At 42.2% G+C, this 57,671-nt stretch carries 27 protein-coding genes (1 of these 27 running past the window's edge); 14 read left to right on the top strand and 13 right to left on the bottom strand.

Annotation, left to right across the window (positions count from 1 at the left end; genetic code table 11):
- The 3 genes from VIM89_RS16810 to VIM89_RS16800 all read left to right on the top strand — a co-directional run.
- Positions 1 to 256, top strand: the final stretch of a protein-coding gene (locus tag VIM89_RS16810) for a phosphatase PAP2 family protein (RefSeq protein ID WP_488157337.1). Its footprint begins 347 nt before the window's first position; 256 of the gene's 603 nt are visible here — the last part of the coding sequence; its start codon lies off the left edge, out of view; its stop codon occupies positions 254 to 256.
- A 1-nt stretch (position 257) separates the two neighbouring features.
- Entirely contained in the window at positions 258 to 2,822 is a 2,565-nt protein-coding gene (locus VIM89_RS16805; RefSeq protein WP_488157336.1) for a BamA/TamA family outer membrane protein, read from the top strand.
- Positions 2,823 to 2,947: 125 nt separating this feature from the next.
- A complete protein-coding gene (locus VIM89_RS16800; protein ID WP_488157335.1) occupies positions 2,948 to 5,317 on the top strand; it encodes a GAF domain-containing protein in 2,370 nt (789 codons plus the stop codon).
- Positions 5,318 to 5,332: 15 nt separating this feature from the next.
- Here the strand turns inward: VIM89_RS16800 and VIM89_RS16795 are convergent, their stop codons facing one another.
- The 4 genes from VIM89_RS16795 to VIM89_RS16780 form a co-directional block, all read right to left on the bottom strand.
- Positions 5,333 to 5,878, bottom strand: a complete 546-nt coding sequence (locus VIM89_RS16795) for a CAP domain-containing protein (RefSeq protein WP_488157334.1) — start codon at positions 5,876 to 5,878, stop codon at positions 5,333 to 5,335.
- A 157-nt stretch (positions 5,879 to 6,035) separates the two neighbouring features.
- Positions 6,036 to 6,947, bottom strand: a complete 912-nt coding sequence (locus VIM89_RS16790) for a PorP/SprF family type IX secretion system membrane protein (RefSeq protein WP_488157333.1) — start codon at positions 6,945 to 6,947, stop codon at positions 6,036 to 6,038.
- A gap of 20 nt (positions 6,948 to 6,967) precedes the next feature.
- Entirely contained in the window at positions 6,968 to 21,337 is a 14,370-nt protein-coding gene (locus tag VIM89_RS16785; RefSeq protein ID WP_488157332.1) for an MBG domain-containing protein, read from the bottom strand.
- A gap of 787 nt (positions 21,338 to 22,124) precedes the next feature.
- On the bottom strand, positions 22,125 to 26,393 hold the full coding sequence (locus tag VIM89_RS16780; RefSeq protein ID WP_488157331.1) for an MBG domain-containing protein: 4,269 nt from the start codon (positions 26,391 to 26,393) through the stop codon (positions 22,125 to 22,127).
- A gap of 1,303 nt (positions 26,394 to 27,696) precedes the next feature.
- On the opposite strand from VIM89_RS16780, the gene VIM89_RS16775 reads away from it, so the two are divergent.
- The 9 genes from VIM89_RS16775 to VIM89_RS16735 all read left to right on the top strand — a co-directional run bounded on the left by VIM89_RS16775 (position 27,697) and on the right by VIM89_RS16735 (position 43,624).
- Positions 27,697 to 30,810, top strand: coding sequence for a SusC/RagA family TonB-linked outer membrane protein (locus tag VIM89_RS16775; protein WP_488157330.1), 3,114 nt, complete (start codon positions 27,697 to 27,699; stop codon positions 30,808 to 30,810).
- A gap of 46 nt (positions 30,811 to 30,856) precedes the next feature.
- A complete protein-coding gene (locus tag VIM89_RS16770; RefSeq protein WP_488157329.1) occupies positions 30,857 to 32,374 on the top strand; it encodes a RagB/SusD family nutrient uptake outer membrane protein in 1,518 nt (505 codons plus the stop codon).
- Between the two features lie 85 nt (positions 32,375 to 32,459).
- Positions 32,460 to 33,872: an aryl-sulfate sulfotransferase gene (locus VIM89_RS16765; protein ID WP_488157328.1), complete on the top strand. Its 1,413-nt coding sequence runs from the start codon at positions 32,460 to 32,462 to the stop codon at positions 33,870 to 33,872.
- A 24-nt stretch (positions 33,873 to 33,896) separates the two neighbouring features.
- Entirely contained in the window at positions 33,897 to 34,895 is a 999-nt protein-coding gene (locus tag VIM89_RS16760; RefSeq protein ID WP_488157327.1) for a c-type cytochrome, read from the top strand.
- 212 nt (positions 34,896 to 35,107) lie between these two features.
- Positions 35,108 to 36,133, top strand: coding sequence for a LacI family DNA-binding transcriptional regulator (locus tag VIM89_RS16755; protein WP_488157326.1), 1,026 nt, complete (start codon positions 35,108 to 35,110; stop codon positions 36,131 to 36,133).
- A gap of 97 nt (positions 36,134 to 36,230) precedes the next feature.
- Positions 36,231 to 37,283 (top strand): phosphotransferase enzyme family protein, encoded by a 1,053-nt coding sequence (locus VIM89_RS16750; RefSeq protein ID WP_488157325.1) that lies wholly within the window; start codon positions 36,231 to 36,233, stop codon positions 37,281 to 37,283.
- Entirely contained in the window at positions 37,283 to 40,276 is a 2,994-nt protein-coding gene (locus tag VIM89_RS16745; protein ID WP_488157324.1) for a glycoside hydrolase domain-containing protein, read from the top strand. Before VIM89_RS16750 ends, VIM89_RS16745 begins: the two co-directional genes overlap by 1 nt.
- A 24-nt stretch (positions 40,277 to 40,300) precedes the next feature.
- A complete protein-coding gene (locus VIM89_RS16740; protein ID WP_488157323.1) occupies positions 40,301 to 43,213 on the top strand; it encodes a DUF5107 domain-containing protein in 2,913 nt (970 codons plus the stop codon).
- A 141-nt stretch (positions 43,214 to 43,354) separates the two neighbouring features.
- Entirely contained in the window at positions 43,355 to 43,624 is a 270-nt protein-coding gene (locus tag VIM89_RS16735; RefSeq protein WP_488157322.1) for a hypothetical protein, read from the top strand.
- Positions 43,625 to 43,650: 26 nt separating this feature from the next.
- On the opposite strand, the gene VIM89_RS16730 is transcribed toward VIM89_RS16735, so the two are convergent.
- The 5 genes from VIM89_RS16730 to VIM89_RS16710 form a co-directional block, all read right to left on the bottom strand.
- On the bottom strand, positions 43,651 to 44,694 hold the full coding sequence (locus VIM89_RS16730) for an adenylate/guanylate cyclase domain-containing protein (RefSeq protein WP_488157321.1): 1,044 nt from the start codon (positions 44,692 to 44,694) through the stop codon (positions 43,651 to 43,653).
- Positions 44,694 to 45,071 (bottom strand): response regulator, encoded by a 378-nt coding sequence (locus tag VIM89_RS16725; protein WP_488157320.1) that lies wholly within the window; start codon positions 45,069 to 45,071, stop codon positions 44,694 to 44,696. Before VIM89_RS16725 ends, VIM89_RS16730 begins: the two co-directional genes overlap by 1 nt.
- A 26-nt stretch (positions 45,072 to 45,097) precedes the next feature.
- Positions 45,098 to 46,402 carry a sensor histidine kinase gene (locus VIM89_RS16720; protein WP_488157319.1) on the bottom strand — a complete coding sequence of 435 codons (1,305 nt, stop codon included), beginning with the start codon at positions 46,400 to 46,402 and terminating at the stop codon, positions 45,098 to 45,100.
- Between the two features lie 29 nt (positions 46,403 to 46,431).
- Complete coding sequence (locus VIM89_RS16715; RefSeq protein WP_488157318.1) at positions 46,432 to 48,423, bottom strand: tetratricopeptide repeat-containing sensor histidine kinase; 1,992 nt, start codon at positions 48,421 to 48,423, stop codon at positions 46,432 to 46,434.
- Between the two features lie 110 nt (positions 48,424 to 48,533).
- Entirely contained in the window at positions 48,534 to 49,421 is an 888-nt protein-coding gene (locus VIM89_RS16710) for a YitT family protein (RefSeq protein WP_488157317.1), read from the bottom strand.
- Between the two features lie 263 nt (positions 49,422 to 49,684).
- Here VIM89_RS16710 and VIM89_RS16705 point away from each other — a divergent pair, with 263 nt between their 5' ends.
- The gene (locus VIM89_RS16705; protein WP_488157316.1) at positions 49,685 to 51,724 is read left to right on the top strand and encodes a tetratricopeptide repeat protein; all 2,040 of its coding nucleotides are present in this window, start codon (positions 49,685 to 49,687) and stop codon (positions 51,722 to 51,724) included.
- A gap of 3 nt (positions 51,725 to 51,727) precedes the next feature.
- On the opposite strand, the gene VIM89_RS16700 is transcribed toward VIM89_RS16705, so the two are convergent.
- Entirely contained in the window at positions 51,728 to 52,153 is a 426-nt protein-coding gene (locus tag VIM89_RS16700) for a hypothetical protein (RefSeq protein ID WP_488157315.1), read from the bottom strand.
- A 43-nt stretch (positions 52,154 to 52,196) separates the two neighbouring features.
- Complete coding sequence (locus tag VIM89_RS16695; protein WP_488157314.1) at positions 52,197 to 52,982, bottom strand: glycosyltransferase family 2 protein; 786 nt, start codon at positions 52,980 to 52,982, stop codon at positions 52,197 to 52,199.
- Positions 52,983 to 53,194: 212 nt separating this feature from the next.
- Between VIM89_RS16695 and VIM89_RS16690 the strand changes: the two genes are divergently transcribed.
- Positions 53,195 to 55,471 carry a glycosyltransferase family 4 protein gene (locus VIM89_RS16690; protein WP_488157313.1) on the top strand — a complete coding sequence of 759 codons (2,277 nt, stop codon included), beginning with the start codon at positions 53,195 to 53,197 and terminating at the stop codon, positions 55,469 to 55,471.
- A gap of 27 nt (positions 55,472 to 55,498) precedes the next feature.
- Here VIM89_RS16690 and VIM89_RS16685 read toward each other — a convergent pair whose 3' ends face one another.
- On the bottom strand, positions 55,499 to 56,971 hold the full coding sequence (locus VIM89_RS16685) for a glycoside hydrolase family 130 protein (protein WP_488157312.1): 1,473 nt from the start codon (positions 56,969 to 56,971) through the stop codon (positions 55,499 to 55,501).
- Positions 56,972 to 57,011: 40 nt separating this feature from the next.
- Positions 57,012 to 57,209, bottom strand: a complete 198-nt coding sequence (locus tag VIM89_RS16680) for a hypothetical protein (RefSeq protein ID WP_488157311.1) — start codon at positions 57,207 to 57,209, stop codon at positions 57,012 to 57,014.
- Between the last annotated feature and the right edge of the window lie 462 nt (positions 57,210 to 57,671).

The raw sequence follows: 57,671 nt of genomic DNA, 5'->3' as shown, positions 1-57,671 counted from the left end.
TACAAAGGACCCGTCATTTCCTTCAGGTCATACATTAGTAGCTTTTGCTACGGCTACATCACTGGCTCTGGAATATAAAAAATGGTATGTAACCGGTCCGGCATTTTTATGGGCGGGCTCGGTTGGATTTTCACGGATGTATCTAGGTAAACATTATCCATCGGATGTTTTGGCGGGTACGGTGCTTGGAATATTAAGCGGCGTCATCAGTCACAAATTCAGCATTAATGTATTGAAAAGCTATAATATGAAATAATATGAAGAAGATTCTCCTTATCCTTTCGCTTGCTCTGTCCGGCATTGTTGTCCGGGCACAGGACGACATTAAGACGATCACGCAAGATAGTATTGTAGTAAAAGTTCACGAAAAATATGACCAGGTATCCGGTGTGCACCGTTTTTTCTTTGGCGAAGGCTACCGCAAAGAATGGGGCATGGCTGTGAAGCTGCCTGTATTCAGGATATCAGAGATGAAGGGCGGGCTGACGCCTGAACGAAAAGGTGGCGGCTTTCAGACTACCTCGGTAAGACTAGTCGACCCGACAGGAAAGGAATGGGTCCTGCGTAGCGTTGAGAAAGACCCGGTAAAAATATTGCCGCTGGAGCTTCAGCAAACCTTTGCCCGCGAATTGTTTATTGACGCCATGAGTGCTCAGCATCCTTTTTCAGCTCTTGTTGTGCCGCCATTGGCTGAAGCAGCCGGCATACCTCATGCTACACCTGTAATCGGCGTAGTTTCGCCGGATAAAGCGTTAGGTAAATTCCTGCCTTTGATCGAAAATAAAGTTTGCTTATTTGAGGAGCGTGAGCCAACCGGGAAATCGGACAATACCCTGGAGGCTATACGCAATATGTATGACGACAATGATTACTCGTTTGATGCTAAAGCCTTTCTGAAAGCCAGATGCCTTGATGTTTTGATCGGCGACTGGGACAGGCACGACGATAACTGGCGCTTTACTAAGGAAAAGGACGATAAGAAGAGAATTTATACGCCTGTACCACGCGACAGAGACCAGGCGATGTATTATAATACCGGAGTAGTGCCATGGTTGGCTTCAAGAGATTGGGTAGGGCCTTATCTGCAAACTTTCGGGGGCAAAATTAGGGATATACGATATTCCCTCATTGCATCTTCATGGTTCGACAGATTCCCTTACCAACGCATGACTTATGAAGAGTGGATGAAGGTGGTCAACGATTTCTGCGCTGAAGAAACTGATGCCGTACTGGAAGCCGGCTTAAAAAGATTGCCTAAGGAAGTCTATAAGCTAAGGCACGACTGGCTATTAAGTGAACTGAAAGAAAGACGCAGCAACTTGCCGGCAGCTTTTTCATGGTATTACTACTTCTTCAGCCGGATAATTGATATGCACGTTAGTAATAAAAATGAATTACTGACAATAAAAGATGCGCCGAATAATGGCCTTAATGTGGTCATCAATAAGGTCAACAAAGACGGCGATGTAAAAGATGTTTTATTTGAAGGGAATTTCGATCCGAAAATTACCCAAGAAATCAGGTTTTATATGGGCGCGGGTAAAGACAAGGTTGTTTTAAACAACAGTCAATCGCCCATCAAATTAAGATTTATAGATAGTCTTGATCATAAAGACTACAATATTGAAAAGTCGGCAAATACAGTTAAGATATACGATAGAGACAAGCAAAATATAACCCTTACCGGCGGTGAGGCATCTAAAGCCAGCCTGCATATTAAAAACGATAGCGCTACCACCGCTTTTTTACCTGTTAATCTTGTACATGTATGGGCACCTTTGGCTAATGTGCAGATCAATAAAGATGATGGCTTCTTATTGGGATTAGGTTTCAGGTATACCGGTAAAGATGGCTTCCGCACAAAACCTTACAGCCAGATACAGGAACTGATGGTGACGCATTCGTTTTCCACACAGGCCTTTGATGTAAAATATCACGGGGAATGGGTGCATGCTATCAATAACACAGACATATTGATCGATGCGAATGTAAAAGCTCCAAATAATACCATTAACTTTTTTGGTTTGGGTAACGAAACACTGTTCGACAAAACAGGTGATTATGTAAGGTATTACCGAACCCGGTTCAACACTTACCTGCTTGACCCGGCATTGAGATGGAGAAACGAAAAAGGGTTTAGCTTTAGTATTGGCCCGTCATTCCAGTATTATCATTTTAATCCCGAAGATAATACAGGCAGACTTATAGAAAACACGTCACTTATCCATTCATACGACAGTTTGACCATCGCAAAAGATAAGATTCACCTGGGTGGTACAGCGCTTTTGATCAATGACAGACGTAACAATAAATTATTGCCAACTGAAGGAACATACCTGAATATCAAACTGCAAAGTATGGCAGGTTTGAATAGTTATTCCAGAGGTTTTACTCAAATAACCGGCGAGGCAGCATTTTATGTCCATTTTGCAGACACTGTGATCACCTTGGCTGACAGGATAGGAGGTGGGGCGACCTTCGGTGATGCAGCGTTTTACCAGTCGCTTTTTTTGGGCGGACAGGGTAATCTGTTGGGATACAGAGCCTATCGCTTTGCAGGTAAGGACGTAGCCTATAATAATTTTGAAGCCCGCATTAAATTATTCTCCTTAGCGAGCTATGTACTGCCGGGAGAACTTGGTTTAACAGGCTTTTTTGATACCGGCAGGGTGTGGATTGACAATGACAACTCGGATGAATGGCATGTTGGCGAAGGCGGTGGTATTTACTTTATGCCCGCAGGGCTGACGCTGTTCCAGGTTGTTGCAGCGCACTCGACAGAGGGCTGGTATCCGTATTTTTCGTTGTTATTGCGCTTTTAGCAGATACTTTGACGGCTATGTTTAATAAAAGACATTTTATATTCATCTGCTTGTCAGAAACTTACAGGTAAACTACCGACTGGTTGTTTTTTGTATAACTTTGGTGATACAGAACCTGTAAAAATATGCTGCTGCCACAATTTTTTGATAATCCGTTCCAGATAAAGCTCTCCTTTCACAAGGTGATAGAGCAACTGGAAGGGATTACACCCAATAATGCGGGCGCCGGGAAATTGCTGGACGAAGTAAATGCACATCCTGAATTGAGGGATGGAATCACTGACATATCGCAATTAAAAGAGAATGAGGAACTGATCTCCCGTTTACTGATCGACCTGTTTCCGCCTTTATTGACTTACAATGAGATAAAAGGGGTAAGCATTCCATACCAGGGATTGATATTTAACCAGACAGAAAGGTTCCGCAATATTCTGAAAGCGGCGGGGATGTCTTTCGAGATCAACATCCGCGACTTTAACGATCACCAGTTTTACGTTGGCAGTTGCTGCATGATTCTCAATATGTTTTACGGTACTGACCTGGATTTTTCTAAACCGCTTTTTTACGATATACCTGCGGCAGATGGCATTATAAAACATTACCGCATTTTATATAATGCCGAATTTCTTGAAGTTATTCCCACTGAGAAATCTGTTAAGCTGACAGAAGAAGATATCAAGTTACTGATCGATAATTACGATGACCTGGAACTATGGAAAGAGAAATTCCCGGCAGGCAGCTGGATATTGAAAGGCTTTGCACTTGTCAGCCTGTTTGATGCTACAACTGAAAATGCTGTGGCTATATTGAAAACAAGCCTGCTGTCGGAGGCGGCCGAACCGGACATGCAGAATATAATCGACTCTGCCTTCAGGTCGATCTATAAAATACCTGATCTCCGGATTGGGTTTACAGCGTTTAGTAAAACCGAGGGCAAGTTCACCAGCAGGGTGTTTGGAAAAAAAATACGCAGCTTTTTATTGCCGGATAAGGATGAGGGCGAATGCCATACTGTACTTTCAAAAGCTTCTTATCAAAACCTGATCAATGAACACGAATACTATGCTGTATCTGATGTGGCAGAATATTCGGCAAATGATCCGTTGAACCTGGGGGCAGCCCGGCTAAAGGATCAGGGTATCGGAAGTTTTATCCTTGCACCACTCATCAAAGATGGCGCATTGCTGGGGATAATGGAGCTGGTCTCATCAAAAGTCAATGTTCTGAACAGCGTAAACGCGCACCGTCTGGAAATCGTGATGCCGTTTTTTGTTGATACCATCGACCATAAAATCAAAGAATATCAAAACAGGGTAGATTCGGTTATACAAAAGAACTATACCAATATGCACCCAAGCGTGAACTGGAAGTTCAGGCGCGAAGCGATGAATTATATCTATAATCTTAACCTGGGGCTGGCTTATGATCTGAAAGAAATTACTTTTAAGAACGTTTACCCACTTTATGGTGAAGTCGACATCAAAAATTCATCAGTCACCAGGAATCTGAGTGTTAAGAATGACCTCAAAAACCAGCTTAACGAACTTATCATATTACTGGAGCAGTTGGAATTGGGAGGTGCGCTTAAGCATTCTGAATCATATCTGTCCGATCTAAAGGGCTTTATTAATGAACTTTCATCAGGGGTCAAAGCCGATACAGAGCAAAATATTTTGCATTATATCGATATTAATATTTACCCGCTGTTTTCAAAGGTAAAGGGGTCATTCAGGAATGATATTGAAGCTTATTTTGAACGATCCAATCCACTGACAGGCGATTTCTACACCAACCGCCGCAACTATGAAAAAACGCTGGCGCTGGTAAATGAAAAGCTCATTACCATTCTGGATGAACGGCAGGCGGAGGTCCAAAAGCACTTGCCTCATTATTTTGAGCGATTTAAAACCGATGGGGTCGAGCATAATTTATATATCGGTAGTTCGATAACACCTGATAATAAATTTGATGTTGCTGACCTGGAACGTTTGCGCCTATGGCAATTACTGGTTACCGCCGAAATGGAAATTGAACAGCACCGGTTAAAACATATATTGCCATATCATTTGGGAGTAACATCGCTGATATTGGTTTTCAGCGCGCCTATTGCTATCCGCTTCCGGATGGATGAAAAACACTTTGATGTGGACGGTGCCTATAATATCCGTTATGAAGTGATCAAAAAACGCATCGATAAAGCTTACATAAAAGGCACCCGTGAACGTATTACTTCAGAAGGTACTATCACCATCGTATACTCAAAAGCTGAGGAAGAAGCAGAGTATAACCGTTATATCCGCATTCTGCAGACAGCAGGGATATTAACTTACAAGGTAGAACATCTTGACGTGGAAGACCTGCAGGCTGTATCCGGACTTAAAGCACTGCGTATTGGCGTAGCCTACGAAACGAGCAGATTTTTATCACAAGACTTCTCCTACGAGGGGCTTTACCAGGAATTACTCGCCTCTAAAAAAAATCGGATTGCTGTTTAGGCATTTTTAAATCGATTACTTCGCGCCAAAGTCCTGCGTCCAGTAAGTGCCAGCTTTAGCTGCGCCCATTTCTTTAAAAGAAGCGCTCATCATATTTTTGCAGTGGCCTTCACTTTGCAACCAACCATTAAATACAGCCTGCTCTGTTGTATAGCCATACGCAATATTTTCTCCGAGTGCCCGCCAGTTGGTGTAACCGGCCGCGGTAATGCGGTCGCTAAAAGAAGTACCATCGGACGAATTATGAGAGAAATTACCGGTCGTATTCATATCCTGGCTGTGTTGCAAAGCAGCAGCAGCCAATACATCATTCCAGGTTAAAGGAGCAACCGCAGGCATTACTGTTGTTCCGCAGGTGCAACCGGTGGCACGTACATTATTTACCATTTGCAACATGGCTGCGTTATCCAAGCCCGTAGCGACAGTGCTACCAGTAGTCCCCGTGGTGCCGGTAGTTTCTGTAGTATCAGTTTTGCTTATTGGTTTTACTTCTGATGAGTTCTTTTGACAGGAGGAAAAGCCTATCGCTGCGCATATTACAAGGTATACTAATCTCTTCATCCTAATGCCTTTAATTACCAATGACTGGCCAAGTAGTTAATAATCTATAACGTAATAGGCGTGCTTAATGTTATAGTTAATAAAAACGATGCCTGGGGCAAATAAAAAAGCCTTTCGTAATGAAAGGCTTTTTACCAAATTAATTAAAGTGTATGATTTATAAAAGCTTAGGTGTCATGTTAGAGCCAAAGCGATAGGTCAGTGTAACTTCATGAATGGAGTTATTAAATCCTCCCAGATTACTTGATGAAGTGCCAAACTGATAACTGTAACCCAGTTTAAATGAATTCATATTAACAGATAAAACTCCGGCGGCTTCATTATCCGAGCGGTAATTTACCCCTATGCCAAGCACATCTTTCAAGAAAATAGTACCCGATAAGTTTGCTGTCATCGGTACGCCCTTAGCATAAGCTACCAGGGTTGCCGGTTTAAATTTGATGCCGTCTGCTATCTCAGTAATATAACCGGCCGAAAAATAGTAGTGATTTCTGAAATTGGTGTTGTCCTGTACGTTAGCTGAGCCTAAGCCTGTAATAGTAAGTTCAGGCATGGATAAGCCCACAAAATAGTTATCACTATAATACATCACCCCAAAACCAAGATTAGGACGGGTTTGACGAACATCATCTTTAAATTGAGGGTCAGTCGGGTCAAGCGTTGAAAAACTAGCCCTGTAGCTTTTTATGCCACCGCTTATTGAAACCGCCAGGAAATCAGCATCATTCATCTGGATGGATTTGGCAAAGTAGGCACTAAACTGCGTATTTGTTTCGATCGCAAACTGATCATTCATTACCAGTAAGCCTGACGCACCGTTAATTGACTCAATAGGCAGGTTGCCGTTGAATATAAAGGTACTCGGCGCGCCCTGAATGCCTACAAATTGTTTACGAACCAGGGCGCTTACAGATCCGTTTTTATCAAGCATCGAATAAGCCTGGTTAAAAGGGGTCAGATTGTCCATGTACTGGGTATAGCCGAACTCCTGTTGCTGCTGGGCTTTGAGGCCCAGCGCAAATCCCAGGACGAATAGAAGGCAAATACCCCACTTTCTGATTGCTTTCATATTACAATTTTTTAAGTTCATTAATACTTGATGATAAAATAACCTGTCTTACGTTTCGTTTCACCCAGCACTTTGTACTCGATCATGTAGAAGTAAGTACCAGGCAACTGCATCTCTTTAGTGATGTTTGAATGACCGTCAAATACTTTGTTTGTGTTGTCATATCCGGTCATTTCATAAATGGTAGTACCGTTTCTGTTCATCAGCATTACCTTGTTATCAGGGTAACTTTCGATGTTATCGATGTGCAGAACATCATTTATGCCGTCACCGTTTGGCGATACAGCCTGTCTTACAACTGGTTCGTCTACAGGCACATAAGTTACGTGTTCTGGATTATTTACCGAAATAATACTTGCATTTGATGGATTAGTTATCGTTAATGTTCCCTGCACGTATGTAAAGCTGTAATTCGCTGCTGCAGCGCCGCTTGCAGTGATCGGATAATTGCCTGCAGGCGAGCTGATGGTTGCAGTAGTGGTTACAGTTGGCTGAGTGGTCAGTACACTATTAGTTTGACCATTCACAAATCCACTGAAGGTTACAGTCAGCGCTGGATTGGCAGTCCCTTGTGTCTTAGACTTATTGGCTGCTGTAATAGTCAGCACTGCTTTGTTCACAGTTAGTGTCCCGGCAACATACGTAATAGTATAATTTGCCGCCTTAAACGTACCGCCTGTAGCCGCAGATGGAACTATCGAGCCGGCATAAGAACCTGCTGCGGCAGTTGCTGCAGCTCCGGTGCCGTAAGTGATGGTTACGCTACCTATTGTTTCATTATTTACCAGGCCACTTGATGTAAAGAAGGTTGCACCAACCCATGTTGAGATAGTCGTACCATATGTTTTACCATTATTTGAAGCCGTAATACTCAGCGGAGCAGGAGTTACTGTCAACGTCTGCTGCAGGCTTGTTGTGCCGTTGCTTGCAGTGATGGTTGAAGTTCCAACGCCAACGATATGGATATTGCCGGATACGATGGTTGCCACAGCTGTATTACTGCTGGTGTAGGTAATAGTACCTGTACCGGTTGCACCAGGGCTGAAGTTAGCCGCACCATATACCTTAGATGGTATTGCATTAAATGTCAGCGTGCCTGCTCCTCCGGTTACGGTCAGCGTACCCTGCACATAAGTGAAGCTGTAGTTGGCAGCTACCGCACCGCTTGCTGTGATAGGATAAGTACCGGCAGGTGAGTTGGTCACTGCGGTAGTGGTCACTGTTGGCTGAGTAGTCAGCACAGTGTTAGTTTGACCATTTACAAACCCGCTGTAGGTTACAGTTAATGCCGGATTTGCAGAACCCTGAGTTTTAGTCTTGTTGGCCGCAGTGATCGTCACCGGAGCTCTGCCAACTACGATATTAGCTGTATTATAAGTAATGGTATAGTTACTTGCTGTGAACGTACCGCCTGTAGCCGCAGATGGTGTTGCGGTTCCGGTGTAAGTACCCACAGCAGCAGTAGCTGCCGAACCTGTACCATAAGCCATTGTTACACTGCCGATGGTTTGACCGTTAGCCAGACCTGTTGAAGTAAAGGCAGTTGATCCTGCAGCGCCGGTAAGCGTTGCACCATAAGTTTTATTCACAACATTGGCTGTAATGCTTAGCGCGGCTCTGCCTACAACTATATTATTGGTATGGTAAGTAATAGCATAGTTGTTTGCATTAAATGTACCGCCTGTAGCAGCAGATGGTGTTACGGTTCCGGTATAGGTTCCTACTGCTGCAGTAGCGGCAGAGCCCGTACCGTATGTCATAGTAACACTACCGATGGTTTGTCCGTTAACAAGACCAGTTGAAGTAAAGGCCGTTGAAGATCCGTTGTTTAAGGCTACGCCATAAGCTTTGTTCACAACATTAGCTGTGATGTTCAGCTGAGCAGCATTTACCGTCAACGTTTGCTGCAGGCTGCTTGTGCCATTGCTTGCCGTAATAATCGATGAGCCTGCACCCACTATGTGAATGTTGCCAGACACAATAGTTGCTACGGCAGTGTTACCGCTGGTGTAAGTGATCGAACCCGTGGTAGTAGTAGCACCAGGGCTGAAGTCAGCAGCACCATAAACCTTAGTTGGAATAGTATTGAAGGTTAATGTATTGTTGGCTGTTACTATAATATTACCGGTTTGGTAGGTAATAGCGTAGTTGCTTGCAGTAAATGTACCGCCTGTAGCAAGGGATGGTGTTACAGAGCCGGTATAAGTACCAGGAGCTGCATTTGATGCGGCACCGGTGCCGTAAGCAATAGTTACGCTACCGATAGTTTCACTGTTAGCCAGACCTGTTGGAGTAAAGGCAGTTGAACCTGCACCACCGGTTAAGGTTGTACCTTGTGCCTTGGTTACATCGTTAGCCTTGATGCTCAGTGCAGCTGTACCAACCACTATGTTACCGGTTTGGTAAGTAATTGCATAGTTGGTTGCAGTGAACGTGCCGCCTGTAGCTAAAGATGGCGTTACGGATCCACTGTAGGTTCCCACAGCTGCATTAGCTGCCGAACCTGTACCGTAAGCGACGGTTACACTACCGATGGTTTCACCATTAGCCAGGCCTGTAGAAGTGAAAGCAGTTGAACTTGCCGGACTGGTCAATGTTGCACCATAAGTTTTATTTGCATCGTTAGCTTTGATTGTCAGAGCAGTTGCACCTACAACTATATTACCAGTTTGATAAGTAATTGCATAGTTGTTTGCATTAAATGTGCCGCCTGTAGGAGCAGATGGTGTTACCGATCCGCTGTAAGTTCCTACGGATGCATTGGCTGCAGAGCCAGAACCATAAGTCATAGTTACGCTACCGATGGTTTCACCATTAACCAAACCTGATGAAGTAAAGGCTGCTGAACTTGCAGGACTGGTCAGGGTTGTACCATAAGTCTTATTCACAGTGCTGGCTGTGATGCTTAATGCAGCAGCAGCTACATTTAATTGTTGTGGTATGCTGGTTACTCCATCGTTCGCTGTGATGGTTGTACTACCAACACCTACGATATGAATATTACCGGTAGAGCTAACAGTTGCAACGGCTGTATTGCTACTATTATAGCTTATTGAATTTGAGCTGCTTGCATTAGCGCTGAAGTCACCGGCACCATAAGTTTTAGGCGCTATCGGACCGAATGCTAACGGAGTACCCGTAACAGTTAATGTACCCTGAACATAGCTGATGGTATAGTTATCAGCATCGGCACCACCTACGGTTATAGGATAAGAACCTACTGGCGATGATGTAGTTGCTGTGGTAGTTACTGTAGGTGGCGTATACAAGGCGGTTTGAGTATCGCCGTTTACGTATCCGCTATAGCTTAATGTTAATGGCGGATTAACGCTTCCCTGGGTCTTGGTTTGATTATTAGCTGTAATAGTCAACGCTGCAGGAGTTACAGTTAAAGTGCCGGAATTGTACACGAAATTGTAGTTAGCATCTACTGCAACACTTACTGTGATTGGATAAGAACCCACTCCTGATGATGTAGTTGCAGAAGTGCTGGCAGTAGGTATTGATGACAATGAACCCTGGCCATCACCATTTACAAAGCCACTATAGCTGATCGTCAATGGCGGATTAGCGTCACCATATGTTTTGGTTTTACTATCGGCACTGATAGTTAACGTTACAGGTGTTATAGACAAGTTACCTGCAACATATGAAATGTTGTAATTTGTATCTGCTGCACCACTCACCGAGATGGTATAGTTTCCTACAGGTGAGTTGATATTTGCAGTGGTGCTTGGTGTAGGCTGAGTGGTTAACGATGCCTTATCTTCACCATTTACAAATCCGCTGTAGCTAAGAGTCAGAGATGGATTAACAGAACCATAGGATTTAGTTTTATCATCTGCTGTGATTAGCAATGAGGCCTTACCTACAGTCAATGTGCCATTTACGTATGAAATGGTATAGTTAGCATCTGCTGCACCACTTACAATAATTGGATAAGTACCAATTGGCGAACCTGTATTGGCAACAGTAGTTGCAACAGCCTGAGTAGTCAGGTTTGACGGTGAGTCGCCAGCCACAAATCCGCTGTAGCTTAAACTTAATCCAGGATTAATAGCACCATATTTTTTAGACTGATTATTTGCAGTAATGGTCAATGCAACAGGTTGTACGATAATGTTATTGCTAACATAGTTGATAGTATAGTTATTAGCATTGAATGTACCGCCGGTTGCGCCTGATACTGCTACTGAACCATTATAGGTGCCCACAGCTGCATTTGCTGCTGATCCTGAACCATAATTAATAGTTACGCTACCAATAGTTTCACCATTAACAAGGCCCAGCGGGAAGAAGGTTCCGGCAGAACCGGCACCACCAGTTAATGCAACACCATAGGATTTGGTTACACCATTGGCTATGATAGTCAGAGGTGCAGGATTCACTATCAATGTTTGGGTTAAGCTGGCTGAACCCGCTGTAGCAGTGATAACCGAAGTACCGGCACCCACAATATGGATCTTGCCATTTGAGATAATTGCTACTCCGGGATTATTGCTGGTATAAGTAATCGATGATCCACTTGATGCTCCCGGATCAAAGTCACCTGCACCATAAGTTTGTGCAGGAATCGCTGCAAAGGTCAATGGTGTATTGATTACTGTCAAGGTACCATTAGCATAAGCAATAGAGTAGTTAGGATCCACTGCACCACTTATAGTAATAGGATAAGTACCGGCAGGCGAGCTGGAGGTTGCTGTAGTTGACATGGTAGGCAGGGTAGTTAAACTTGCCTGGGTGTCACCATTTACAAAACCGCTGTAGGTTGCTGTAAATGGTGGGATGGCAGTACCGGCTGACATGGTCTGATCATCAGCAGAGATAAATAATGCTACCTGTGTAATGATCAATGTACCAGGTAAATAATTAATGTTATAGTTTGGACTATATGCATTACTTACATTGATAGGATAGTTACCAACAGGTGAACTGCTTGTAGCTGTTGTGGTAATTACAGGTTGCCCTAATAAACCTTGTGGTGTATCTCCATTCACAAAACCACTGTAAGCAACAGTTAATGTTGGAAGAGCGGCACCGTAAACTTTAGCCAATGTATTAGCCACAATAGTAAGTGTTGCCGGATTCACTGTCAGCGTACCATTTACATAATTAAATGTATAGTTATTGCTGGTCGCGCCTGCTGGTGTGATAGGATAAGTACCTACCGGAGACGCTGCAGTAGCTGTAGTTGAAGCTGTTGCCTGCGTAGTCAGGTTTGATTTGGTATCACCGTTCACAAAGCCGCTATAACTTACGGTCAGGCCCGGATTGTTTGCACCATAGATCTTAGACTGATCATTAGCAGTAACAGTCAGAACTGCAGGGCTAACGGTTAAGGTGCCCGAAACATAATTAAATGTATAGTTAGGATCTACCGCACCGCTCACTGTGATCGGATAGCTGCCGGCAGGTGACGTAGTTGTAGCCGTAGTAGCTGCCTTAGCCTTAGTAGTTAAACTTGCCTTGGTATCACCGTTGACGAAACCGCTGTAGCTGATAGTCAGCGTTGGATTAGCTGTACCATAAGTTTTGGTTTGATCGTCAGCCGTAACGGTCAATGTAGCTGGTGTTACCGTTAAGTTTCCGGTATTATAAGTGATGTTATAATTCGGATCAGAAGCACCTGAGGCAGAAATTAAGTAAGTGCCAATAGGTGAGCTTGCTGTAGCCGTAGTCGACAATACTGGTTGTACATTCAGGCTATCTGGCGTATCATTGCCAACCAAACCACTGTAGTTTGCTGTCAGTGTCGGAATGGCTGCACCATAAACTTTGCTGATACTATTCGGTGTAATAACCAGGTTAGCCTGATTAACGGTTAATGTACCCGGAACATACGAAATGCTATAGTTCGAGTCAACAGCAGCGTTTACAGTAATAGGATAAGCTCCAACAGGTGAATTAGCTGTAGCCGTGGTTGCACCCACAGGCGGGTGAGTCAAGTTTCCTGCGTTATCACCATTCATGAAGCCACTGTAGCTAAAGGTAAATGGCGGAATGCCTGCACCGTACGCTTTAGTTAGATTGTTTGCGGTAATAGTTAAGCTAGCAGGAGTGATGGTTAATGTACCCGGTACATAGCTGAAGGTATAATTAGAATCTACTGCACCACTTGGTGTAAGTGTATAAGTACCTATTGGAGATAAGGCGGTAGCTGACGTACTAACCGAAGCCTGGGGTGTCAGGCTGGCCGGCGTATCACCATTCACAAATCCGCTGTATAATACTGTAAGGGCTGGATTAGCAGCGCCATACACTTTAGTCTTATCAACAGCGGTAACAGTTATTGCAGCCTTATTTACAGTTAATGTACCGGCAACGTATTTAAAAGTATAATTCGAGTCTGCCGCGCCGCTAGCTGTAATAGGATAGCTGCCTACCGGTGATGATTGTGTTGCCGTTGTATTAGCAGTAGGCTGACTGGTTAAATTTGATGAATTATCACTATTCTTAAATCCACTATAACTTACTGTGAAGGCAGGGAGTATATCGCCATAGTTTTTGGACTTATTATCTGCAGTAACGGTTAATTCAGCAGGGGTTACAGTAAGTGGTTGGCTCACTGTGGTGCTTCCGTTATTAGCAATGATCATCGTTGTACCGACAGACTTAATATGGATCTGGCCTGATACGATAGTTGCTACCGATGTATTGCTACTGCTGAAAGTGATTGCTGCAGCGCTTGACGCAACCGGAGCGAAATCAGGAGTGCCATATACCTGGTTTGGAATATTGTTAAATGTGATCGGAACGGCTTTAATAGTTAGCGTACCATCTACAAAGGTAATTGTATAATTGCTGTCTACCGCACCTGTAACCTGGATTGGATAGCTACCTACAGGTGATCCATTAACTGCCGTAGTCGAAATGGTTGGTTTTGTAGTAAGGCTCGAAACGCTGTCATTATTTACAAATCCGGAATCTTTCGCGGTCAGTGGTGATGGAATAGGGTCACCAAAGAATATGCTCTGGTTATCGGCAGTTATCGTCAGCGTTGCCGGTGTTACCGAATAATTTCCGTTGTGATAAAAGATGATATAATTAGACAGATCAGTTGCTCCCAAAGCAACCGGATTTGATGGGATAATAGGATAATTACCGGCAGGTGCAGTTGCAGGTATAGCAGCAGTGGTTAAGGTAACTGTACCAATGTTATCACCATTTTTGAGGCCCACAGCACTGAATTCAGTACCCGCTAAAGGCTGACTAGTACCATAAATTTTTGTTTTATTGTATGCAGTAATGCTCAAGGTATCTTTACCTACTGCATCGGTACCATTATGGTAAACGATGAAGTAGTTGTTCAGGTCGGTACCGGAGGCAGCCACAGCAGCCGAAGGCACAATAGCATAAGCACCGACAGGAGCCGAAGCCGGGGTGCCGTCACTGTTTAAAGTAACCGAAGCAACGGAATCGCTATTCTGCAGACCGGTTATATTGAACTCAGTACCTGCAAAGGCCTGGGTAGTACCATAGACCTTGGTCGCATCCCTGGCAGTAATGTTCAGGGTGTCTTTACCCACCTGGTCATTACCGTTGTTATAAACGATGAAGTAGTTGTTCAGATCGGTACCGGAGGCAGCCACGGCAGCCGAAGGCACAATGGCGTAAGCACCGACAGGAGCCGAAGCCGGGGTACCGTCACTGGTCAGGGTTACCGAAGCAATACCCTCACCATTCTGCAGACCGGTTATATTGAACTCGGTACCTGCAAAGGTCTGGGTAGTACCATAGACCTTGGTCGCATCCTTGGCAGTAATGTTCAGGGTGTCTTTACCCACTGTTCCATTAAAAGGAACGTAGTTAACAGAATAGTTCGATTCTAAGAATCCACCGTTACCTGTCGCTAATGAAGGGGTAACAACATAAGGCGAACCTGCCGCAACAGTGCTTGATAAGCCGTTAGCATCAGGTGTCATCGTAACGCTTGTGATCGTTTCACCATTTACCGTAGCGCTATATGTAAAGTCGTTTGCATCGGTACCTGCACTTAGCGCCTGACCGTATATTTTAGACGGACCTGTTGCTGTAACAGTTAATGTGTCTGGTTTAATAACAACATTTCCGACATTATAAGTAATTGTATAGTTGCTCGCTGTAAATGTACCACCGGTTGCTGAAGATGGAGTTGCAGCATTTACATATGGCGATCCTGATACGGGATCATTGGCAGCTGCACCCTGGGTATAAGCCATTGATACATTGCCGATCGTTTCGCCATTTGCAAGACCTGATGAAGTAAATCCAGTTGATGGGTCACCGTTTGTTAATGCGGTGCCATAATTCTTAACCACATTAGCTGTAATAGTCAGTGGTATGGTCGAAATTGTCAATGATCCATTGACGTAGGTAATATTATAGTTTGATATACCACTTCCTGCAGCTGCACTTGGTACAATAGAATAGGGGCTTCCGGCTACTCCTGCATTTGCTGCAGAGCCTGCACTTGTGAAAGTTACGCCCGTAATATTATCCGAAGCATAAAGAGCTCCCGGGTTAGCAGTATTATTTACGTTCACAAATGTAAACTCTGTACCTGCAAAAGTAAATGTCTGTCCATATTGCTTGCTTTGATTATTCGCGGTGATGGTTAAAGGCGCCTGCGTAATGTTAGCAGTTAAGCCAGTTGGTTGCTGTATAGCATAATTACCTGCTGATGCCCCACTCAATGTACTGGTGGATGTTATTGCTTTGGTATTACCAACAGAGGCAGTTGCAAAAACACCTGTAAGATTAACTGTTACATCGTCTCCTGCAATTTTACCGTTAAGTGTACCTGTAATGGTAGCTGCTGTTGTTCCATCATATACCTTGTTAACACCTGCTGCCGGATTGATAAACACGGTTGCCGGGTTAATAGTACCGTGCATTTTAATAATCAGCTTATAGTTGCCGGACTGAGCACCTGCAAGTACCGGTGACGTTAAAGTAACGATTTTCCCGGTTCCGGCATTGGCATTTGAGAACACGCCTGAAGGGTTGGTACGATTATTTACTACAACCTGGTCTCCATTGATCACAGCAGCAAATGTTTGCGTAGTATCAAGTAAGAGATTCCCCAGCGTACCAGTACTCGTTGCAGCAGTTAATTGATTGTATGTTTTAGTGGTTATCGTAACCGAACTGGTGTCAACCGTTACCGGCATTGGGGTGATAGTTAATGTTTGTGCAACCGGAGTAGCAGCAGCATAGCTACTGTTACCCGCTTGAGTGGCGGTTATGGTAGTTGTACCAACTGCCACTGGATGGATATTACCGTTAACTACAGTAGCAACAGCAGTATTACTGCTGGAGTAGCTTACGGTAAGGCCTGAACTTGCGGTGCCGCCTGCGCTATAAGTAGGCTGATAAACAATATTATTTGTAGTAGGGAAGGAGATCGTCTGGCTTCCTAATACTGTGCCTGATACAGCAACATTAATACCCGATACACCTGTACTGGTTATTGCTATATTACCTGAATACGGTGCAGCCGGATCAGCAGCAGCCAGCCTTATGTAAACGGTTGAAGAAATTGATCCGCCCGGTGCCGGAATATCCAGCGTGCCCAGGTAGTTTATATTGTCTGTGCTGAGTTCAAAACCTATTGGAGCAGCTACAAATACATCGCCAGTTAATCCTATGCCGGAAATAGTGATGGTTTGTGCAGCAGAAGGACTTCCTTGTGTGCTGTTGAATGCAGTCGGGGTGCCGATTTCCTGCAAACCTGCAGATACGTTACCGCTCACTGCTACATTTACGCTGCTTGTACCGGTAGTGCTTAAAACTATATTGCCCGATGGTGTACTGCTGGCCGGTGATGCTGATACCCTGGCATATACTGTCGTTGACGAAAGTAGCCCGGAAGAACCAACGGTTACAGTATTGCTGAATGTAGTATTGTCTGTACTTACTTCAAATCCTGCTGGTGCTGTTACTAATATACCCGATACCAGATAGGCATCAGAAACATTAATTGGCTGAGATGAGGAAGGCGTACCATAATTCGAGTTGAAAGTAGTTAATGCGTCTGTTTCTACGATTGGCCCGATTACACTACCTGATGCGCTAACATTTGCGCCTGATACACCTGTACTGCTTAATGCAATAGTGCCAGAATAAGCACCTGCAGCATCGGCAGCAGCTAACCTGACATATACCGGAACTGCTAAAAGAGATCCGCTTACTGGTGTAAGACTTGCTGCTGCGCCAAAATTTGAGTTATCTGAACTTACTTCAAAGCCCGATGGAGCAGATATATTTACAACATCAGTTAAGCCACCGCCTGATACAGTAAATGACCCGGATGCTGAAGGCGTACCCTGGGCTGTGCTAAGTGCACTTATAACACCGCTGGTTGAAAAACCTGCTGATACAGTACCGGATGCAGCAACATTTACATTGGTCAATCCTGTGCTGCTCAGCGCTATATTTCCTGAATACGGACCAATCGGATTAGACGCAGATAACCTAACATATACAGGTGTTTGTACAAGCGAACCTCCTGATTGTGGTAAGGTAATCGTACTTTGGAAATTTGAATTATCTGAGCTTACCTCAAAACCGGCAGGAGGAGTGATTACTACACCCGCGGTTAGTCCGGTAGCTGATACTACGAAAGACTGTGAACCTGATGGCGCCCCTACGATAGAGCTAAATGCAGTTAATGTGCCGGTCTCTGTAATAAGAGGTGCTGTTACAGTACCATTAACGCCAACATTCACAGTGGTCTGGCCACTTTCAGCTACAGTAACATAGTTGCCTGCGGTTGAGCCGCCAAAAGTACCGGCATTTGTACCCGCAAGTTCTATCCAAAAGGTGAGTGCTGTACCGCTGAAGGTTTGATTGGCACTTGCACCATATGTCCCTCCTGAAGTGTTGCTCACCTGGAAGCCTGTAGGAGCAGTTACGGTTATTGTACCGTTAGATGAAGTTGTAACCGAAATTGACTGTGGAGCTGATGGCGTACCCTGAATAGTAGAAAACGCATTTAACAATGCAGGGATAACTGTTACTCTTGAAACTGTACCTACTAACGAAACATTAACGGTAGTTACTCCCGTGCTCGCAAAAGTGGCAGTACCTGAATAGTTGCTGCGGGTAAAGGTTGATGATAACCTGAAATATACCGTGGTATTAACTACACCTCCGCTTTGTGTTAGTGTAACGCTATTAGAAAAATTGGTATTGTCGGTACTTACAGCGAAACTGGTAGGTGCTGTTACAGTAATATTTCCAGTTAAACCCGTAGCTGAAACGGTCACCGCCTGGCTTGCAGAATTTGTGTTGCTTGCTGTGCTGAATGCTAAAAACGTTGGGCTCACAGTAATTCCACCTGTTACACTACCTGTTACGGCCACGTTTACAGTACTTTGCCCTATGCTGCTTAAAGCGATATTGCCTGAATAAGTTCCTATCGCATCAGAAGATTTTAACCTCATCCAAATAGTTGTATAAGGTACGGTTGATTCACCCGATCCTAAGGTTACAGAGCTGGTATATCCGCTGTTTGGACCTGAAGTGCTTACTTCATATCCGGCCGGCGGGGTTACCAGGATGCTTGCTGTTAAGCCCTGGCCTCCAACTGTGAATGATTGTGGGGTTGAGGCCGATCCTACGAATGCAGTGAATGTGTTTAATGTGCCGTTTTCATCAATACCACCTGTAATGTTTGCCGCAAGGCCGGTTGGTTGTTTCAAAGTATAGTTACCTGCTGATGCACCGTTTAGAGTACTTGTAGAAGTTACAGGTATATTATTTCCAACAGATGAAGTTGCAAATGTACCTGTACCGACAAGGTTAACTACGTCAGTGCCGATAACACCAAATAAGGTTCCTGAAATTGTTGCGGCAGTTGTACCATCAAAAGGCTTATTATTTGCAACAGGATTAGAAATGGTCAGGGTATCTTGTGTTATATTAGCTGTTAACGCAGTAGGTTGCACCAATGTATAGTTGCTGGCCGGCTGCGTAATGCTATACCCGTTTACATTGACCGTTTTGCCATTGCCAACGGTTGCGCTCGTAAATACCGAAGTTACCGATCCTGTTACCAACGTAACTTGTCCAACTTCAGCAGGAATAACTCCATTTAATACAGGAGTACCCGATATAGTGGCGCTCATCGTACCGTCGTATACTTTGTTATTAGCGGTAAGACCTGTTATATTCAATGATATAATTGTAATATTTCTTGCGGTAAGCGTTGGTTGTGTCAGGATGTAGTTACCTGCGCCTGTGTTAGAGATTGTACTTGTTGAAGTGATCGCAATGCCGGTTCCAACATTTGCAGTAGCAAAGGTACCGCTTGGATTAAAGGTAACCTGGTCGCCATTAATAACACCTGAAAGTGTACCACCTGTGACAGTAGCTGTTGTGGTTCCATCATATACCTTGTTACTTGTAGTTACGCCTGTTACTATTAACGCTTTTTGAGCAACAGTTCCGTTGTACACTACGGGAGTTATGCTGTAGTTACTCGCCAAAAAACCATTGCCTCCTGTTGGAGCAGAAGGTGTAACAGTATAAGCCGATCCGGCGGCCACAGTGGTGGATGCCCCGTTTGCATCGGGTGTTAAGGTTACGCTTGTTACGGTTTGGCCATTCACCATACCCGTGGCTGTAAAGTTTGTAGTACTTGTGCCTGTAGGTATAGCAGTACCATATATCTTAGTCGGTCCTGTAGCAGTCAGAGTCAATGGGGCGCCGGTAATAGTTGTAGCTAATGGCGTAGGCTGAGTTAGGGTGTAATTGCTTGCCTGTGCCCCGGTAAGTGAGTATCCGCTTACATTTACAAATGTGGAACCAACGTTGATGCTACTAAATGCATATGTCAGTGTCCCTGTGCTTAATGAGACATCATCTCCGCTAACAACTCCACTGCTTAAGGCAGCTGTTCCTGTAACGTTTAGTGCTGAAGCAGTATTGGTGCCGTCATAAATTTTACCGACACCGGTTAAACCAACTACAGTTAAATTAACTGCCGCAACTGTTAATGTACCATTATTATAAGTTATAGAATAGTTGCCTGGAGTGAATGTCCCACCAGCAGCAGCTGAAGGCGTAATAATACCTGTTGTGCCTGCTACATCAGTCGAATTATAACCTGCAGAATAGTTAAAGGTTACAGAGCCGATCGATTCAGTACCAACCAAGCCTGAAGAGCTGAAGCCTGTAGAACTCGTTGTCGGATTGGTTAATGCAGTGCCATATGGTTTATTTTGATTAGTGGCAGTTATTGTTAATGGTTTCTGCGCAACTGTTCCATTATAAGCTACAGGCGATATGCTATAGTTGCTTGCAGTAAATCCCCCTGTGCCGGTTGGGGCAGAAGGGGTTTCTGTATAGGTTGATCCTGCTGCAGCAGTTGCCGATATACCTGTTCCGGTTGGTGTTAATGTAATGCTGGTTACCGTTTCACCATTAACCGTACCTGTAGCCGTAAAATTAGTCGTGCTCGTTCCTGTTGTTAAAGCAGTTCCGTACGGTTTTGCTACCGGCCCTGTAGCCGTTAGTGTTAATGGCGCCTGGGTAATATTTGCCGTAGTTGTGGGGTTAGTTAAGTTGTAGTTACCTGCAGCCGAACCGGAAAGTGTATAACCAGTTATTGTAACAGTTTTACCAGTGCCAACATTCGCTGAAGAGAAAGTGCCAACGCCCGTACCAGATAAGGTTGCATTGCTGGCATCACCTGCTAATACTCCGTTTAAAGTTGGAGTGCCGGATATGGTTGCTGAGTTAGTCCCATCATATGGTTTATTACCCGCAGTTAAGCCGGTTATTGTTACGGTCTTTTTCCCAACTAACAATGTTCCATTTGATGTTCTGGTTCCGCCACCATTAGCATCGACGTTAGTAACTGTAAATGAATAACTACCTGCCGGAGTCGCAGTTGTTGTTGTTATTGTCAAGGCAACGGTACTGACCCCGTTAGGATTATAGGGTGAAGTTGGATTAAACGCTACTGTTACCCCTGTAGGAGCGGCTCCGCCATTCCAGCCTGTTGAGCTGTTTATGCTTATTTGATCCGAGCCGGTACCAAATCCCGATTTACTCAATGAAATTGAATAAGTACCTGTTCCTGCTGTCCCGTAGGTAATTGCTGTCCCTCCCTGAGACCCAACAGAAATACTGGTAACCCTTGTTTGGGCTGCTGCTTTATCAGTTAGTGTCAAACCAGCAATAGCAAATACTGCTATTACTATCATGCTTTTCACTGAGAAAAGATTAAACCTTTTCTCCGACCGAGGCAATTGGCCCGGACACCGGGCTTCAGCTATATAATAACTGTCGCATTGATCCAATGCTTGTTGATTGCTGTCAAATGCAAGGTTCCTGCTTAACCCTTGTGGTAAAGCGAACTTTTTAATTACGGTCAGAAGATTACGGAGTAAAAGTTTAGCAGCCATAATATCGTGATTTAAGGTTTTTAATTACCAAGCACTCTATCTTGCTCGTACTTAGTAAATTATGCAGGCACATACTTCAATATTTATACCACCTGTGCCAAACCACAGAAAGTTGCCTTTTAATCTATTTTTGTCTTTATGGTTTAATTTATAGGTGTATTAATTAATAAAAAAGATCAATTTTAGTTAATTGATAATCAGATAGTTAATTTGTTAATAAGAGTGTGGAATATTTTATATACTGTATTTATTTAAATATTTATAACAATAAATTATTGATTATTAGTACATTATGTATTTTATATGAATTTAATTGTGATTTAATAAATATTATAATGAATTGTCCTTTGGGGAATTATTGGGAAAAATAACCACATTTAGCCGGTATTTCTTATAGGTTGATAGGATTAAAGGGCCAATTAAAGCAATTGTGGAAAATGGCTTATTAGATAAATCAGAGGAAATTGACGAGCAAGTTAATTTATTATAAATTATTTATAATCAAATCATTGTATGAAATTTTTGCAATGATGGTATTTAATCCTGGAATTAAAACAGGTTTCTGATGATCGGATTTTAATGAAATTTATAGTATACGATTTTAGGCTGTTTATATCAGATTATAGGCAGGCAGAAGAGATGGTATTAAATGGAATTAATATTGTATGTTTATAAAAATAATAAACAAAATAATATATATGCGAGCAAGAATCCATAGGTTATCAGGCTATGGATCCTCGTTCGTCAAAATTGTGCCGGATCAGGCTTTAAGGCTTTATTTAATCAGTTACAGTTTAATGAATTTAGTTGTCCCTATCAGGGATTGTGTTTTAGCATCAAATACTTTCACCATATATGTTCCGGGCATCCATCCTGTAGCATCTCCCTGCCAGTAAGGCTGATTTGATGTTACCTTTTTAAGCATGTTGCCTGAACTGTTTGTAATCAGAATATTGTATGAATTTGATGGCACTGCAGACGGTGTGGCTATTGCAAGGTTAATCCTGCCTGCTGCCGGATTAGGGTATATGTTTACACTATTCTGAGCGAAGCCATTAACAGTATTTGCATAACCTATCGGAACAATTGGCGAATAGGTGATCTTACTGTTTATGTCTTCCTGTTTCAGCCTGTACAAATTCATGCCTACAATAGGACTCTTGTCTGTAAAACCATAATTACCGGCGCCTGTTGCCGGCACCCCGCCTAATACAGCGAAGGTTTGCCCGCCATCTATACTCCGTTCAACGGTAAAATTGGTGTAGTTCTCTTCATTTTTTGTATCCCACACCACCTGTACTTCGCGCACATTGGGTACCTTTTGTGCGTTAAAATTGAGTAGCTGGTAAGCATATGCCGGATTTTGACGCATGATAACAGCAAAGCGATGCGCACCATATGAATTGGTATCAGTCAAGGATACATTAAAGTTATAAGGCCCGTTGCGCATATCAGTAGTATCTTTAGTTTCATTATCAGCAAGTAATACATCAAAGAATTTAGGGATACTATTAATCTCTGTCATATTAAGTGTATAAGCGCCTGTGGCTGTTGCTCCGATCTTCACCGGGATAGTTTGGCCCTGGTTGTTAAATGGAAGTACATTTACAGCCAAAGATTGATTATCACTCGACATACTTGAAATGCTTACTTTACCTGATCCTGCCCTGTATGGCGCATCCTCGGTATAGTCAAGCGTTGTTTTGGCGTTCGGGTCAAAACTGATAAATGTGTCGTCTTTATTGATCGTATCTAATGACATTTGAAGGCGCAGCGATTGTGTTCTGGCAAGCAGGTCTGCCGGTTTGCCCATAAGCAGGTTTACACCTGTGGTTTGCAATGTGGTTGATTTTGCACTTTCATTAAAAATAAGTTGAGCAGAGCTATTTAAAGCCAATACAAAAAACGCCTGGCCGCTCATGACGGTACGCGTACCGTTATTTGTGCCAACGTGAGTAACGCCATTATAGGTATCATAGTTTCCTGTTCTCGCGTTAAACTCGTAGATATAAGGCGATAAATTCAAAGCATAAATACCGGTTGTGGTTGAGCTATTCTGCTGGGTGTTCCAGTCAATTGCGCATGCGTAAGGATTGGCCACCAGATTAAAGCCCAATGCAGCTACATTTGAATTAGAATAGCCAAGTAAGTTAGATGTTGGCGTATACCAGGCTCTGAACACTACCTGCTGCTGGTTAAGGTACCCGGTTGTAGACAGGGTAGATGCTTCAGCAGGATTGCCTGCAGTAAATTGTTGTGCTTTAGTGTAAGTAGAGCTATACCTGTAGCCACGGTAAAAGAATAAGAACCCGTTGCTAACCGGTATGGAGTATGATCCCGCTGTTACATCAAACGTATAGGTCGGCGTTGCGTTGTTGCCACTGGTCAGGCTGTTTATACTCTGGAAATTGCCGCTGATAAAGGTGGCGTTTGAATAGGTCATATCTTCTCTGAAAAGATAAAGTGTAGGTCCTTGGCTTACCTTATCAAAGCCGCCTGTGGCGCTTGTGCCGCTTATATAAGAAGTGTTTTTTACATAGTTAAGGCTGTAAACATTGTTTTGGCCTACCGTAGCAGCATAAACCGGCGATGCCACGGTTCTGTATCCCCTGTATGGACTTATATACCGTTCGCAGGTGAACAGACCGTCGAATGAATTTTGGTGGGTACCAGGGTTATTGGGTATTTTTCCTATTGACCCTGTACCGTACTGGTCAGACTGGATGGTGAAGTTACCACCTAAATTATTACTAAAATGCGAATCATGAGCAGCATTGTCAAGGAAGTTTATACTTGAAGTTGAACCCAGGTAAAAGTTGCCCGATGCCTGGTTATTTACAGATTGTGAGTGGACAATATTTAAAGTACAGGCTGAGTTTGATGTACCGATGTACATAAACCCGGAATTCTCCATTGCCAGCTGTCCTGAGGTGCCATCGATATCAAGCGTATTACCATTCTGGAATGTAACTGTTCCGGAGGCCTCATTATATATATAATTGAGACCGTAGGTGATGTATACAACACCGCTGTTGAAAGTTGTGGTACCCAGGTTATCCAGCAAAGCCCTGCTGGATGTGGTGCCGACAGTGAGCTGTGAAGTAGTTGACGCCATATTGACGGTAAGGTTGACATTTTTATTTACGGTAAAACCATTGTAAAATAAAACCTTAACGCCGGCATCAACAGCAAGTGTGGTGTTACCGGTACCGGTAGTAAATGATATGGTGTTGATATTTGTGCTCGCTGTAATGTCGGGCGAATTTGCTGTGCCGCCAGGTATGATGGCATTATCACTAGGGCCGGGTGTTCCGTTAGGTGTCCAGTTTGTAGTGGTAAACCAGTTGGTGTCGGTAGCGCCAGTCCAGGTATAATTTTGTCCTATAGTGCCGCCATATGAAGTGTAGGTAATATTATAATTGCTAATTCCGGTGCCGGCAGCTAAAGATGGAGTGACCGTATAACTGGCGCCAATAGTGTTACCGTTTGGATTATTAATTGACATATAAACACTATCTACCGAGTCGCCGCTTACGAGCCCGTTCACTGTATAGTTAACGGTATAATATGCATTGCTCACACTTTGACCTACGGCTATTGCAGGTCCGGTGGCCGCAATAATTAAGGCGGCTTTATTTATAGTAAATGTACCCTGTTTGTATACAACTGTATAGTATGCAGGGGCTTGTGCGCCTCCAACAGTAATAGGATAAGTGCCTGCACCTGATGCACTGGTGGCGGTAGTGCTTATAGATGGCACCACGATCATGCTGGTTGGGCTATCGCCATTGATCCATCCGCTATAAGTGAAAGCTATCCCGGATACATCCACAGAGCCATAGGTCTGCGTAATGTTGGTTGCAGTGATGGTTAGTGTAACCGTGTTGCTTATTGTGATATTGATGATTGTAGTAGCTACTGATCCGTCGGGGTAGGTTGCGGTAACTGTATAATTATTGCCGGCAGACGTGGCTGATGGTGTGCCTGATATAATGCCGGTAGCGATATCAAATGATAACCCTGCTGGTAAAGCCGGACTTATTGCATAGCCATTGGCGTTAGGTGTTGGTGTCACTGTTGGTGTCAAAGACGAAATAGCATAGCCGGTTGCATAAGTAAAACTTGAGCTCGCATAGCTTATAGTCGGGGCCGAGCGGGTTATAGTGACCGTGTAAGTATCGGTTGCGCCGCCTACAGTTACGACAGTGGTAATTGTATTAATTCCTACATTAAGAGCAATAGCTCCTGATGCTGAGCCCGATGCCACTGTCGTTCCGTTAACCTTTATTGTAGCTCCCGTAACCCCGGTACTTAAAGTTGGTGTAACAGTTACCGATGTAGTTGCATAAGAAACAGTTTGTGTATAAGTAGTGGTTGTCGTAGAAAAAGCTGGCGTTGTTGCGCCGGTACTTAACGAGAGGTTTGAAAGAGTTGGTAGTGTTGTGAAGGTTTTAAGAGAAGTTGTAGCGACATCATAAGCTGGATTATTGGTGCCTCCTCCTGTATTGTATTCAAATACTAAAACACGATAGGTTGTTCCGGGGGTTAGGCCGCTTATGGTTACAGTTGTACCTGTATTGGCATACACACAATACCAGCCTGACGTTCCAAGTTGAGTGCCTGATCCAAAAATTGTATTTGCAGTATAAGTAGTGTTATTTGCCGGTGTCGAAGTGCCGGTTGTTGTCGCCGTGACAAATACAGCTCTCAAGCCGCCATTTCCTCTTGTCCAGCTTATTGTTGCCCCCGTTCCGCTTACAGCAGTAAAGGTTATATTGGAAGCTTGGGTTGTTGGTGCCGTGGCCGCAAAAGTTTTAAACGGCACTATAAAGATCAAGAGGCAAGAGATCGCCATAATAATCGACTTTGGCAAAAGATCTATTGTCCTTCTCTTTCGCCTTAGAAATCTGCCTAACGCGGGCGATACATTTAAATAATTAATGCCACCCTTATTAAAGGTATAGGCGCTGCCCTCATCATTGTGCTCTGTCGCCGATGATGGTGTGAGTTTCTTAGCTAATGCAGACAGTGTCGCAAGTAAATATTTTACTACCATATTCTGTAAAAATTAGATTAGGTTTATGTACAGAAAACTTTAGTTCGATTATTATTTTTTGCATATCTAATAAGAGGGTAGCGCATAGGTGTATACTTGACACTTATATGCCTGTACCTCAATAAATTATGCACGCATATAGGTCAATCTCCGTACCAATGCCAATAATTTCCGGATTGCTCAATAAGCCTTTTTTTATAGCATTACTTCAAATTATTGCCGAATAATATAGTTTGAGTTTGTGAAATATGTTTCTGATATACAGTTGGTTAGACGTGTTCCTCGAAATGGGGAAATGTTTTGTGGAAAGCTGCGGATGGTCAGTATTATTATGAGTTTAAACAATAATTATCATAATTATCAGATAATCAGTTTTGTGTATATATTATTTAAACTTAATCGCTTGAATAATAAATAAATTAAAAAATGGGATGGGAATTTTTGAGAAAAAACAGCAACGTGCGATGAAGCAATACCGAAATTATGGCAAGAATGTAGGAATAGTTAAATTGTTAATATTAAGCAATTTATAAAGGTATATTGCTTATAGGTAGTGGTTTTTCTTAACTTTTATGGATAGCGGAATATTATTAATCAAAATATATTAAATATCAATTAATAAATGTGATACTCATACTTGTTAATAACTATTGTGAGTTCGTAAATTGCTTATTTACAGAGATTAATATGAAAAGTTGAATAATGTGCCTGGAGTATAAAATATTGCAGTTTTGTAAAGATAATGCTTTAGGTTGACTTCATACAAATTGTCGCTATGTAGTTTCTTGAACTGTAAAATCTAAACCCTTATGATTATCCGGGAAGCAAAAGTTATTGACTAAAAAGTCAAAGGATTTGCCTGGAAAGTGCTGTCGGCTAAAGCCCTGCAGTTTGATCTGTAATTCTACGCAAACGTTTGTAATGATATTTTGTTGGTGAAATTTATCTTTCTTTCTGCAAACAAATTGGTAATACCCTGCCGCTTCAATAATCAAAATTTTATCTGATGGATGATTGGCGTATTTAGTTGATGCTATTGTCCTAAATCTGAGGATGTTTCCTTCCCAAACCCATCGGTACTACGCCTTTGTAACACAAACGTTTGCGTTAAGTACAATTCTTTAACTGTCTCACCGCCTTTCTACCTTCCATCATTGATAACGCAGAATTAACACTCATTTACTAATTGTTTAAAGTTATTGTTTATGGAAAGTACCCGGCAGCCTCCTTGAATTTGCAGGAAAACAGGCAACATACCTGAATACTCATCATAAAATAAACCAACCACTAAACTTCACTAATTATGAATCTAAATATACTTCAACATTTAAAGAGCCGCAGAAATATTGGCACAATGCTGTGCCTGGTCACGGCTTTAAATCTGAATGCTTTACCACCGGTATTCGCTTCTTCAAGGCCGGAAGGAGAGCATGAGAATGCAATAGCATTAATAAAAGGAAAGGTAACCGACAGTAAAGGTCAGCCACTGCCTGGTGCAATAGTAAAAGTAAAAGGAACACAAAAGGGCACGGCGGTTGATGCAACCGGGCAGTTTTCAATTGATGCCCAACCGGGGCAGGTACTTGTGGTAACCTTTGTCGGATTTTTGCCCAAAGAAGTTCCGGTATCCGATAGCACCACCCCTCTGAATATACAACTGCAGGAAGATACCCGCTCCATGCAGGAAGTGGTAGTTATCGGTTATGGCGCTGTAAAAAAGAGCGACCTGACCGGCTCATTAAGCTCAATAAAGGCAGATGACCTGAACCTGGGCGGCACCACTGCAAACGTGGGACAGGCTATACAGGGTAAAGCGGCTGGCGTACAGGTGCAGCAATCAAACTTTGCTCCGGGCGGTGGTATTAACATCACTGTACGTGGCGGTAACTCGCTTAATACCAGCAACTCGCCATTATATGTGGTTGACGGCTTTATTTCCGACAACGGCAACCAGGTAAATCCAAATGATATTGAGGATATCGAGGTGCTGAAGGACGCATCTGCAACCGCTATTTTTGGTTCGCGCGGTGCCAATGGCGTCGTGTTGATCACCACAAAAAAAGGTAAAGTAGGCAAGGCAAGTATTGATGCCGATGTATCAAACGGCAGACAATATTTAACCTATAAGCCTGCATTATTAACCGGACCGCAATATGCATCGATACAGAATGCAACTTTTACTGAAGACGGGAAGACGCCCCCATTTCCTGCGGGTTCACAAATAGCCAACACCAACTGGCTTAACGCAGCGGAGCAGAATGCTGATGTAAACAACCGGAACCTGAGTATTAGCAGCGGCAGCGAGACTTCGAAATTATATGTATCCGGAAATTACCTGAACCAGCTTGGTGTTTTAAAAAACACCGGAATGCAAAGATATTCAGCCAGAATAGGTTCGGAGAAGAAAGTAGGGGACGACCTCACTATAAGTACAAATTTTTATGGAGCCAGTACAAACTCCAGCCTGCAATCTTATTCTGGTGATATTACGGCGCCGCTTTATGGTTTATTAACAGCCCCTCCTTCAGCGCCTATTTACAATGCCGACGGTTCCTATTATTTTTACATCCCGCCAGGTAACAGCGGTGTACAAAATGCATTGGCTAATTTATTGGAGCCTACAGATAATTTAGAAAGTAAATTATTTAATGGCAGTGTAACTGTCGACTATCAAATATTTAAAAATCTTACCTACCACTTGAATGCGGGAGCCGAGTATAGCGATTCTAACGAAGGAAAGTACACGCCAAGTACCATTCCGGCTGGTGCGGCAAATCACGGCATAGCCTCTATCCAAAATCAGAACGCCTTCAGATGGCTGGTTGAAAATTACTTTACCTACAAGTTCAAGATCAATGAGCAGCATGATTTTAATTTGCTGTTAGGTACATCAAACCAAAAAGATGTTAGCGAGGCATTATATGCTAGCGCCAAGAATTTTTCGACAGATGAACTTCTTTATCACAACTTAACGGCAGGTTCTATATCTAACGGATATTCAAGCAGCAAATTTCAAAATACCCTTACTGACTATTTTGGAAGGGTAAACTATAGCTACAAAGATAAACTGTTGGTAACTGCCAGCTTAAGGAGGGACGGCTCGTCTCAGTTTGGCTCGAATAACAGCTTTGGTTTCTTCCCGTCAGGAGCTATTGCTTATCGTTTAGGCGAAGAAAGCTTTATCAAGAATCTGAATACGTTCTCAAATTTGAAAGTCCGTGCGAGTTATGGTGTTACAGGTAATGACCGCATACCGACAACCAACAATAATAATTATTTGTATCTGAGTTCATTTACAAGCTGGAACGTTGTTCTGAATTCTGATGGAACGTTATTACCGGGTATCGAACCGGCTACGCTTCAGAATCCTAATTTGAAATGGGAGAGCACCGCACAATTTGACCTCGGTTTTGATATGGGTTTCCTGAATGACAGGATCACGGCCACCGTGGACGTTTATCGTAAAAAAACAACTAATTTGCTGATGCAGGTCCCTATCGGCCAATATTGGGGATTCAACACAGTATGGGCAAACGGCGGATCAATTGAAAATAAAGGCATCGAGTTGAGCGTCAATACTGTCAATATCAAAACATCCAGCTTCGCATGGAATACAACGATCAACTTCGCCTACAACAAACAGAAACTGTTGTCATTTGCCCCGGGCATTAACGAAGTAGATGCAAACACGGCTAATCCGAGCGGTACCGTTTCAGGACAGCAGTTTACCAAACTGGTTCCCGGACAGGAGCTCGGCGAGCTTTATGGCTATGTATATGAAGGCACCATAAAAACAGGTGAAAATTATGCCCCTCAGCCTAATTCAAAACCAGGTGATCCAAAATATGCTGATTTGAATGGCGATGGTCAAATAACACCTGCTGACAGAACTTACCTGGGCAATACCACACCTCATTTTATCGGTGGTTTTGGTAACGATTTTCAATACAAAGGTTTCAACCTGAATGTATTCTTCCAGGGCGCATTTGGTTATCACTTATACGATATGAACCGGTTAGTGCTGGAATCTACCACTTCAGCTGATGCACTGAACAGGTTTGTTCCTGGTGTAAATGAGAATACTTCAATTCCGCGCGAAGGTTATTTCCTAAGCACTTACGGAAGTTATGTAAACTCCAGGTTTGTTGAAAATGCTTCTTATTTACGACTGAAATCACTTTCATTAAGCTATAACCTGCCAAAATCACTATTTGCACACGTTAAACACATACAGGGATTAAGAATATACGGAACTGCACAGAATCTGCTGACGATCACTTCATATAAAGGTACCGATCCGGAAGTAAACGTACATGCGACAAGTGCTGCGTCGACCAATTACGGCGGTGGCTTGGATTTCGGCGCATTCCCGGCATTCAGAACTTATGCTTTGGGTATAAGACTTTCTCTTCAGTAGTTGATGAGATTTATCTGTAAAGGATTTAATTATAAAATAGAAGACAATGAAAAAATATATATTTCTCTTAATAGCAGCTACAGCGCTTACGCAGATAAGCTGCAACAAGAACCTTGATCCCAAGGTATATACTACGTTAACAAATACTAACGCATTCCAAACCGAATCGGATGCTATTGCTGCGGTTAATGCGGTATACGGCCGCTTAAAGGGGCCGTCAGTAGGCGATAACTTTGATTATTGGACGGTTAGGCATTTTGCACTCACTGACCTTACAACCGATTTGGGGCATTGCAGTTACGGGGGCGACCCTGGGCAGCTTTCGTCAGTTCAATGGAACTCGGCAAACGGTTTGATCGCTGAAGACTGGCGCCAGATATACAAAATGATTTCTGATGCCAACAGTGCCATCTTCAACATCACTCCGATGAAAGGCATAACTGACGCACAGAAAAGCCAGTTCCTGGCCGAGCTGAAATTCCTGCGCGCAGTAGGTTACATGGACCTGACAGACTTGTGGGGTCCGGTAGTATTAATTACCGAAAAAGACCTGGCTAACCCGGCTTATACCAGCACGCCTCCTGTAACCTCAGTGGCGGATATTGAAAACCAGCTGATCGGCGATCTGAATACCGCCATAAATACTTTGCCGGTCGACTATTCTAATAACAGTATTTATAGTACCAACGATCCCGGCCGGGCTACTAAAGGCGCCGCTATGACGCTTTTAATGAAGCTCTATCTTCGCCAGCATCAGTGGCAAAAGTCGGCTGATATGGCACAACAGGTAATGAACCTGAATGTTTACCAGCTTTACCCTTCATACCAGGGCCTTTTTGCTGAAGAAAACAAATGGTGTTCAGAAAATATATTCTCAGTGCTGAGTGATGCCAACGTGAATGGCACAGAGCTGCTGAACCACTTTGGCCCGTTATTGCACCCGATTATCCAAAACAGATGGCAATACTATGCCGTGACCTGGGATTTCTATCACACGTTTAATGATGCTGACGACAGGAAGAAAGAGTTCTTCCCGGTTTATACAGGGACTGACGGTCTTGTACACATGGAAGCTCCGACACCGGGCGCTACTGCTCCCGCAGGAGATTATTACATGCCTGATGTTGCCACTATGAAATATGCAGATCCAACTGGTCCGCAAACCTATTACGATGGGCACAGCGTGGATATTTTGCGTTATGCAGATGTGTTACTCAGCCGTGCAGAAGCATTGAATGAACTGAATGGTCCGAATGCTGAAAGTATATCATTGATCAACCAGGTAAAAGGCAGGTCACACGCGCCGTTGTTGACTATTGCAAATTATGACCAGTCGACATTGCGTGATGCCATTTTGCAGGAACGCGGCTGGGAATTCTTTTATGAAGGAAAACGCAGGGCCGATTTGATGAGAATGGGTAAATATGATGTAATCGTAAATGCTTACTTGAGCCGAACAGGCCAGACGCCCCATGTGCAACTGCCGCGTGACCAGTATTTCCCATATCCTTTGAATCAGGTTCAGATAAATCCTAATTTGAATAATTCAGGACGACAACAATAAACAAACCCAAATTAAATTTCCGTCATCAGGGTAAGGATTTCTTTATCCTGGTGATTTTTTTAGAAGGGGAATAATGATCTGAATAATGATAAAGTTTTTGACTAAATGCATAACTGTAATTACTGCTGCCGCAATCCTGACAGGTTGCTCAGGCAGTGGTTTGAATATCGAAGAGATAAGGGTAGGAGTGCATAACCATAATGAGTTGAAAATTCAGATCAATGTGATCACTACCCAACCGGCCGACGTGTATGCTGAATACTGGAAAACAGGCGGGACGGATACCGGAAAATTCTTGTCGACTGTTTCGCATAATGCCGAAAAGCATTCATTGATCCTTTGTAATGTTATCGCCCAAACGGATTACGCCTATCATATCATAACTGAAAAGAACAGTATAAAAAAGGTAAGCAAGACCTACACTTTTAAGACGAATGCTTTGCCTATGTTCCTGCAGGAACAGTTTAAAGCTGATAGCGCTAAATCAGCAAAAATTCCATCCACCTTTTCAGATGGGTTGATGTTGATCAATAAAAGATATGCGCCGGGCGTAGCTTATTTCGTCGATACAAAAGGGATTATCCGCTGGTACCACATGGTAGATGGACTTGGTTTTAAGGTGATCCACTTCACAAAAGATCATACCATAATTTCCATTTTGGGCAGTAATGCCGAGCCAACAAGCTATGGGCATGAGATACTGGAGCTCAACATGCTCGGTGATACGGTATTGCACCTGAAACAAGGTCAAAACGATTTCAAACAGATGACCATCCATCACGAAGTCATCAAAAATGATAAAGGGCAGCTGGTCACCATCTATGTCGATAAAAAGATCATGGATTTAAGTTCTGTCGGTGGAGGCAAAAAAGATACAATAAGCGGAGACGGCATTATCGTACTGGATAAAACCGGCAAAAAGTTGTGGAGTTGGAGTGTGTTTGATGTGCTCAATCCACTAACTGATAAAAACATTGTAAAAACAAGGAAGGACTGGATGCATGCCAACAGCCTGAATTTTGATAAGGATGGCAACTACATTATGTCTTTCTACAATAATGGGCAAATATGGAAGATCGACGCGCATACAGGTAAGCTAATATGGAAATTTGGGCGAGGTGGAACAATAGCTAAGCCAGCTGAGTGCGATTTTACGCAGGCGCACGCGGTGCATATCAATTCGCAAGGCAACCTGATGTTTTTTGATAACGGTGTTGAGAAGAAGCAATCAGGCGTATTTGCTATAAAGCTGGATGAAAAGAACCGGACCTCGCAAATCGATATGCATATCAAACTGCCGAAAGAGGTATTCAACGGAAGGATGGGCAGCGCCTATCTGGTCAATGATACATCGGTATTGGTATGCTGTTCAAAACGGCATGTGGTAGTGCTGACCAACAGAAAAGGCAATCTGCTGTGGACAATGGAAACAGCCATGCCGACTTACAGGGCCGAATTTATAAGGAGCAGCGAACTTGCCCCTTATTTGAAACCATAATATTGACAGAATAAATTGAGGAAAATGAAAAAGAGCTATCTGTACATTATTTATCTATTGATTGTTGTGGGCATGGTGCAGCTTTACTCATCGTGCAGCGAAAGCAAAGGTGAGGAAAGCGAAAACAAAGCAAAGGCAGACTCTGCGATTGTCAGCGTAGACACTACAAAAATACCACACGACAAATTTGGCGATGCCATAAAATATGGTCGGGAACTGATGTTGCGTACTGCTTATTATATTGGCCCTAATGGTGTCAACGGTAAATACCTGGGCAATAAAATGAATTGTACCAACTGCCACCAGGATGCAGGCACAAAACCATATTCATTAAACCTGGTAACGGCTTTTCGTCACTATCCATCATACCGTGCCCGCGAAGGCAAGGTATTGTCACTGGCCGAAAGGATCAACAACTGCATTATGCACCCGCATTTGGGTAAACCGCTGCCTTTGGACAGCCGTGAGATGATCGGGATTATGTCGTACCTAAAATGGCTGAGCGATTCCGCAAGTGTAACCAAAGCCACCAAAGGCCTTAAGAATGTGGAGATCGAATTACCCGATACCGCTGCATCACCGGCAGCAGGCGCTGTGTTATATGCTGACAATTGCGCCCGTTGCCATGGTACTTCCGGTCAAGGGGAAATGAGGTTGGATAACAGTACTTATAAATATCCTCCATTGTGGGGACTAAAAGCTTATCAACCCGGATCGAGCATGCATCGTATAGTTAAAATGGCGCAATGGCTGGTATCGAATATGCCTTATGATAAAGCTACCCATGATAAGCCATACCTTACTTCTGCGCAGGCACTTGATCTGGCTGCTTTTATTAATGATGATAAAATTCATCAGCGGCCGCCGGTAAAGGAATTCCAATATCCTAACGCCGAAGAAAAAGCGATAGACTATGACCGGGGACCGTTTAAAGATCCGTTCTCGGAGCAGCAACATAAATACGGGCCATATAAACCTATTGTTGATTATTGGAAGGGAAGGGGAATTGAACCAACATATTAAAGAACCTTTATAGGGATTGATTGATTAATTAACTTAGGGAGCATTTCATAAAGAAATAGCTCCCTTTTTGTTCTCAGAAAAGGCTGTTATACACCGCTGTAACTATACGCAAACGTTTGCAGTGTATTATACTATAGCTTCTTTGGTTAAGTAATTATGAATTCAATCTGAAATTGCTACCTTGGGACGGGGTAATTTATTAGATTGTTTTTATGTCGAGGCCGGTAACTATAAAAGAGATCGCACGTTTGTTGAACCTTTCGGTATCAACTGTGTCCCGGGCTCTGCACGATCACCCCAGCATTGGTGCTGTCACACGCGAAAAGATAAAAAAGCTAGCGCGTGATATGAATTACGAGCCCAACCAAAACGCCATATCCTTCCAAAAAGGCAAAACATTTACCATTGGGGTTATCCTGCCTGAATTGACCGAAACATTCTTCTCAGTTGCCATCAGCGCTATTGAAGATATTGCTTACCATAAGAATTACACCGTATTGTTAGGTCAATCACACGATAATGAGCAGCGTGAACGGCAGTTGATCGAAAAAATGAAAAATAACCGGGTGGATGGCTTGTTGGTATCGGTAGCAAAGAATACATCGAAATACGATCACTTTGAGCTAATGAAGAAATACGATATCCCCATCGTGTTTTTTGATCGCATTCCGACCATCCCGAATATTCATTACGTGGCCTGCAATATGGAAACAGGTACCATCGAGGCAGTTAATTATTTGCTGAAAAGAGGGCACCGCGCTATAGGAATGATCAATGGCCCGGCAACCTTATTTGCCACAAACGAACGGAAGGAAGGTTATATCAAGGCAATGGTTAAAAACAGGTTGAAATTCGACCCTTCTCTTGTGGTGAATTGCGATCTGACCGAAGAGGGAACTCTTACCGCTTTGAATGAGTTGCTTAACAATAAGAGAAAGCCTACCGCCATAGTTACCTTTAATGATTATGTGGCCCTGTTCGCAATAAAACATTCGCGCAGCTTAAACCTGGAGATCAACAAGGACATCGAGTTTGTAAGCTATTCCAATTTGCCGCTGGTAAATTATATTGAGCATATACCGATTGCCTCCGTTGAACAGTTCCCTTACCTGCAGGGACAAAAGGCTGCTGAGATATTGCTTGACCTGCTAGCCCGTAAAGAAAATGCGCCAGATGAGCAAAGCGCTTACTATAAAAGTATCGTAGAATCACAGCTGGTTGAAAACCGTAAGCAATGATTTAACAGCGGGGCAACAATGCCTTAAAATCAGTCAAACGTTTGCGTAATTTTATTAGCTGTCATTTATATAGGTTTGGTTGAAATAAACCCCAATAATGCTCAATCAAATACTTGAACAGTTCGGAATTAACGCCCTGAACTACCAGATAGAAGAATATGGTTCTGGTCTGATCAATAGCACGTGGAAAATAAGCGGTGAGAAGGACTATATTCTGCAACGGATAAATACAGATGTTTTTAAGCAACCCGAAGCAATTGCTGAAAATCTGTCGCAACTACAATCTTATCTGAATACAAAATATCCTGATTATCTTTTTGTAGCTCCTTTGTTAGCCTTGAATGGCTCATCACTGGCAGTTAATGAGGATGGGATTTTTAGATTATTTCCTTTTGTCGGAAACTCTGCTAGTATCGATTCAGTAACAAACTATAAACAGGCTTACGAAGCAGCAAAGCAATTCGGCAAGTTTACTTTTTTGCTGAAAGATTTTGAGGCTTCGAAATTGCGCGATACAATCCCGTCATTCCATGACCTTACCTTACGCTATAAAGAATTTGAGAAAGCATGCCTGAACACATCTGCTGCTAAACTGGAACTGGCCAAATGGGCCATCGGCGAGATTGATAAGCATAAAGATATCCTATCTACCTATGAAGAACTAAAAAACAGCGGAAAACTGCCTGTCCGGGTTATTCATCATGATGCCAAGATCAATAATGTATTATTTGACAGTGAATGGAACGGCATATGCCTTATCGACCTGGACACCGTAATGCCGGGCTATTTTATCAGTGATGTGGGCGATATGCTGCGGACTTATTTGTCTCCTGCAAATGAGGACGAAAAAGAGCTTTCAAAAATTGTAGTGGATGGGCAATGCTTTGATGCCATCTACAATGGATACCTTTCAGAGATGGGAGCCGAGCTGACAGCTTTTGAAAAGGATCACTTTATTTATGCTGGCAAATTTATGATCTACATGCAGGCGCTCCGCTTCTTGTCGGACTACCTGAATGGCGATGTGTATTATCATACTACCTATGCCGGGCAAAACCTGAACCGGACGAATAACCAGCTAACTTTACTGAACCAATTAATAAAACTCGAAGAAAAAATTCAGTTGACCAATCAATCATCCATAAAATAATGATGCGCAAAACCTACGTATTGCTAACCACCTGTTTGCTTGTTGTATTGTCAGCAGGCCTATCACAAGCTCAAACGATACCTTATAAAACAGGCAATAAAACCTGGGACCCGGATAAGCTGGGAAATCAGCGCGCGGTTGTTACTGTTACCGGCGAAGGTAAGGTAGCCGAAGTGATAGTGCCATGGCGTTGCCGCACGGTTAAGCTTGATCAATTGATTATTGTGGAAGATGCCAAGACAGGACAGCCGATTACCAATGTAAAAACAAAAAACGTTGGTCCGGAAGAAGGAACAGTTGACTTTGAACCGGTTTCAGGCAAGGGTGAATACTATATTTATTTTCTGCCTTATGATCTAAAAAAACCGGTAAACTATCCGAACGCCGTTTACAGGAAAGAAACCAACACAGCATCAGATGAGTGGCTGAAGTTAGTGGATGGAGCAAAAGCGGGTGTGAAGATCGATTATTTTGAATCATACAACGCGCTGAACAATCTTTACCCGATGGAGGTGATTGCCACAAAGGCTGAAACCGAAAAACTGATCAGTAATGCGGGGCAACAGCCATACTTAATATTCCCCGAGAACCGTGTATATCCAATTAGTATGGATACCAATCTGCCACAGCGTTGGGTTGATAAAGCTGATGAACAAAGCTTTACCGATGAAGCTGCACGTGGTGAGAACTATGCTTATCAATTAGGTATTTATGCTTTTGCAAAAAAACTGGATGATGTTAAAATTTCATTCAGCGAGCTAAAAGGACAGGCTGGCATAATACCCGCCTCAGCAATAAGCTGTTTGAATACAGATGGTATCACAGCTGAAGGAAAGCCTTTCAAGAAAACAGTTAATGTAGAACAAGGACACATTCAGGCGATGTGGTGCCTGGTTAATATTCCGACTGAAATAAAGCCCGGAAAATATACTGGCACAGCAACAATTACAGCAGCCGGTTTACCCTCCCGCGAGGTAAAGATTATCTTGAATGTCAGCGATAAAATATTAAAAGATAAAGGTATTAGCGAACCCTGGAAACAAACCCGTCTTGCATGGTTGAACTCAACTATGGCGCAGCAGAATGCAGTGATTAAGCCTTACATACCATTGAAGGTTGAAGGCAATACCATCAGCCTGCTTGGCCGCAAACTGACCTTGGGCCAAAACGGTTTCCCAAGCCAGATCAATACTTATTTTACCGAAGAAATGACGAGCATTGGCACAACACCTAATCACGTGCTGGCTCAGCCTTTCCAATTCAACGTAAAGGATAAAGCAGGAATTATTGAGAAATGGAAAACAGGTCAGCTTAAAATAAAACAAACCGAACCTGGCACGGTAACCTGGACAAGCACAAGCAGTAATAAAGATGTAAGTCTGGATGTATCCGCACGTGTAGAGTTTGATGGTTTCATCAATTACCAGGTAAAGGTAACCGCATTGAATGATGCCAATCTGAGCGATATCCAAATGGTGATCCCTTTCAGCAAGCAGGCATCGGAATATATGATGGGGTTGAACGAAAAAGGATCAAAACGCCCGGACAATTACGAATGGCATTGGGACGTGGCTCATAAAAATCAGGATGGTGCATGGATAGGTAATGTGAATGCCGGTTTGCAATTTTCGTTGAGGGACGATAAATATATCCGTCCGCTGAATACCAATTTTTATCTTTCAAAGCCATTGGTTCTGCCTGGTTCCTGGGGTAACGAGGGTAAGGGCGGCATCAACATTAACTCCAATGCGAGTGGGGCGTCGGTTACGAACTATAGCGGCGAGCGCAGCATGAAAAAGGGAGAAGTGCTATACTACAACTTTACCTTGATGATAACCCCATTTCACCCGATCAACACGGAGCAACAGTGGGACATGCGTTTTTATCATAAATACAGTCCCATCGATAGCATCAAGGAGACCGGTGCTACCGTGATCAATATTCACCACGGCACGGCTATCAACCCATATATTAATTATCCATTCATTGCATGGCAAAAGATGAAGAGTTATATCGACTCGGCACATCATGTGGGTTTGAAAGTGAAGATATATAATACTGTACGTGAGTTATCAAACAGCGCTTATGAAATTCAGCCAATGCGCAGCCTGGGGCATGAGATATTCTCACCGGGCAAGAGCGGTGGCTATTCCTGGCTGCAGGAACATTTGGGCGGTGATTACATTGCTGCATGGTATGTGCCTGAACAAAAAGACGCGGCTATTATCAACAGTGGCGTGAACCGTTGGCATAACTATTATGTAGAAGGTATGAACTGGTTGGTGAACAATGTCGGAATCGATGGTATTTATTTGGATGACGTGGCATTCGACCGCACCACCATGAAACGCGTTAAACGTGTGCTTACTCAAAACGGGCATCCTGGTATTATCGACCTGCACTCAGCCAATCAATACAATAAAAGCGATGGCTTCAATAACAGTGCGAACCTGTACCTGGAGCACTTCCCATATTTGAACCGTCTTTGGTTTGGTGAGTATTTTGACTATGAGAAAAATGATCCAAACTTCTTTATGGTGGAAGTATCAGGCATTCCTTATGGTTTGATGGGCGAAATGCTGCAAGGCGGCGGCAATCCTTGGCGCGGTATGGTGTATGGTATGACCAACCGGATGCCATGGTCAGATCACGCTGATCCCCGCCCGATTTGGAAGGCATGGGATGAATTCGGTATCAAAGGCAGCAGGATGATCGGCTACTGGGTGAGCCATAACCCGATAAAAACCGATAATAAGGACGTATTGGCTACAGCTTATGTAAAAGATAAAAAAGTGATGATCGCTATTGCGAGCTGGGCACAGGACGATACTAAATTTAAGCTGAATATAGATTGGAAATCATTAGGAATAGATCCGGCTAAAGCGAAACTGATTGCGCCTGAGATCACTAATTTCCAACCGGGCAGCCAGTTTAATCCGAATGATGAGATACCGGTTTCAAAAGGCAAAGGCTGGTTGCTGATTTTAAAATGATCTGAACGATAAATATCACGAACGATGAAAAGATTTTATTGGATAGGGGCGTGCCTGTACTTGCTACTGCAGTTACACACAACGGCTATGGCGCAAAATAATGCCACCATTAAGGAGTTGGAAAAGGAATTTAAAACTTATCCTTTTTCGGATCCGAACCCGGTTGCTAATGCTACCAATGTTTATCCTTATTATCGTTTTGATGGTTTTACCAATAGACCTGTTCAGCAAAAATGGAAGGTTGTTGAGCTGGAGAATGATTTCATAAAACTGTGGGTGATGCCCCAGATCGGTGGTAAAATATGGACGGCCATCGACAAAAAAAATAACCGGCCGTTTTTTTATCAGAACGATGTGATCAAATTCCGAGACATTGCTATGCGCGGGCCGTGGACAAGCGGGGGCCTTGAAGCCAACTTCGGTATAATCGGTCATACTCCGGGTGTAGCAAACCCAGTGGACTACCTTACCCGAAAAAATGACGATGGCAGTGTGAGTTGTATCATTAGCCTGCTCGATTTGCTCACGCAAACGAGATGGAATATGGAGATAAGGCTGCCAAAGGATAAGGCTTATTTCACCACGCATGTGTTCTGGCATAATCAAACCAGTCTCGATCAACCTTATTATAGCTGGATGAACCTTGCGTTAAAAGCCGACGACGACCTGGAGTATATCGAGCCGGGAACAAATCACCTGTTTCATGATGGTAAATCATACGAATGGCCTTACGACAAAGAACATAACCGGAATATTTCTTTTTATAAGCAAAATGATTTTGGTGGCAGTCAGTCCTATCACATTACCGGAGCCTATAGTAAATATTGGGGCACATTTTTGCAGAACGATAATTATGGCATGATCCATTACGCTAACCGTGAGGATAAAGTGGGTAAGAAGATCTGGATATGGGGAAAAGCACGCAGTGGGGCCATATGGGACAAGTTGTTGAATGACAATGTAGGGCAATACACTGAATTGCAAAGTGGTAGATTATATATCCAGAATGCGCAGGAAAGTGTGTCTACGCCTTATAAACAATTCAGCTTTTCGCCCTATCAAACTGATAGTTGGGCGGAATACTGGTATCCCTATAGCAAAACTAGTGGCGTAGCTATGGCAGACACCACAGGTGTATTGAATATCAAAAAAGGAGAGGGTTCTGCTACCGTTTACTTCTCATCAGTAAAATACATTAAGGATACGCTGAAAGTTACAGACAGCGAAGGAAAAACGGTACTGAACAAGAGCATCAGTTTAGAGCCTTTGCAAAATTTACAGGAAACTATTCATCTGAATAATGGCGAGCAGATTGGTCATATTACATTAGGTAGCTGCGAATGGAGCTCAAAAGATAGCACAGCTAAAGTATTAAGCAGACCAACCAAGCCTCTGTTAAAATTGGATTATGATTCGGCTTACGGTCTTTATATAAAAGGCAAATACCAGGCTGATACCCGTTACTATTCGGAAGCCGAAATCAACATTAGTAAATCGCTTAAGCTTGATCCTGCATTTATCCCGGCGCTTGCCGAGATGGCGATGCTACAATACCGCAGGATGAATTATGAATCGGCATTTGAATATACCCGCAAAGCCTTGAGCCTGGATACTTATAATGGTATGGCTAATTATTATTATGCCTTATCAGCATTAAAACTGGATAAGGTATATGATGCAGAGGATGGCTTTGAAGTAGCTACTCTGACTGATGACTATCGCTCTGCCGCTTTAACTGAACTAAGCAAGATCAAGATCCGGCAAAAAAAGTTTGATGAGGCTTTGAGCTATGCATCAAAAAGCCTGGTGTATAACAGCGAGAACATTACCGCATTGCAGTTGGAGTATTTGTCAGCACGGTTATCCCAAAATAAGACTTTGGAAAAAGCAACAAAAGAGAAGATCTTATCTGTCGATCCGTTCAATCACTTCATACGCTTTGAGGAATACCTGGCGAACAGATCAGATAAAAGTAAAACGGAATTTACCGGCCTGATCCGCGATGAAATGCCTCAGCAAACCTATCTTAATCTCTCTGTTTGGTATCACGGCCTGAACCTGGATAATGAAAGTAAGCTTGTTTTAGAAACAACGCCGCAAAAGAATGATGAGCTATTATACTGGCTGGCATGGTTGCATAGAAATGATAGCGATGCTAAGCAAAGATTGACCGAAGCACAAAATGGCAGTGCTTTGCTGGTATTCCCTTTCAGACCAGAGAGCACAACGGTAATGGAATGGGCTGCGAAGAATACGAATGATTGGAGGCCTGTTTATTACCTCGCTTTAATATACGAAGCAGCCAAAGACCGAACAAAGGCGCAAGAAACTATCAAGAAAATAAATACTGAACCTGATTTTGCGCCATATTATGTGGTCCGTGCCAGGTTATCTGATTCTACGAATAAACAGGACCAATTGAACTATTTGACAAAAGCGGCAAAAATTGCACCTAATGATTGGCGTTATGTGAAATACTTAACTGAATTTTTGATCGCTCAGAAACAGGATAAAGAAGCTTTAGCAGCAATTGAACCCCTCTATAAACCTCATTCGGATAATTATGTTATCGGAATGCTGTATGCGCGTTGCCTGATGGCAAATAACAAGTATGTTGCTGCTGAGAAGGTTCTTGATCAGCTTCAAGTACTACCTTATGAGGGAGCCAAGGATGGACATAAACTTTATGAACAAACTAAACTGATGCTGGCCATTGAACTGATGAAAGCCGGGCAACTGCAGAATGCCATGAAGAAGGTGGATGAAGCCCGGTTATGGCCGGAAAACCTTGGTGTAGGTGCACCTTATCCCGATATGATCGATAACAGTTTGGAAAACGATTTGGCAGCACTGATCAAAGAAGCGGAACATAAAAAGCCTTTGGAGAAAACGCTTGATGAATACCTTGCCCGCATAAAGGCTATCAATAACATATAATATTGTAATGAATAACATTTGCGGATAAAATAATTTGCTGATAATGAGATGAAGGTGATGATTAACTAAATAATTTTCATTCGGATTGTTTAATTAACATACATTTTTCTATTTTGCAGTGCCAACACACATTATTTCTGAATGACCCGTAAAGAAATTATCTACTCTGTGTTCTATGTCCTGGTTTTTGCATTGGCCATTTGGTCAGGCAGAGTCGATGGCTTTACTGATAGTCTTACACCATCCATTCCGTTTGCAATAGAGTTTTTTACTTTAATAATAGGCGCCGTGCTGTTGGCTGCTGAGTTTGCAAAGCACGAGAATGCAACTTTCAAAAAGATACGTGTGCACTTGTTAGGGTTAACAGCCAATAGCATGCTGATGCTCTATGTATTGTTGTTAGCCCTGTAAAAATTCTTCTTAAAATTCAGGATCGTTTATTCGATAACCGAGTAAGTAATAACCGGCTTTTCTTTGTTTTTGAGGGTGAACTCTCCATTGATCTCGCAACGGAAAGATTCCTTTATTTTCTGGTATACCTGCTCGGTAATCAATACCTGGCCAGCTTTGGCAACAGACTGGAGCCTTTGTGCCACATTTACGGAGTCGCCAATCACTGTATAGTCTAATCTTCTGAGCGAGGCTGAGCCAATATTGCCCGATACCATTTCACCTGAATTGATGCCGATAGACACATCGGGTTTGAATTCCTTTTCGCCCGTTGTAATTGGTTCTGTTTTTGCCAGTTCAGCTTTTATGGCAAGCGCAGTATCAATGGCCCTATCTAAATGATAGTCACCACGATAAACGGCCATTACCGCATCTCCCATAAATTTATCTACATGACCGCCCTGTGCAATGATCTCTTTTACGATTTTATCAAACAGTCCATTGAGCAGGTTAACTACGGTATTAGCCTGAACATGTTCTGTAATGGCAGTAAATCCACAAACATCAATGAACATTACGGTGGCGTCCATTATTTCATTTTTGAGCAGGCTGCTTTCAAACTCTTTGTGCGACATGAAATTCAGCACATTGTCGTCCACATACATTTTAAGGATATTGTTTTCCTTAATAGCCTGCATGGTATCCTGCAATTGCTTTACGTAATTGATGGTTTTTTCCATCGTTACATCGAGGTCGTCAAAATCAACAGGTTTGCATACAAAATCGAATGCACCGCGGTTCATTGCGGTACGTATATTTTGCATATCACCATAGGCGGATACAACCACTGCTTTCAATATTGGATTGGCTTCAGGTAGACGGCTCAGTAGAGTAAGACCATCCATTACCGGCATATTGATGTCCGATAACACGATGTCCAGGTCAGGATGTTCGCTTACTTTTTTTAGTGCTTCCTCACCATTTTGTGCAAAAACGAACTCATACACGTTCTCACGTATTTTCCTTCTGAACTTCTGTTTTACAAGCGCCTCTAAATCAGCTTCGTCGTCTACAACAAGTATCTTGGCCATTATTTGCTCAAGGTTTTAAGTTTTTCTTTTAACAGATTAAAATCAAGGGGTTTTGTCAAGAAATCGTTTGCGCCGCGCTCCATCGCCTGGCGATGATTTTCTTCATCGCCATAAGCAGTGATCATCATCACCATCGGAGGGGGTTCATCATACTCATGCCTGATGCGCGATAGTAATTCCAAACCGCTCATACCCGGCATATTGATGTCGGATAATATCAATACGACCTCACTATGCTTGTCGTGCAGATAATTGAGGGCATCCTCACCGGATAAGGCAAAGTCGAACTCAAATTCGTGTTCGCGTATTTCTCTGCGAAACCTTTGCAAAAATAGTGGCTGCACGTCAGCCTCGTCATCCACGACAAGTATTTTCATCTTTTGGCTAAATATAAATATTAAACTTAAACGGGTAAGCTTATTTTGAACTCCGATCCCTCGCCCTGTTTACTTTTGACATCAATTTTACCTGAATGCGCCTTTACCACAATATCGTAACTTAATGATAAACCAAGACCTGTTCCTTCGCCAGTCGGTTTAGTAGTGAAGAACGGCTGTAATATCTTCTCCTTTATCTCGTCAGGTATACCGGTACCGTTATCTTTTACTATAATCTCTAATGATTTTCCTTTCAGCAACGTTGTCACTTCAACCTTTGGTTTAAACTCTGCATCTGCTGTCTTTTGCCTTTCTTTTACAGCGTAGAAGGCATTATTAAACAAATTGAGCAGCACGCGGCCAATATCCTGTGGCACCAGATTGGCTTGTGGTAAATTTTCAGCAAAGTGGGTGATCAGCTCTGCATTAAAGGACTTATCTTTTGCACGCAGACCATGATAGGCCAGACGGAGGTATTCATCTGCAAGTTTATTAATGTCTGTCGGCTCTTTTACATTACTGCTGGCGCGGCTGTGTTGCAGCATACCTTTCACTATACCATCGGCACGTTTGCCGTGATGCATAATTTTTTCAAGATTTTGTTTGATGTCGGCAGCAATGGCAACGGCTTCTTCTTTATCTCCTTTGTTAAGCTCCTCTTCCATTTCCTCAATCAGCTCAGCAGTGACTTCCGAGAAGTTGTTGACGAAGTTTAATGGGTTCTGGATCTCATGAGCAATACCGGCGGTTAGCTCACCCAATGAAGCCATCTTTTCCGACTGGATCAATTGTGCCTGGGTGGTTTTTAACTCTTGTAGAGTCTCCTGCAATTCATCTTTTTGCTTTTGAAGCTCAATGGTGCGTTCCTGTACCAATGATTCCAGTTCTGCCCGTCGTTCAGTGCTAATGCGTAATTCTTCTTCCTGTTTTCTGGAAGTTGCCCATTTCCCGAATATCCAGGCAAAGGCTATCAGAATGGCATAATTGAAAAATTGTTCATACTTATCATAAAATCCATCAAAAAATGCCTGAAACAAGAAATTGATAAGTCCGACTATCGCGAGCGGGGCATTGGCCAAAAGATAAGAACGTTGCGGCGCAAAGTCCCGTTCCCTAATTCCATAATAGATCAGGCCAGCCAGTATAGCAGATCCGATCAGATGCTGGAATGAATCTTCAAGAGTAAAAGTGGTTGCAAAATAGCCCACAATTATTACCCAGGTTGCTGTAGACAACATGGTTCTCCATTTTGGAGACAGGATTGAGAATTTAAGCGATTTATTTATTCGCCGTATGATCAGAAAAGCAGCCAGAAAATAAAAAAAGTCCATTCTTTATGTCAATAATGCCCGGTTGAAAATTATGCTAATGGCAAATCTATTATAAATTCTGAGCCTTCGCCTTCTTTGCTTTCAATATTTATTTTGCCATTGTGTCCCTTCACGATAATATCATAGCTTAACGATAATCCTAGGCCCGTTCCTTCCCCAGTTGGTTTAGTAGTAAAAAACGGCTGCATGATCTTATCCTTAATACTTTCAGGAATGCCGTTGCCATTATCCCTTACTTTTATCTCGATATGGTCGTCGGTATGAGTTGTACTCAATTCTACAACTGGTTTGTAATCAGTTCCGGCAGTTTTTGCTTTTTGGTTTACCGCATAAAAGGCATTATTAATCAGGTTGAGCAGCACGCGGCCTATATCCTGTTGCACTACATTCACTTTAGGCAGAGCCGGATCAAAGTGCGTCACCATTTCGGCATTAAAGGATTTGTCTTTTGCTCGTAGGCCGTGAAATGATAATTTGAAGAATTCATCCGCCAGTACATTAATATTAGTCAGCTGCTTTTCGCCTGTACTGGCGCGGCTATGCTGCAGCATACCTTTTACGATAAAATCGGCACGCTTACCATGCTGACTGATCTTTTGCTGATTGGCCTTTATATCGCTGATCAAAGGTCTTACTTCAGTTATGGAACCTTTATCAAACTCCAGTTCCATCTCTTCTATCAATTCAGTATTTACTTCCGAAAAATTATTTACAAAATTGAGCGGGTTTTGTATCTCGTGGGCAATGCCTGCAGTCAACTCACCTAATGAAGCCATCTTTTCAGATTGAATAAGTTGCCTTTGCGTGTTTTTAAGATCGGTGACGGTTTTCTCCAGGTCTTTGCGTTGAGTTTCGATCTTATCATTTTGCTGCTTGAGCACAGAATTGGCTTTTTTGCGTTGGCTGTTTGCGAACAATAGAATGGCAGCAACCAAAACGAATACACCCAGAACGCCAAGCAAAGTATAAAAACGGACTTTATTCTGATAAGCTGTTTCTTTCTCTTTGGCTTCCTGCCGGCGCTGTTGTTCGTTAAAAACCAGGTTCTGTACCTGCAAAGTTTTCTGCTGGCTGAATAAACTGTCTTTTGCCTGTTGCGTAACCTCCTGGTAATAAAAAGCATTTTTATAATCATTAACTGCTTTGTATTCACTAGTCAAAAGAGTTGTGGAACGCTGCACTTGGTCGGGATTGCGGTCAATTTTTGCATTTTCAAAGGCGTTTTTTGCATAAAAGATACTGGAGTCAGATTTATGCATTTGCTGATAAGCCTCAGCTATCCTGCGGTAGCACTCACTTAATAAATAGTGATCGTTTTTTGAACCGGTGTCTTTAATAGCTTTTTGATAATAACCTATCGCAATTTCATTATTTCCTTTTTTGAATTCTACTATACCGAAGTTCCTGATCAGGTATCCAAAATTTTTGAAACTTTTCTTTTTTACGGCGAAATCATAAGCTTTTTTTGTGAAGAAGTATGCTGAATCTGGCTTGTTCATATCCAGGTAGGCTCTCGCGATATTATTCAGCATTGTAACTTCGATTTCATTGTAATGATATTTTTCAGTTATATGAAACGCTGCATAGAAGTTATCAAGCGACTTTGGGTAATCATGCATAGTAGAGTAAGTGAGACCCCGGGTGTTGTAGCAGGAAGCCACAACATGCATTTCTTTAATCTGCATAGCTTCTGGAAGTGCCTGAAATGTGGTTTTTAAGCTTCCTGGCAAATCGCCGCTGATATTCTGATAAGTAGCTATAGAAGATAATGCCTGTACCTCTCCTAATTTATAATGTATTTTACGTGAAAGGGCCAAACCTTTTCGGGCATACATCATTCCCGAATCAACATCGGTTGTCAGAAAAACATCAACACTTTTAAAAAAATAAATCTCGGCTAATGTGGTATCCTGCCTGTTTTTGTTGTAAGCTTTTTTCAAACTGTCTATGTTTGGTTTTTGAGCAAACACTGAAATACAGGAGCACAACAATAAAGCAATCAGGGATAATTTCTTTTTCATTTACAGGAGCAGGTTTGAAGTTGTTCCTATAAATGTAAGCAATCGCTATAAAAAGAAAGAATTCAGGAAGTTAGCTTGCTGAATTAAATAAAATAAACTTGATTTGAGAATTAGTGCTGCCTTGCACGACGCTTCAATACTCCTCCGGCTGCTTCTTTAATGGTGCTTGTAAAAATGAAAGCCTTCTCATCTATTTCGTGTACAACGTTTCTCAATCGTCGAACTTCCATCCTCGTTACTACAGTGAATACGATATCCACTGGCTGGCTTACATCAAAACTTTGACGCAGAAAGCCGCGCTCACCTTTGTAAACCGTGATACCACGGCCTAACTCCATTACCAGTCTTTCTTTGATAATGGCGCTTTGACCGGAAATAATGGTCACCCCAGTATATTCCTCCAAGCCTTCAATAACGAAGTTGCTTGTGCGGGAAGCTACATAATAGGTAAGGATTGAATAAAGAGCTTCCGGGAGTCCTACTTCTATCGCTGCAATAAGAAAAATGACGATATTGATGCCTAGTATGATCTCGCTAACGGTAAAACTGATCCGTTTGCCCGTATAAAGAGCCAAAACTTCAATGCCATCTAATGCACAGCCTCCGCGAATAGATAACCCTACTCCAATGCCCATAAATCCACCACCAAAGACCGCAACCAGTAATTTGTCCCTAGTGATAGTGTGCAAATGAACAACATGAATTAAGAGTAATATGCAAGCTCCCAAACCGACCACAGCCGCTAAAGTTTTATAAGCGAATGCTTTGTTCACCTGCATTGCGCCCATGATAATAAAAGGGATGTTTACCCCGACAATTACATAGGGAATAATTTTAAATTCACTCGGCTCACTGATGACAAGCGAAATACCGGTAACTCCTCCGTCGAAAAATTTATTCGGTATCAAGAAGCCTGTTAATGCAAAGCCGCAGAAAAGTATACCAAAAATGACATAGATCGTATCAATAACAGCACTGGGTAAGGTTAGTCTCTTCATGTTGGCTTATTGTAATCAGGGCTTTATGATGAACAGTTAATAGTTTTTTAGTCCCCGTAAATTTAATGCAGTTTAGCTAAAATATGCGCCTCTAAATAAATTTTCATCAAAATTGCTTTCAGAACTACTTTTTCATCGGCACAAAATTCACTCCTGCATTAAAGTTTTTATATTTATTGCGTTCGTTTAATTAGAACTTTTAATGTTGTTTTACAGAGCGAATTAAAGCGTACGACCCAAATCACAATAACTATAAGGATAGAATGAATAATTCCAACAAAAACATTTACTACCTGGCCTTAGGTGCTTTTGTACTTTTAATAATTGCTTACGCTAATCACTTTAACAACGGCTTCCATTTCGACGATTCACACGCCATTGTAACCAATACTTATATTCGCAGCCTGAAAAATATACCGGCTTTCTTTTCAGACCCAAAAATGTTCAGCTCTGAACCTACGCATTGGGGGCTACGCTCGCTGGTTACTACCACATTGGCAATAGATTACTGGATAGGGGGAGGGCTTTATCCGTTCTACTTCCAACTGGATACATTTATCTGGCATATCGGGTTGTGTATCCTGCTTTTCTTCGTTTATAAAACGCTCATGCGCAACTCTTTCCAGCAGCAATGGGCTCCATACCTGGCATTTACTGCAGCAGCATGGTACGCTTTACATGTGGTGAATGGTGAAACGCTGAATTATGTGATCTCGCGATCAGATGTACTATCTACTTTTATGATCGTTTTATCCTTCCTGATCTATATCAATTGGCCGGAAAAGCGTAAATATTTCCTGTATATCATTCCCGCCTTTTTAGGCGTTTTTGCAAAGGAAACTGTGCTTTGTTTGGTTATCACGCTATTCTTTTATATCCTGCTGTTTGAGAAAGATCTCTCTTTCGGCGACCTGTTCAAACCGAAAAACTTCAAAACAATCTTGCTGGTGATTTGGCATATGCTGCCATTAATATTAGTCGTTGGAGCAACGCAGGTATATGCTTTAACGCGAATCAAAAGTGTCCCGGGTATATCAAACCCATTGTTACCTTACATTCTCACCCAAAGCTATATTTGGGTGCATTATTTTATATCATTCTTTCTGCCGTTCAATCTCTCGGCTGACTCTGATTGGGGTGTTCTTCCCAATCCATTTGACGAGCGTATCATCATTGGCTGCATTTTCATCGTTGGGTTACTGATTACAATCATCAGGACTTCCATAAAACCTGAAAGCCGGCCCATTGCTTTTGGGTTGATCTGGTTTTCGGTGGCTTTATTGCCGACTTCATTAGCTCCGTTTGCGGAGGTGACTAATGACCATCGGATGTACTTCCCGTTCATCGGCCTGATGCTGAGTGTGGTTACTTACCTGGGATTATTGATCAAACGCTATAACCGCGTTTTTGAAAACAAAAGGAATTTCTCTTACTTGTTCGTGCTACTGTTCTGTATTCTGGGCCTAAACGCCTACGGAATTTATAACCGGAACAAAGTTTGGCATGATGAAGAATCATTGTGGCATGATGTAAGCGTAAAAAGTCCATTAAATGGACGCGGCTTAATGAACTATGGCCTTGCATTGATGGATAAAGGCAAATACCCCCAGGCCGAAAAGGAATTTAAAGCGGCTGAAAAGCTGACGCCGACTTATTCGTACCTGTATATAAATGAAGGGGTGCTTTATGGTGCACAACATAGAAATGGCGAAGCAGTAGAAAACTTTGAAAAAGCTATTTCTTTGCAGCCGGATGATTTTACCTCTTATACTTTTTACGCACGATTTCTACTGGATGCCGGCAGAACAGCAGATGCTCAGGCAAATGCCGAAAAAGCATTGCAGTTAAACCCGGGTTCGGAAATGGCGATGGGGTTATTATTAAAAATATACAATAAGCTTGGCAACTGGGATCAGCTTGGTAAAACTGCAAAACAATATTTAGCCTTGATACCAGGCGATAAATTTGCGCAACAGTGCTTACAGGCTTCTAAAACACATCAAAAAGTAGTAGTTGAAGGTACAACCAAAGTTACCAAGCCGGTTACTGCGGAAGACTACCTGAACCAAAGTCTTGATTTTTACAACCAGGGTCAATACGATAAATGTATCGAGGCATCAAACCGGGCATTAAAGTTAAAACCCGATTATGCTGATGCATGGAACAATATCGGGGCGGCTTATATCAAATTAACTCAATGGGATAAGGCTATTGACGCATGCAAAAAAGCATTGGCCATCAATCCAAACCATACTTTAGCCAATAATAATCTGAAGTTTGCCCAGTCGCAGCTGAAAAAGTAAGGGTTATTTATTCAGCATAATAAATATGCCCGTCAGCACGATGAATGCACCGATGGCTTGTTTAATGTTCAGACTCTCTTTTAAAAAGATGTGATTAGCGATTACTATAAATATGATCGAAGTAAGCGTAATGAACACTGAAAGGGTAGTAGAGATATCTGCCAGGTAAGTGATCTTCAACAAGGTGTTATTGATCAGGATAAATGATAAGCGTGACAATACCGCCAGCGACATCGAAAGAATAAATTTCCAGTTAAATATCAGTTTAACAATATTACCCATGCTAAAAAGATTGCCGGAGATCAAACCTCTGTCGCCCAGCAGAACAATGGAAAAGGCGGTGGCCAGGCAATAAACTATTACCCAGAAAATAGCTAAGGCAATCATATTTGTCGACGATTTAGTGGTTAGTTTTGGTTTGAGTTGCACAGTTCTCAGGTCGTTTTTCAAAAATAACTAAATAAAGCTATTCCTAAATTTTATTATCGGCGTGGCCCAGGGTATAAACCCATGATATAAAAGCTGCCATACGTTTGCCCCACATCATCCGGAACATTCGCAGCTCTTCCTGCTTTCTTATGCCATCAGATAATTTAGCCGTTGTTTCTGATTCTTCATGTATGCGATGATTCATCAGGTTCTTATGGATGTAGACAAATGAGCCTTTCCTGTTGGCTAACTGAAACCATGCGTACCAATCCAGGGCAACAGTAAATTCTTGCGAGAAACTAAAATCATTTAGTGCTTCAATATTATAGGTCACCGCCGGGCAGCAGATAGGATCGCCAAACTTTAAAACCAATTTTTTGAAATAATTGCTCTTTACCTCTTTTTTAAACAGAAAAGGGAATAGTAATACTCTTTTTACAAAGTAGTTTAATGACTTTAGGCGACGTTGATCATTCACCCAATCGTAATACCCGGTGAAAGTGATCAGCACGTTTTTATTGGTGTATTTGATAACGTTTTCAGCATAAGCAGGTTCGTAAATATCATCCTGGTGGGCAATGGTAGCCAGTGGGGTAGTAACTTTCGACAAGGCAAAATTCCAGTCGTTAGCTATGCCTTTTTTATCGTTAATATAATAGGGTAGATTGTATTTTTCTGCAATATTTTTTGTGTAATCAGTTGGGGTTGAGGTTGTAACGATAATCTCGCTTCTCACTGATTGTGCCAGTAAACTCTGTATGCATTGTTCAATAAAAGGCGATTCTTTATAAGCCGGAATTACAAATGTGTGTACAGAATCGTTGGTCATTGTAATAAGTTCTTATTAAATCCGGCTAAAATTTTTCTTCACGACCGAAATATATCATTTCCAATCCGAGTCAGAAAATTAAATGGACAAAGTAAAACAAAAAGTCAAAAAACTGATCATCGTATACTTATCGTCCTAAAACCTTTGATTTAGCGGAAATTAACTAAACTTAATTTTCTTAAAAGTGTTATCTTATAAACTAATATTCAAGAATGAAGATAACATATATATCTACCTATCCCCCAAGAGAGTGCGGATTGGCTTCTTTTAATAAGAATTTGATGAATGCTATAAGATCAAATTTTCATGGAGAAGATTTAGAAGAAGGAGGATCGGTAGTTGCTATAAACCCCGACAATCTTGATGAATACAATTATCCGCCGGAAGTGGAGTTTGTGATCCGTCAAAATGAACCTGACGACTATCGCGCTGCGGTTGACGTGATAAATGATAGCGATTCCGACATCTGTATTTTGCAGCATGAGTTTGGAATATTTGGCGGAGAGGCTGGTATATATATCCTGTCTTTGGTTAATCAACTGAAAAAACCGCTTATCACTATTTTCCATACTGTGCTGGAAAGACCTTCCAATCAGCAAAAAATAGCTATTCAAAGTATTGCCAAAAACTCCGACCGGGTTGTGGTAATGGGTACTTATGCTATTCAGATGCTGCAGCAGATATATAATGTCCCTAAAAATAAGATTGCTTACATCGAACATGGTGCTCCGGATACAGAAATTTTATCTGATAATCCGCTTAAGCTTGAAAAACTATTCAATGATCATAAAGTATTGTTAACTTTTGGTTTGATCAGCCGGAACAAAGGCCTGGAAACCGTAATACGTGCTTTGCCTGAAATTATTGAACATCATAAAAATGCAGTGTACGTTATTTTGGGTTCTACGCACCCTGGTATATTAAAAAGTTCAGGCGAGGAGTACCGGGATTACCTGGTAGAGTTGGCTGAAGAATTGAAAGTAAAAGATCATATTGTTTTTATTAATCGCTATGTATCTGAGGACGAACTGATGAACTATCTTTCTGCTGCGGATATCTATGTTTCGCCATATCTGAATGAAGCCCAGATCACCAGTGGTACACTTTGTTATGCTGTAAGGGCCGGTGCTGCTGTGATAGCCACACCTTACTGGCATGCCAGGGAGTTGTTATCAAATGGACGTGGAAAACTTTTTAATTTTAAAGACGAAAAGGGTTTAGCTTCAACAATCATTAATTTGTTGGATTCTCCTTCTACCCTTCATGAAGTACGATCACGGGCATACGATTATGGAACCCATTTAAAGTGGACTTCGATAGGGAATAATTACATTGATATTATTGAAGATGTAATAGAAAATCAGGATGTGAACGAACGGATATTGCGTCAGATCATCGATCCAGAGATCATGCCCGAATTCAGTTTGGATTATGTGAAGCTGCTTACGGATAGTACCGGTATTATTCAGCATGCCAAATATGGCGTACCGGATTGGAAGGAAGGCTATTGTGTGGATGATAATGCCCGGGCGCTTTTGATGTCGCTGATGGCTTATCACCTGAATTATCCGGACGCTATTAAACTGATGCCTTCTTACTTAAGCTTCCTGCTTTATATGCAAAATGAGGATGGTTATTTCAGGAATTTTTTAAGTTACGATAAACGTTTCCTTGATGACAGAGGCTCGGAAGATGCATTCGGCCGGTCAGTCTGGGCTCTGGGTTACCTGGTTGATAAATCACCCCATGATTCGTATGGTAAATTAGGTGAAGAGTTATTCCGCAGGGCAGAGCCTCATTTCAAGGATCTGGAATATTTGAGGGGAATTAGCAATACCATGATAGGGATTTCTCATTATCTGAAAAGACATCCGGCTGAGAAACACCTGGTAGAAACGTTAAAAGATTTGACAAAAAAATTGACGGATGCCTTCAATAAAACACATGATTCGGAATGGCATTGGTTTGAAGATTTTCTGACCTATGATAATGCTATTCTGCCCTTATCATTATTGCACTCTGTAGCAATAACCGGCAACAAGGAGGTTTTAGATATCGCATTTGCATCACTGAAGTTTCTGGAAGATATTACTTTCAAATCAAACTACTGGAACCCGATAGGAAACGAGAACTGGTATTTCCGTGATGGCAGCATGTCATGTTACGACCAGCAGGCTATAGAAACGATGGCGATGGTTTTGATGTATGGCAAGGCTTATGAGGTTACCGAAGATTCACAATACCTGGAAAAGATGTTCTCTGTTTATCAATGGTTCCTCGGCGAAAACTCCCTCAGTATTCCTCTGTATGATCCGGAAACCAAGGGCTGTTCTGATGGATTACACCGTATGGGCATCAACAAAAACCAGGGCGCAGAGAGTGTATTAGCCTATTTAATATCACACCTGACCGTACTGCAGAATTTTAAAACCAAACCGTCCAGTCCAAACGGGGAGCTTGCCAGTGATGACAGGATGATGTTTAAATAAAAAAGATAAAATGATCTCTGATCCGAATCATATTCTTGGGTCAGAGATCACCTTATCTAATAATGCATTCAGCTCGACTATTGCAAAGGACGACGAGTAATCCGAAAGCCCGTAGGGCAGGATCAATTTCCCATTATTAATGATACTTCCGCAGGAATAAACCACATTTGGTACATAACCTTCACGCTCGTCCTGGTTGGGTACAAGTAGCGGCTCTTTAAGCCGCCCTATTTCCACAGAAGGATCGTCCAGTTTAAACAGGCTTGCACCCAGACAATATTTTCTCATCGGGCCAACACCATGGGTGATAACCAGCCAGCCGCGGTCTGTTTCTATCGGCGAGCCACAGTTTCCTATCTGTACCAGTTCCCAAGGGTGCAATGGATCCTGTAGTTTGATAGGTGTTTCCCATAGGTTAATGTTGTTGGAATACATGATAAAGTTATTGCACCCATCGATCCGCGAAAGCATGGTATAGTATCCGTTTACTTTTCTTGGAAACAAGGCCAGATTTTTGTTGCTGGCGCCCTTACCGTGAAGCGGTCTAATCTTAAAACTATGAAAGTCGGTAGTTTGCAGTAGTTTAGGCATGATCAAAGCACCATCAAAAGCAGTATAGGTTGCATAATAAGTAGCTGGTCCGCCATTGTCTGAAAATTTAACAAACCGGGCATCCTCAATTCCTTTGCGTTCAAGCTCCGACATCGGAAATATCACGCGGTCTGAAATATCTGTATCCAGCGAGAAGCTGATACTGCTATACGAGTCTGATAGCCAGAGTATTTTTTCATACTCCGTTTTTTTTGAATCATTTATATCTTTATGCTGCAGGCTCAGTACCGTCCGTTGTAAAGTGTCATAATCAAATTTTTCGTCTAATTGTCCTTTTAGTTCTTTTACTATTTTAGGGTCAATCCGGGCGGTAACTATTTTTTCGAAAAATAGCTTCTTTTCAAATGTCGTAGTGTTGCGTATGATCTCTGCTTCATCTACATAATTACCTACGGGCAATACTTCTATTTTACTGTTTCGGTCTATAATAGCTCGCCTGAAAGCAATAGATGAAATATGTCCTTCGCCAACAGCCCTGAAGCTTATGATCAGTCGTTTTTGTCCGGCCTCCAGCTCAGATTGGTCGGGGTCTTCAATAATTGATGGATTAAAAAAAGCGGCAGATTCAATAGAGTATTCATGTGTAAAGTAAGAACCCATCAGCAATTTCCTGTAGCTGGTTAGCTCTTCCGGATCATAACCTACGCTTTCAATAAACGATCTTACCCGGTTACAATGCCTGTAGAGTATTTTGGTAATGTTACGGTGCCTTTTAGAAAACTCCTGTAATAAAGGAGAAACAATAGCAAATACTTCGTCTTCACTGAGCTTCATTACCCGTTCTATTATCTCTTTTGCTCTTTGTTCGCCATTAAAAAAGAATCTGGCAATTACACGTTTTGCATCGGGATAAACCCTTATTGGCTGGCGTTCTATAGGTATTCTCATACAGAGAAATTTTGGTTGGAGTAATAAATTAAGGAGAAATTTATTCATTAATTTCCGTTTCGGGAATCTCGATATAGTAAATATTACCGATATAGATTCCGTTCTGAATAGCCAGTTTATGCCTGGTATCTTCTAATACTTTTTTTTCATCGGGACTGTCTTTGGGGACCGACAGAAAGTAGATCACATTATCTGTTTCATTGTTAATGAACTTATAATGTTTGCAGTCTTTTTTCATCACACAAGAAGGTTTACATAGATAATTGTTAAAGGATGATTTTTGTTTGCTATTTGTATTGAATATTCAAGTAAAATTTACGATATTCATTGCCGATCTTTTTTGCCATTCCTCATTCGTGTTTTAGCTGAGCATTCACCCCCCTAATTATTTTATTAATTAATAGTTGATTTTTTCATGGGAAACGCCCGCGTATGGCGCCTGATATTTTCCTGTTGAAATATCAACTGAAAGTAAACTATTAATTAAAATTTGCTTTATGGATTTTTTTCCGGAAATTTATTTTCCCTTGATTGGTAAAATATTGCCGTATACTAAAATGCTCTTTTTGAGTGTTTAATAGATATAGCACCAGAACTATTTTTGAAAACGAACCCTGAATGAAAGTAAATTAACCTTTATTTTATTTAGAAAATTAGTTAAAACATTATCTTTTATTGGCTGTATATAGCAAATCACAGC

It is taken from the genome of Mucilaginibacter sp., assembly GCF_036568825.1.
GTDB lineage: Bacteria > Bacteroidota > Bacteroidia > Sphingobacteriales > Sphingobacteriaceae > Mucilaginibacter.
Note: the sequence above shows the minus strand (reverse complement) of the source record. Positions and strands in the feature narration are given on the sequence as shown.

Bases quoted from the DNA above. Each gene is read 5' to 3' on its own strand.
- VIM89_RS16785 (WP_488157332.1), bottom strand. From the start codon at position 21,337: ATGGCTGCTAAACTTTTACTCCGTAATCTTCTGACCGTAATTAAAAAG.
- VIM89_RS16760 (WP_488157327.1), top strand. From the start codon at position 33,897: ATGAAAAAGAGCTATCTGTACATTATTTATCTATTGATTGTTGTGGGC.
- VIM89_RS16715 (WP_488157318.1), bottom strand. From the start codon at position 48,423: ATGAAAAAGAAATTATCCCTGATTGCTTTATTGTTGTGCTCCTGTATT.
- VIM89_RS16720 (WP_488157319.1), bottom strand. From the start codon at position 46,402: ATGGACTTTTTTTATTTTCTGGCTGCTTTTCTGATCATACGGCGAATA.
- VIM89_RS16710 (WP_488157317.1), bottom strand. From the start codon at position 49,421: ATGAAGAGACTAACCTTACCCAGTGCTGTTATTGATACGATCTATGTC.
- VIM89_RS16750 (WP_488157325.1), top strand. From the start codon at position 36,231: ATGCTCAATCAAATACTTGAACAGTTCGGAATTAACGCCCTGAACTAC.
- VIM89_RS16765 (WP_488157328.1), top strand. From the start codon at position 32,460: ATGATAAAGTTTTTGACTAAATGCATAACTGTAATTACTGCTGCCGCA.
- VIM89_RS16790 (WP_488157333.1), bottom strand. From the start codon at position 6,947: ATGAAAGCAATCAGAAAGTGGGGTATTTGCCTTCTATTCGTCCTGGGA.
- VIM89_RS16755 (WP_488157326.1), top strand. From the start codon at position 35,108: ATGTCGAGGCCGGTAACTATAAAAGAGATCGCACGTTTGTTGAACCTT.
- VIM89_RS16800 (WP_488157335.1), top strand. From the start codon at position 2,948: ATGCTGCTGCCACAATTTTTTGATAATCCGTTCCAGATAAAGCTCTCC.
- VIM89_RS16695 (WP_488157314.1), bottom strand. From the start codon at position 52,982: ATGACCAACGATTCTGTACACACATTTGTAATTCCGGCTTATAAAGAA.
- VIM89_RS16705 (WP_488157316.1), top strand. From the start codon at position 49,685: ATGAATAATTCCAACAAAAACATTTACTACCTGGCCTTAGGTGCTTTT.
- VIM89_RS16685 (WP_488157312.1), bottom strand. From the start codon at position 56,971: ATGAGAATACCTATAGAACGCCAGCCAATAAGGGTTTATCCCGATGCA.
- VIM89_RS16780 (WP_488157331.1), bottom strand. From the start codon at position 26,393: ATGGTAGTAAAATATTTACTTGCGACACTGTCTGCATTAGCTAAGAAA.
- VIM89_RS16745 (WP_488157324.1), top strand. From the start codon at position 37,283: ATGATGCGCAAAACCTACGTATTGCTAACCACCTGTTTGCTTGTTGTA.
- VIM89_RS16730 (WP_488157321.1), bottom strand. From the start codon at position 44,694: ATGGCCAAGATACTTGTTGTAGACGACGAAGCTGATTTAGAGGCGCTT.
- VIM89_RS16775 (WP_488157330.1), top strand. From the start codon at position 27,697: ATGAATCTAAATATACTTCAACATTTAAAGAGCCGCAGAAATATTGGC.
- VIM89_RS16770 (WP_488157329.1), top strand. From the start codon at position 30,857: ATGAAAAAATATATATTTCTCTTAATAGCAGCTACAGCGCTTACGCAG.
- VIM89_RS16740 (WP_488157323.1), top strand. From the start codon at position 40,301: ATGAAAAGATTTTATTGGATAGGGGCGTGCCTGTACTTGCTACTGCAG.
- VIM89_RS16735 (WP_488157322.1), top strand. From the start codon at position 43,355: ATGACCCGTAAAGAAATTATCTACTCTGTGTTCTATGTCCTGGTTTTT.
- VIM89_RS16725 (WP_488157320.1), bottom strand. From the start codon at position 45,071: ATGAAAATACTTGTCGTGGATGACGAGGCTGACGTGCAGCCACTATTT.
- VIM89_RS16690 (WP_488157313.1), top strand. From the start codon at position 53,195: ATGAAGATAACATATATATCTACCTATCCCCCAAGAGAGTGCGGATTG.
- VIM89_RS16680 (WP_488157311.1), bottom strand. From the start codon at position 57,209: ATGAAAAAAGACTGCAAACATTATAAGTTCATTAACAATGAAACAGAT.
- VIM89_RS16795 (WP_488157334.1), bottom strand. From the start codon at position 5,878: ATGAAGAGATTAGTATACCTTGTAATATGCGCAGCGATAGGCTTTTCC.
- VIM89_RS16805 (WP_488157336.1), top strand. From the start codon at position 258: ATGAAGAAGATTCTCCTTATCCTTTCGCTTGCTCTGTCCGGCATTGTT.